The 57,671-nt window shown below is 51.9% G+C and carries 51 protein-coding genes (1 of these 51 only partly in view); 14 read left to right on the top strand and 37 right to left on the bottom strand.

The window, feature by feature from the left end; translation table 11 throughout:
* The 4 genes in view from HCX92_RS02915 to waaC are tightly spaced (at most 22 nt apart) and all read right to left on the bottom strand, a layout consistent with a single transcriptional unit that may run on beyond the window.
* Positions 1 to 158 carry the 5' end (the start) of a type III pantothenate kinase gene (locus tag HCX92_RS02915; RefSeq protein WP_169293426.1) on the bottom strand. It extends 649 nt beyond the left edge of the window, so 158 of the gene's 807 nt are visible here — the first part of the coding sequence; the start codon lies at positions 156 to 158; its stop codon lies off the left edge, out of view.
* A gap of 9 nt (positions 159 to 167) precedes the next feature.
* On the bottom strand, positions 168 to 1,031 hold the full coding sequence (locus HCX92_RS02910) for a biotin--[acetyl-CoA-carboxylase] ligase (RefSeq protein ID WP_169293425.1): 864 nt from the start codon (positions 1,029 to 1,031) through the stop codon (positions 168 to 170).
* 22 nt (positions 1,032 to 1,053) lie between these two features.
* Positions 1,054 to 2,415, bottom strand: coding sequence for a 3-deoxy-D-manno-octulosonic acid transferase (locus HCX92_RS02905; protein ID WP_169293424.1), 1,362 nt, complete (start codon positions 2,413 to 2,415; stop codon positions 1,054 to 1,056).
* Positions 2,416 to 2,417: 2 nt separating this feature from the next.
* On the bottom strand, positions 2,418 to 3,371 hold the full coding sequence (waaC, locus tag HCX92_RS02900; protein ID WP_169293423.1) for a lipopolysaccharide heptosyltransferase I: 954 nt from the start codon (positions 3,369 to 3,371) through the stop codon (positions 2,418 to 2,420).
* Between the two features lie 229 nt (positions 3,372 to 3,600).
* Here waaC and HCX92_RS02895 point away from each other — a divergent pair, with 229 nt between their 5' ends.
* Both HCX92_RS02895 and HCX92_RS02890 read left to right on the top strand, forming a co-directional pair.
* Entirely contained in the window at positions 3,601 to 4,920 is a 1,320-nt protein-coding gene (locus HCX92_RS02895) for an aspartate aminotransferase family protein (protein ID WP_169293422.1), read from the top strand.
* An 82-nt stretch (positions 4,921 to 5,002) separates the two neighbouring features.
* Complete coding sequence (locus tag HCX92_RS02890; protein WP_169293421.1) at positions 5,003 to 5,527, top strand: carboxymuconolactone decarboxylase family protein; 525 nt, start codon at positions 5,003 to 5,005, stop codon at positions 5,525 to 5,527.
* A gap of 8 nt (positions 5,528 to 5,535) precedes the next feature.
* Here HCX92_RS02890 and HCX92_RS02885 read toward each other — a convergent pair whose 3' ends face one another.
* Positions 5,536 to 6,456, bottom strand: a complete 921-nt coding sequence (locus tag HCX92_RS02885) for an endonuclease/exonuclease/phosphatase family protein (protein ID WP_169293420.1) — start codon at positions 6,454 to 6,456, stop codon at positions 5,536 to 5,538.
* A 15-nt stretch (positions 6,457 to 6,471) separates the two neighbouring features.
* Entirely contained in the window at positions 6,472 to 7,116 is a 645-nt protein-coding gene (locus tag HCX92_RS02880) for a site-2 protease family protein (protein WP_169293419.1), read from the bottom strand.
* A 290-nt stretch (positions 7,117 to 7,406) separates the two neighbouring features.
* On the opposite strand from HCX92_RS02880, the gene HCX92_RS02875 reads away from it, so the two are divergent.
* From HCX92_RS02875 to maiA, 3 genes are all read left to right on the top strand, one after another.
* On the top strand, positions 7,407 to 8,336 hold the full coding sequence (locus HCX92_RS02875; RefSeq protein WP_169293418.1) for a neutral zinc metallopeptidase: 930 nt from the start codon (positions 7,407 to 7,409) through the stop codon (positions 8,334 to 8,336).
* A gap of 191 nt (positions 8,337 to 8,527) precedes the next feature.
* Entirely contained in the window at positions 8,528 to 9,901 is a 1,374-nt protein-coding gene (locus HCX92_RS02870) for an aromatic acid/H+ symport family MFS transporter (protein WP_169293417.1), read from the top strand.
* Positions 9,902 to 10,011: 110 nt separating this feature from the next.
* Positions 10,012 to 10,671 carry a maleylacetoacetate isomerase gene (maiA, locus tag HCX92_RS02865; RefSeq protein ID WP_169293416.1) on the top strand — a complete coding sequence of 220 codons (660 nt, stop codon included), beginning with the start codon at positions 10,012 to 10,014 and terminating at the stop codon, positions 10,669 to 10,671.
* Positions 10,672 to 10,738: 67 nt separating this feature from the next.
* On the opposite strand, the gene HCX92_RS02860 is transcribed toward maiA, so the two are convergent.
* The 5 genes from HCX92_RS02860 to HCX92_RS02840 form a co-directional block, all read right to left on the bottom strand.
* Positions 10,739 to 11,647: a LysR family transcriptional regulator gene (locus tag HCX92_RS02860; RefSeq protein ID WP_211182236.1), complete on the bottom strand. Its 909-nt coding sequence runs from the start codon at positions 11,645 to 11,647 to the stop codon at positions 10,739 to 10,741.
* Positions 11,648 to 11,737: 90 nt separating this feature from the next.
* Positions 11,738 to 12,184 carry a homoprotocatechuate degradation operon regulator HpaR gene (hpaR, locus tag HCX92_RS02855; protein ID WP_211182235.1) on the bottom strand — a complete coding sequence of 149 codons (447 nt, stop codon included), beginning with the start codon at positions 12,182 to 12,184 and terminating at the stop codon, positions 11,738 to 11,740.
* Positions 12,181 to 13,356, bottom strand: coding sequence for a patatin-like phospholipase family protein (locus HCX92_RS02850; protein ID WP_211182234.1), 1,176 nt, complete (start codon positions 13,354 to 13,356; stop codon positions 12,181 to 12,183). The genes hpaR and HCX92_RS02850 overlap by 4 nt, the downstream gene beginning before the upstream one ends.
* Before the next feature lie 30 nt (positions 13,357 to 13,386).
* Positions 13,387 to 14,187: a 3-hydroxybutyrate dehydrogenase gene (locus HCX92_RS02845; RefSeq protein WP_169293415.1), complete on the bottom strand. Its 801-nt coding sequence runs from the start codon at positions 14,185 to 14,187 to the stop codon at positions 13,387 to 13,389.
* Between the two features lie 209 nt (positions 14,188 to 14,396).
* Positions 14,397 to 15,284 carry a LysR family transcriptional regulator gene (locus tag HCX92_RS02840; RefSeq protein WP_169293414.1) on the bottom strand — a complete coding sequence of 296 codons (888 nt, stop codon included), beginning with the start codon at positions 15,282 to 15,284 and terminating at the stop codon, positions 14,397 to 14,399.
* Positions 15,285 to 15,688: 404 nt separating this feature from the next.
* On the opposite strand from HCX92_RS02840, the gene HCX92_RS02835 reads away from it, so the two are divergent.
* From HCX92_RS02835 to acs, 3 genes are all read left to right on the top strand, one after another.
* Positions 15,689 to 16,009: a DUF485 domain-containing protein gene (locus tag HCX92_RS02835; RefSeq protein WP_169293413.1), complete on the top strand. Its 321-nt coding sequence runs from the start codon at positions 15,689 to 15,691 to the stop codon at positions 16,007 to 16,009.
* Positions 16,002 to 17,675 carry a cation acetate symporter gene (locus HCX92_RS02830; protein ID WP_169293412.1) on the top strand — a complete coding sequence of 558 codons (1,674 nt, stop codon included), beginning with the start codon at positions 16,002 to 16,004 and terminating at the stop codon, positions 17,673 to 17,675. Before HCX92_RS02835 ends, HCX92_RS02830 begins: the two co-directional genes overlap by 8 nt.
* A 78-nt stretch (positions 17,676 to 17,753) precedes the next feature.
* The gene (gene acs, locus HCX92_RS02825; RefSeq protein ID WP_169293411.1) at positions 17,754 to 19,715 is read left to right on the top strand and encodes an acetate--CoA ligase; all 1,962 of its coding nucleotides are present in this window, start codon (positions 17,754 to 17,756) and stop codon (positions 19,713 to 19,715) included.
* Positions 19,716 to 19,919: 204 nt separating this feature from the next.
* Here acs and aspS read toward each other — a convergent pair whose 3' ends face one another.
* From aspS to HCX92_RS02810, 3 genes are all read right to left on the bottom strand, one after another.
* A complete protein-coding gene (aspS, locus tag HCX92_RS02820) occupies positions 19,920 to 21,710 on the bottom strand; it encodes an aspartate--tRNA ligase (protein WP_169293410.1) in 1,791 nt (596 codons plus the stop codon).
* A 73-nt stretch (positions 21,711 to 21,783) separates the two neighbouring features.
* Positions 21,784 to 22,059, bottom strand: coding sequence for an FmdB family zinc ribbon protein (locus HCX92_RS02815; protein WP_169293409.1), 276 nt, complete (start codon positions 22,057 to 22,059; stop codon positions 21,784 to 21,786).
* Positions 22,060 to 22,147: 88 nt separating this feature from the next.
* Positions 22,148 to 23,464, bottom strand: coding sequence for a putative Na+/H+ antiporter (locus HCX92_RS02810; protein WP_169293408.1), 1,317 nt, complete (start codon positions 23,462 to 23,464; stop codon positions 22,148 to 22,150).
* A gap of 255 nt (positions 23,465 to 23,719) precedes the next feature.
* On the opposite strand from HCX92_RS02810, the gene ubiA reads away from it, so the two are divergent.
* Together ubiA and putA are read left to right on the top strand one after the other, a co-directional pair.
* A complete protein-coding gene (gene ubiA, locus HCX92_RS02805) occupies positions 23,720 to 24,646 on the top strand; it encodes a 4-hydroxybenzoate octaprenyltransferase (protein ID WP_169293407.1) in 927 nt (308 codons plus the stop codon).
* A gap of 114 nt (positions 24,647 to 24,760) precedes the next feature.
* Positions 24,761 to 28,585, top strand: coding sequence for a trifunctional transcriptional regulator/proline dehydrogenase/L-glutamate gamma-semialdehyde dehydrogenase (gene putA / locus HCX92_RS02800; RefSeq protein WP_169293406.1), 3,825 nt, complete (start codon positions 24,761 to 24,763; stop codon positions 28,583 to 28,585).
* Positions 28,586 to 28,642: 57 nt separating this feature from the next.
* Here the strand turns inward: putA and HCX92_RS02795 are convergent, their stop codons facing one another.
* Complete coding sequence (locus HCX92_RS02795; RefSeq protein WP_371808385.1) at positions 28,643 to 29,662, bottom strand: DctP family TRAP transporter solute-binding subunit; 1,020 nt, start codon at positions 29,660 to 29,662, stop codon at positions 28,643 to 28,645.
* Positions 29,663 to 30,089: 427 nt separating this feature from the next.
* On the opposite strand from HCX92_RS02795, the gene putP reads away from it, so the two are divergent.
* Entirely contained in the window at positions 30,090 to 31,586 is a 1,497-nt protein-coding gene (gene putP / locus HCX92_RS02790; protein WP_169293404.1) for a sodium/proline symporter PutP, read from the top strand.
* 16 nt (positions 31,587 to 31,602) lie between these two features.
* Here the strand turns inward: putP and HCX92_RS02785 are convergent, their stop codons facing one another.
* The 6 genes from HCX92_RS02785 to HCX92_RS02760 form a co-directional block, all read right to left on the bottom strand.
* The gene (locus HCX92_RS02785) at positions 31,603 to 32,190 is read right to left on the bottom strand and encodes a uracil-DNA glycosylase family protein (protein ID WP_211182233.1); all 588 of its coding nucleotides are present in this window, start codon (positions 32,188 to 32,190) and stop codon (positions 31,603 to 31,605) included.
* Positions 32,191 to 32,290: 100 nt separating this feature from the next.
* Complete coding sequence (locus tag HCX92_RS02780; protein ID WP_169293403.1) at positions 32,291 to 33,007, bottom strand: ABC transporter ATP-binding protein; 717 nt, start codon at positions 33,005 to 33,007, stop codon at positions 32,291 to 32,293.
* Positions 33,004 to 33,753 carry an ABC transporter ATP-binding protein gene (locus HCX92_RS02775; RefSeq protein ID WP_169293402.1) on the bottom strand — a complete coding sequence of 250 codons (750 nt, stop codon included), beginning with the start codon at positions 33,751 to 33,753 and terminating at the stop codon, positions 33,004 to 33,006. Before HCX92_RS02775 ends, HCX92_RS02780 begins: the two co-directional genes overlap by 4 nt.
* Complete coding sequence (locus tag HCX92_RS02770; RefSeq protein WP_169293401.1) at positions 33,750 to 34,745, bottom strand: branched-chain amino acid ABC transporter permease; 996 nt, start codon at positions 34,743 to 34,745, stop codon at positions 33,750 to 33,752. Before HCX92_RS02770 ends, HCX92_RS02775 begins: the two co-directional genes overlap by 4 nt.
* A 3-nt stretch (positions 34,746 to 34,748) precedes the next feature.
* Positions 34,749 to 35,669: a branched-chain amino acid ABC transporter permease gene (locus tag HCX92_RS02765; protein ID WP_169293400.1), complete on the bottom strand. Its 921-nt coding sequence runs from the start codon at positions 35,667 to 35,669 to the stop codon at positions 34,749 to 34,751.
* A gap of 30 nt (positions 35,670 to 35,699) precedes the next feature.
* Positions 35,700 to 36,866: an ABC transporter substrate-binding protein gene (locus tag HCX92_RS02760; RefSeq protein WP_169293399.1), complete on the bottom strand. Its 1,167-nt coding sequence runs from the start codon at positions 36,864 to 36,866 to the stop codon at positions 35,700 to 35,702.
* Between the two features lie 238 nt (positions 36,867 to 37,104).
* Here HCX92_RS02760 and HCX92_RS02755 point away from each other — a divergent pair, with 238 nt between their 5' ends.
* Positions 37,105 to 37,779, top strand: a complete 675-nt coding sequence (locus HCX92_RS02755) for an A24 family peptidase (protein ID WP_169293398.1) — start codon at positions 37,105 to 37,107, stop codon at positions 37,777 to 37,779.
* A gap of 55 nt (positions 37,780 to 37,834) precedes the next feature.
* Here HCX92_RS02755 and HCX92_RS02750 read toward each other — a convergent pair whose 3' ends face one another.
* From HCX92_RS02750 to frmR, 12 genes are all read right to left on the bottom strand, one after another.
* Positions 37,835 to 38,503 (bottom strand): HAD family hydrolase, encoded by a 669-nt coding sequence (locus HCX92_RS02750; protein ID WP_211182232.1) that lies wholly within the window; start codon positions 38,501 to 38,503, stop codon positions 37,835 to 37,837.
* A 67-nt stretch (positions 38,504 to 38,570) separates the two neighbouring features.
* Complete coding sequence (gene pehA / locus HCX92_RS02745) at positions 38,571 to 40,115, bottom strand: phosphoric/sulfuric ester hydrolase PehA (RefSeq protein WP_169293396.1); 1,545 nt, start codon at positions 40,113 to 40,115, stop codon at positions 38,571 to 38,573.
* 26 nt (positions 40,116 to 40,141) lie between these two features.
* Positions 40,142 to 41,065, bottom strand: coding sequence for an ABC transporter permease (locus HCX92_RS02740; protein ID WP_248289982.1), 924 nt, complete (start codon positions 41,063 to 41,065; stop codon positions 40,142 to 40,144).
* Position 41,066: 1 nt separating this feature from the next.
* On the bottom strand, positions 41,067 to 42,002 hold the full coding sequence (locus HCX92_RS02735; protein ID WP_169293395.1) for an ABC transporter permease: 936 nt from the start codon (positions 42,000 to 42,002) through the stop codon (positions 41,067 to 41,069).
* Between the two features lie 2 nt (positions 42,003 to 42,004).
* Positions 42,005 to 43,021: an ABC transporter ATP-binding protein gene (locus HCX92_RS02730; RefSeq protein WP_248289981.1), complete on the bottom strand. Its 1,017-nt coding sequence runs from the start codon at positions 43,019 to 43,021 to the stop codon at positions 42,005 to 42,007.
* Positions 42,996 to 44,099, bottom strand: coding sequence for an ABC transporter ATP-binding protein (locus HCX92_RS02725; protein ID WP_169293393.1), 1,104 nt, complete (start codon positions 44,097 to 44,099; stop codon positions 42,996 to 42,998). Before HCX92_RS02725 ends, HCX92_RS02730 begins: the two co-directional genes overlap by 26 nt.
* Positions 44,100 to 44,119: 20 nt before the next feature.
* A complete protein-coding gene (locus tag HCX92_RS02720) occupies positions 44,120 to 45,781 on the bottom strand; it encodes an ABC transporter substrate-binding protein (RefSeq protein ID WP_169293392.1) in 1,662 nt (553 codons plus the stop codon).
* 320 nt (positions 45,782 to 46,101) lie between these two features.
* Positions 46,102 to 46,953: a sulfate ABC transporter permease subunit CysW gene (gene cysW / locus HCX92_RS02715; RefSeq protein ID WP_169293391.1), complete on the bottom strand. Its 852-nt coding sequence runs from the start codon at positions 46,951 to 46,953 to the stop codon at positions 46,102 to 46,104.
* A gap of 8 nt (positions 46,954 to 46,961) precedes the next feature.
* Entirely contained in the window at positions 46,962 to 47,807 is an 846-nt protein-coding gene (cysT, locus tag HCX92_RS02710) for a sulfate ABC transporter permease subunit CysT (protein ID WP_169293390.1), read from the bottom strand.
* A 9-nt stretch (positions 47,808 to 47,816) separates the two neighbouring features.
* On the bottom strand, positions 47,817 to 48,827 hold the full coding sequence (cysP, locus tag HCX92_RS02705) for a thiosulfate ABC transporter substrate-binding protein CysP (protein ID WP_169293389.1): 1,011 nt from the start codon (positions 48,825 to 48,827) through the stop codon (positions 47,817 to 47,819).
* A 289-nt stretch (positions 48,828 to 49,116) separates the two neighbouring features.
* A complete protein-coding gene (locus HCX92_RS02700; RefSeq protein WP_169293388.1) occupies positions 49,117 to 50,226 on the bottom strand; it encodes an S-(hydroxymethyl)glutathione dehydrogenase/class III alcohol dehydrogenase in 1,110 nt (369 codons plus the stop codon).
* Positions 50,227 to 50,235: 9 nt separating this feature from the next.
* Positions 50,236 to 50,511 (bottom strand): formaldehyde-responsive transcriptional repressor FrmR, encoded by a 276-nt coding sequence (gene frmR, locus HCX92_RS02695; protein WP_169293387.1) that lies wholly within the window; start codon positions 50,509 to 50,511, stop codon positions 50,236 to 50,238.
* A 407-nt stretch (positions 50,512 to 50,918) separates the two neighbouring features.
* On the opposite strand from frmR, the gene HCX92_RS02690 reads away from it, so the two are divergent.
* Together HCX92_RS02690 and gadC are read left to right on the top strand one after the other, a co-directional pair.
* Positions 50,919 to 52,316, top strand: coding sequence for a glutamate decarboxylase (locus HCX92_RS02690; RefSeq protein ID WP_169293386.1), 1,398 nt, complete (start codon positions 50,919 to 50,921; stop codon positions 52,314 to 52,316).
* Between the two features lie 19 nt (positions 52,317 to 52,335).
* Entirely contained in the window at positions 52,336 to 53,877 is a 1,542-nt protein-coding gene (gene gadC, locus HCX92_RS02685) for a glutamate:gamma-aminobutyrate antiporter (RefSeq protein ID WP_169293385.1), read from the top strand.
* 204 nt (positions 53,878 to 54,081) lie between these two features.
* On the opposite strand, the gene HCX92_RS14765 is transcribed toward gadC, so the two are convergent.
* The 4 genes from HCX92_RS14765 to HCX92_RS02670 all read right to left on the bottom strand — a co-directional run bounded on the left by HCX92_RS14765 (position 54,082) and on the right by HCX92_RS02670 (position 57,589).
* A complete protein-coding gene (locus HCX92_RS14765) occupies positions 54,082 to 54,324 on the bottom strand; it encodes a hypothetical protein (RefSeq protein WP_211182231.1) in 243 nt (80 codons plus the stop codon).
* A gap of 16 nt (positions 54,325 to 54,340) precedes the next feature.
* Positions 54,341 to 55,513: an RNA-binding domain-containing protein gene (locus HCX92_RS02680; protein ID WP_211182230.1), complete on the bottom strand. Its 1,173-nt coding sequence runs from the start codon at positions 55,511 to 55,513 to the stop codon at positions 54,341 to 54,343.
* Between the two features lie 254 nt (positions 55,514 to 55,767).
* Positions 55,768 to 56,259 (bottom strand): single-stranded DNA-binding protein, encoded by a 492-nt coding sequence (gene ssb / locus HCX92_RS02675; RefSeq protein ID WP_169293384.1) that lies wholly within the window; start codon positions 56,257 to 56,259, stop codon positions 55,768 to 55,770.
* Between the two features lie 94 nt (positions 56,260 to 56,353).
* Complete coding sequence (locus HCX92_RS02670) at positions 56,354 to 57,589, bottom strand: MFS transporter (protein WP_169293383.1); 1,236 nt, start codon at positions 57,587 to 57,589, stop codon at positions 56,354 to 56,356.
* Positions 57,590 to 57,671: the final 82 nt, after the last annotated feature.

Below are 57,671 nucleotides of genomic sequence, written 5' to 3'. Positions count from 1 at the left end.
GCCCTTACAGGAACTTCGGGCAAGGTATTGCACCAGTCGTGCAGTTTGTCTATATGGTCGTGCTCCAGCACCAGAAGGTCTTCGGTTTGCCGGAATTGGTTGATAAGGTAAGTGACTTTTACCCGGGTATTGCCCGAGTCGATCAGTAGCATGAGCATGGCGCGCTCCTAGGTATGGGTACGGGCACGAATGCTGATATCACCGTTGGTGACAAGATGCAGGCCCTGCCCGTTTTCAACCACCAGGCATGCCTGGTCATTTAAACCCCTGGCAGTGCCTGTGAGTACAATTTTATCACCAGACAGCACATTAACCTCACATGTTTTAAGGGCATCCAGGCTTTCATGGCGTTGCCGGAACGGCGCGAAACCTTCCTGTTCGTAAAGGGAAAAAGCCTCGGACCAGGCACGGGCAATACGGGCAACCAGCAGGGCAATGTGCTCAGCCTGTTCATCCTGCCGGTTCAGGCTCATCAAAACCGAAGTCCAGTCGGCCACTTTGCGACCCAGGTCCTGGCTAAGCGCTTCAGCCTGGGAAAGGTTCATTCCCATACCCACCACCACCACATGATGACGGTCATTCACCCGGCCATTTCCCGGCTTGACCGATTCAACCAGCAGACCCGAGAGTTTGCCCTCATCAAACTGGATATCGTTGGGCCACTTCATGCTTAAACGGTCCTGTGCGGCAGAGCCCACCATCTTGCGCAACTGTTCACAGGCCACAATACCGGCTACCGGTGCCAGCATGGGCAGTTGCGCCGGCGGCAGGAAAACATCATACGCACAGGAAAACATCAGGGTGGCGCCCGCATTATCCACCCATTTGCGCCCGCTACGTCCCTTGCCTTTTTGCTGGTGATGGGCTCCAATCAGGGCCGGGCGCCCCCACTGGCTCTGCAGGTTGCGCGCTTCCTGCATCAGAAAAGTGTTGGTTGAATCAATTTGTTCAACCCAGGCAATAGAAGAAAAGTCAGGCAAGGCGGAAAACAGGGTTTTCTGCAGCATGCCTGCACTGGGCAATAGGGTCATTATGGATAACTCTGGTAATACACTAACGAAGATAAGGTTTCAGGGCACTCATGATACGATCGGTGGCCCCCTCATGCAATGATAACCACTGCTTGGCCGCTTTGCTCATGCCAAGCCGCTGTTCTTCATTACCCAGGATTTTAAGAGCCAGTTTAATGGCCCCTTCTTCGTTCTGGGTACGCCGGGCAGCCCCTTCCGACAAGGCGTCTTCCACCGATTGCTGGAAATTTTCCGTATGCGGGCCAACAATGACCGGTACTCCCACGGCACAGGGCTCAATATGGTTCTGACCACCATACTCGCCAAAACTGCCTGCCACAATCGCCAGATCGGACATGGCGTAATAAAAGAACATGTCCCCAACACTGTCACACAAGAGAATATCGATGGTTTTCAGATCATCATTGATGGGGTTTTGCGAGCGGCAACGGTACGTAAGGCCACTTTGCTGAATCAGTGTTTCCACTTCCCGGAACCGTTGTGGATGACGGGGAATAATCATGAACAGGGGCAAGGATGACGCTGCTTCCTGCCGGGACTGTTGCTCTTGATTTTTAACCAATGCCTTGATGACCTTGAGAAAACCCTCTTCTTCACCGTCCCGGGTACTGGCAATGGCCACCACCTGACGGTTGATAACCTGGCGTACCACTTGACCTGCATGTACCTGGCTATAAGAAATATTAAGGTCAAATTTCAGATTGCCAACCACTTGCAGGCGCTTGACGCCCAGATCATCAAGCCGGGCAGAGTCGACACGGCTTTGGGTAAGCACCAAATCCAGTCCAGCCAGGGCATTACGCATGACGCTGCCCAGCCAATGGGCCTGTTTGTAGGCCGATTCGGAAAACCGGGCACTGGCCACAATCAGCGGCATTTTCTGGCGATTGGCCTCGGCCACCATATTGGGCCAGATTTCACGTTCAATCAAAATGCCGCAACGGGGCTTCCAGTGCTCCAGAAACCCCCTGACTGCCTCGGGGAAATCATAGGGCACCCAAGCCTGGCACAACATACCCTGACCAATCGCATCGGCAAACATACGGGCACCTTGCGCCCTGCCAGTGGCTGTCATATGGGTTAACAAAACCGGAAAGCCCTGGTCCAACAAAGCCTGAATCAGGGGATGCGCAGCCCGGGTTTCACCAAGACTGACGGCATGCACCCACACCGGGCGCCTGAACGTGAAAATGGTTTCGGCATAGCCTTCATCATCACCATGGGCAATGCTGGAACCGGCAGGTGCCGAATGAGGGTAACGGCCAAAACGCTCATCACCGCGAATGTCCCATTTCCCGCCCGCCTTGCGGGCACGACGCTCTAGCAGCCATAATGCAATGGGTGCAATCAGACGCAGCGTATTAGTATAAAAGAATCGGTTCATGGTTAGCTTGCCAGTGCCTGTTTCAGTTTGGATAACACCATTTCCCGTGTGGGTGGAATGCCCCGGTCACCCAGACTGGCCGTAAAGGCAGCGCCTACCAGCGGTGTTCTGACCGGGGTGGAAGCGCTGTAAATGCCAATTGTAGGACGACCCAGCGCGGCGGACAAATGCGTCAGACCGCTATCAAGCCCAATCATCATGCGGGCAGGTGCAATGACACGGGCCACATCGGTCAGGGACATACGGGGCAAAATCCCGGCATCGGGAAAGTCACGTACCAGCGCCCGGGCGCGTTCGGTTTCTTTTTCATTGCCGGCCAGCAGCTTCAGGCTTAGCCCGGCAGCATTCAATTCACGGAATACGGCATGCCAGTCAGCCTCGGGCCACAGCTTGTCTTCACGACTGGCCGAGGGCATGATGACGACGTAATCCTGGATGGCAACGCCATCGGTAAATTTTTGCAGGCCAAAATCGGGCTCGCCGTCGTACTGGTAATTGAAAGTCGCCGCTGCCAGCATACGTTGACGGGTAACCGCAGGCTGCCAGAAAGCCACGGTATGCCTGACATCATAAAACAGGGAAGCCATGGACTCCCGGGCAGATTTCCAGTCCAGCCCATGCTTGACCCCCTTGGCCTGACGGACAATCCAGGCGGATTTCATGAGGGCCTGCATATCCAGCACAACATCGTATCGGGTACTTTTAAGTTTACGCTTGAGCTCGGCCCTTTCCTTCCGGGTAGGCGCCGACCACCAGGTTTTACGCCAGCGACGGTGAGCCACCTTGATAACCTCATGCACAGCAGGATGCCAGGCGGGAATTTCAGCAAAAGCCTCTTCAGCAACCCAGTCTATTTGCGCATCAGGAACATGTTTGGCAATATCCGAAATGGCCGGCAGCATGTGCACCAGATCGCCCAGCGAGGAAGAGCGAACAATAAGAATTTTTGTTGTCATATTATTTTTGGTCAAAGTAAACGGAACACCTTTGCCGATTATGGCCATACATGATGCCTGCATTTTACTTTAATATTTGGAGTTTTGAAATTTTCACTTAAGGTATAGAATAGTCGAACATCTATACCGCGTTACACCGAACCGGCAAATTCAGGCCATACCGCCCGTATTTGCTTATTTTTATCTTCCCTGTCACCTATATACAGGGATTTACCCGGAGCCCGGAAAAATGACCCATGTTTTCCACCGTAACCCCAAAGTGTCCCTGAAAACAGCCGTGGGCGGTAAAGGTATCCGTCTTTTTGATTCGGACGGAAAGAGTTATATCGATGCCTGTGGCGGCGCAGCGGTTTCATGCCTGGGGCACGGACATCCGGCCGTGATTGAGGCCATCAAGCAGCAGCTTGACACCATTGCCTATGCACATACTTCATTCTTTACCACGCAAGTGGCCGAGGATCTGGCCGATTTTCTGCAAAACAAGGCCCCAGGCAATCTTAACCATGTGTATTTTGTATCAGGTGGCTCAGAAGCGGTGGAAGCAGCCCTGAAGCTGGCACGCCAGTATTTTGTGGAAATTGACCAAACCGAACGCAGACATTTTATTGCCCGCCGCCAAAGCTATCACGGCAATACACTGGGCGCCCTGGCAATTGGTGGCAACGCCTGGCGACGCCAGCCTTTTTTACCCCTGCTCATAGAGGCGCATCACGTGTCTCCCTGCTATGCCTACCGTGACCAGCTTCCCAACGAGTCCGAAGAACAATATGCCTCCCGCCTGGCCCATGAGCTGGAAGACAAAATTCTTGAGCTCGGGCCGTCCACCGTGGCCGCCTTTGTGGCCGAAACCGTGGTGGGCGCGACAGCCGGTGCCGTGCCACCGGTAAAAACCTACCTTCAGAAAATCCGCGCGGTTTGCGATAAATACGGTGTTTTGCTCATTCTTGATGAGGTCATGTCGGGTATGGGCCGCACCGGCCACCTGTTTGCCTGCGAAGAAGACGGTGTGGTACCCGACATTATTACCATTGCCAAAGGCCTGGGGGCCGGTTACCAACCGATTGGCGCAACCCTGTGCTCGGATAAAATTTACGATGTGATTGTCAATGGCAGCGGTTTTTTCCAGCATGGCCATACTTATATTGGTCACGCCACCGCCTGTGCCGCTTCGCTGGCGGTTCAAAAAACCATACAGGATCAAAACCTGCTGGCCAATGTGCTGCAGCGTGGCGAACAACTGCGCAATGAACTACGCCAGGCATTTTCCGGTAACGGGCATATTGGCGACATTCGTGGACGCGGACTGTTTGTGGGAATCGAACTGGTGCAAGACCGGGAAAGCAAAAAGCCCCTGGATCCGGCGCTTAAAACCCATGCCCGAATCAAGGCACAGGCCAAGGAAAACGGCCTGCTGGTCTACCCCATGGGCGGCACCATCGACGGACGCCTGGGCGATCACATTTTGCTGGCCCCCCCCTTTATTTGCACCGAAGCAGACATTAGCGATATTGTGAGTCGGCTCAACGATACGGTATCGCAGGTTTTATAAGATGAATTAACCGCAGCTCCCGTTTTTACCACGGGAGCAACCACATATATTAAATGCACAAAACAACAGGAGAGACCATTTAATGGCACGTTTACCTTATGCCGATTTAACCACCCCACAAACCAAGCCCCTGGTCGACCAGATTGTGGCCGAACGTGGCAGCGTTATTCATTTATACCAAATGCTGTTGCACAGCCCCGCCATTGCCCAGGGCTGGTTGGATTACCTGACCGCGGTACGTCAAAAAAGCACTCTGCCCGGTGATATCCGTGAATTGATTATTATGCGGGTGGCGGTCTTGAATGGCGCTCCCTACGAAGCCGACCAACATGCTCCCATTGCCCTGAAAGAAGGCGTCACCCAAGCCCAGCTTGATGCCCTGGACGACTGGGAAAACAGCGATTTATTTGATGAGCAAACCCGCGCCGTGCTGGCCTACACCGATTCAATGACCCGGCAGATTCAGGTTCCCAAAGAAATTTTTGAGGCCGTCCGCAAGCATTATGACAATCAGAAGCTGGTGGAACTGACCGCCACCATCGGTGCCTACAATATGGTGTCACGTTTTCTGGAAGCGCTGGATATCCACCAGGACGACCAACGGTAAGCGGGTGATTACGCATCCTGGGGTTTCGCCAATGCCAGCTCCACGCAGATCGGGGCATGGTCGGATATTTTGCTCCAGGGCCTGCCTTTTAATACCTGGGCAGAACGGATTTCAAAACCGCGCTGGTACATCCTGTCCAGCCTTAGCCACGGGAAAGCCGCCGGAAAAGTGCGCGCTGGCGGCAATTCCTCGGGGTCTTGCAGGTGCTTAAGCACCTTGGGCAAGGTTTTCAGGGAAATCTCAGGTAATTTCATCCGCTGGGAACGCAGTTTTTTCTCAGTCTCCATGAGCTTTCTGAAGCTGAAGGTATCCCAAAGACGCTTGAATGAAACTTTCATGCGGGGCAGTTCATCATCAAGCCGCAGCGGTGTCTGGGCAAATACCTCATGCACACCCAACTCTTCGGCAAAAAAAGGAGCCAGTTTTTCATTCCAGTCATTGAAATCACCGGCAATAATCAAGGGTTCATCTTCGGGCACCAAACGCTTGATACGTTCGATAATAGCCGCAACCTGACGGATCCGGCTACCGTGAAACAACCCCAAATGCACCACAAAACAATGTATGCAATGCTCACCGATCTTTACCCGGGCATGCAAAACACCACGCTGCTCCAGCTTATGGTCGGAAATATCCTCATTTTCATGGTCAATAATTTCATACTTGGACAACAGTGCATTGCCATGATCGGTTTTTTTCCTGATGGCATTGCACCCATAGGCCACTTCCATATGCAAATGTCCGGCCAATAAGGCAGGCTGGGCATGCTGGTGCCGCTCTTTTTCGTTTCGCCCCTGGATTTCCTGTAAAAAAACCAGATCCGCTTTCAGGCCCGAAAGCCCTGCACTTAGATCAAGCAGTGAACTGCGACGCCCCAAGGCGGTTTTCCCTTTGTGAATGTTATAACTGACAATTCTAAGTACTGTCATGTTTTTTCGTGTTCCTTAAAGAATGAACAGGGTAACCAGCCATTGAACAACCATTTGGATAATTGGAAAAATAATAGGGCTGAGCAATCCGGTTACTATTAATCCTATGAGTATGAACATGCCGTAAGGTTCAATTTTATTGTATTCCCAGGCCAGCTTGGGTGGCAACAAACCCGACAGCACCCGTCCGCCATCCAGGGGCAGCAAGGGAAACAGGTTGAAAACCATTAGAATGACGTTGACCTGAATGCCTGCAATGGCCATGAGCCACCAGAAGCTGCCAAAACCGCCCAGTTCAAGGGCCACTCTGGCCATGATAGCCCAGAAAACAGCCATGAGCAGATTGGCACCAGGTCCGGCAGCGGCAACCCAGATCATGTCTTTTTTGGGATTGCGCAAATTATTGAAATTGACCGGAACCGGCTTGGCCCAGCCAAAAATAAACCCGGTATTCAGCAGGGCCATGGCCAACGGCACAATAATCGTTCCCACCGGATCAATATGTTTGACCGGGTTCATGCTGATTCGTCCCAGCATAAAAGCGGTCTGGTCGCCAAATTTCCGGGCGGCATAACCATGGGCAGCCTCGTGCAAGGTAATTGCAAACAGCAAAGGCAGCGCGTAAACGGTAATTGATTGAACTATTTGGCCAAAATCCACAAAAACAACTCCAGAAATTCCATAAGACCCAAAACGGGCAAGCAAAACACGCCATTACAGAAATTGCGCCCATGAATGAGAATAATTAACGCAACATCCTGCTTTGATCCCCATTTTACCAGCAAGTTGTTGGCAGACTTGTTAAGTGAAAAAAAGACTTCGTTGCAAGAACGCAAAACTTGCAATCGTTTACACCCGGAATAAGGGACTTGCCCTGATTATGTTTAAAATGAGGCAAAAACTTTTGTACAGCGGTGCAATATCGCACCCATGGTTTCAAGGAAAATACAATGCGCTTGGATGGGTCAGACGAAAGCAAAAACATAGAAGATCGTCGGGGCAGCCATACCGGGATGGGTGGTGGCATGTTTGGCCGTGGTGGCGGCATGTTCGGGGGAGGAAGAGGTGGTGGTGGTGGCGGTGGTGGCAAGAAATTTGGCCTGGGAACCATCGTGCTTATCCTGGTTGCCATGTATTTTGGGGTGGATCCCAACCTGCTGCTGCAAATGACCGGTTCCGACGCCCCCTCACAATATGAAGCAACCACGTATTCACAAGGACCAACGCCAGGCCTCAGCGATGCTGAAAGCAGGTTTGTGGCCAAGGTGCTTAAAACCACCGAAGACGCCTGGGGCAGAATATTCCAGCAACAGCAATGGGGGGCCTACCCCGAACCCAAGCTGGTGTTATACAGCGGATCCACACGCAGTGCCTGTGGCCTGGGCCAGGCGGCGATGGGCCCTTTTTATTGTCCGGCCGATGAAAAGGTTTACCTGGATTTAAGCTTTTTCAGGGAAATGGGCCAGCGCCTGGGTGCGCATGGCGACTTTGCCCAAGGCTATGTAATTGCCCACGAAATCGGCCATCATGTGCAAAACCGCCTGGGCATCCTGGATCAGGTCAACGAGGCACGCAGCCGTGGCAACCAGCGTCAGGCCAACGCACTTTCCGTCCTGTCCGAGCTGCAGGCAGATTGCCTGGCCGGCATTTGGGCCAACCAGTTGCGACGCCAGGGGGACATTATTGAACCCGGCGATATTGAAGAGGCCATCAATGCGGCAGCCGCCGTGGGCGATGACCGCCTGCAAAAACAGCAGCAGGGTTATGTCGTTCCTGACGCGTTTACCCATGGCACGTCACAGCAACGCATGACCTGGTTCAAGCGGGGCCTGGAAAGCGGTAATATCGCGCAGTGTGATACCTTTGCCAGCACCCGGTAAGCGCCAGGAAACAAGCGCTACGGCTTTGTCATAATATAAAAGTTATGACAAAGCCGTAAATATCATTTTATTTTCAAGACCACATCAGGTTACATTGGCCGCATACGTGAAAATGCATTGTTTTCATGATACTGCCGGGAAACCTCCATCACATTGCACAGACCCGGCATTGTCTTTCCGGAGTCTTTGAAATGTCCAATACGTCCCAATCATTAAGTGTGCAAAAAGCCCTTGATGATGCCCCCATTTCCCGCTACCAGTGGAAAACCATCCTGCTGTGCTTTTTGATTGTTGCCACCGATGGCCTTGATACGGCCGCCATCGGTTTTATCGCCCCGGCCATTATTGCCGATTGGGGCTTAAGCAGGCCCCAGCTAACCCCCCTGTTCATTTCGGGCCTTATTGGCCTGACCCTTGGCGCCATTATCTTTGGCCCGCTGGCTGACCGTCTGGGCCGCAAGAAAATTCTCATCTTCAGCGTTTTCTTTTTTGGCCTCATGAGTCTGCTGTCGGCCTTTTCCCCCAATATGGAAACCCTGGCCTTTCTGCGTTTTTTAACCGGCATCGGTCTGGGAGGGGCCATGCCCACCGCCATTACCCTGACGTCCGAATTCCTGCCTGCCCGTCGTCGCTCAGCCCTGGTGACCCTAATGTTTTGTGGATTCACGCTGGGTTCGGCCCTGGGAGGCGTGCTTACCGCACAATTGCTGCACTTGGTTAATTGGCACGGCATTCTGGTACTGGGTGGTGTACTGCCGCTGGCACTGGTGATTATGTTGTCCATCTTCCTGGATGAGTCTCCCCGTTATCGTGTCAGCAAAAACGAGCCCGCTCAAAACATTGCCGCTTTCATGGGAAAAATTACCGGTAAAACCTACCCCAATACCGTCTTCCATCTGGATGAAGTCAAAACCGGCAAAAGTGCGGTTACCGCCCTGTTCCAGCCCGGCCTGTTCATGGTGACTGCAGTGTTATGGCTGGCATTTTTCATGAGTTTCCTGATTATTTACCTGTTCTCCAGCTGGGTACCCACCCTGCTTGGCAGTATTGGTGTCGAACTGTCCAAAGCATCCTGGATTACCGCTGCCTTCCAGATTGGTGGCACCCTGGGCGCCATTTACCTGGGCAACCTCATGGACAAGCGCAACCCTTATAAAGTGTTAATTACCAGCTATATCCTGGGTGCCGGTTTCATTGCCCTTATTGGTTTTTCAACCAGTAATATTCCTTTATTGGTGCTGGGCATTTTTGGTGCCGGTGTGGGCATTAGTGGCGCACAGGTAGGATTCAACTCTTTATCTGCCATTTTGTATCCCACCGAATGCCGGGCAACCGGTGTTAGCTGGGCCAATGCCGCCGGACGCTGCGGTGCCATTTTTGGTGCGTTTGCGGGTGGCACCATGATTTCCTGGGGCTATGAGTTCACGACCATCTTCAAGGCACTGGCCTTCCCCGCCTTGATTACCGCTTCATGCATCCTGGTGCTGTATATGTTCTCGCTAGCCAAACAAAAGCGGGCACGCCAAGGCACCACCATGAATGCAACACCCGCCAATGCATCGTAAAACCATTTATTTGCAGCAGTCACACTCAATTATAAAACGGGAAGACGCCCCTGCTGTCGGGGGTCTTCCGCACCAGCCAAATGGCCTTAACCATCAAAAAAAGACAAACAATGACTAAACTTTACAGCTTTTTCAACAGTTCCGCCTCTTACCGTGTACGTATTGCTTTAGCGCTAAAAGGCATCCAGTACGAAACCGCAGGCATTAATATCCGTTCAGGTGAGCAGAACGATCCCGGGTTTTGCAAGCTGAACCCCATGGCCCTGGTACCTGCCCTGGCGGATATTCCTGAAGGATCCATTGGTCAGTCGCTGGCCATCATTGATTACCTGGACCGGAAATACCCCAACGTTGCCCCGCTTATCCCTGAAGATACCGCGCAGCGTGCCCTGGTTCTGGAAATCGCCTATGGCATTGCCTGCGATATTCACCCCGTTAACAATATGCGTATCCTGAAATACTTAAGCAAAGACCTTCAGATCAGTGAGGAACAAAAACAGGCCTGGTATGAACACTGGATCGCAACGGGCTTGAAAAGTATTGAAGCTTTGCTTGAAAAAGCCGGCTCTGATCATTTCTGCGTTGGCGATACGCCCACTCTGGCCGACTGCTGCCTGATTCCGCAGCTGGCCAACGCCATTCGCATGAAATGTGATGTGAGCGCCTATCCCCGTTGCCTGAAAGTGTACGGGCATTGCACAAGCATGCCCGCCTTCAAGGCCGCGGCACCTGAGAACCAGCCCGATTACATCGCACCGGCTACTGCCTGATGGGTCTTGTGCCCACGCGGGAGCGTGGGCACACAAACAGGCGTGGGAAAAAGCCCGCTTCTTCTTATTACCGCGATGCCTCTACCAGGTGCCCAAGGAAGGCCTCGAGCGTATCTGACGGCGGTTCGTTCTGACGCCAGAAAATACCCACACTGCCCTTTTGTTCGATTTTGGGCAAGTCCAGAATCACCAGCTGCCGCTCTTTGGCAAAACTGTCAGCCAGTCGCTGTGACAGAATCCCCACCATATCGCTACCCTGCAACATGCGAACCGTGGCGCTCATGGAGCCAGATTCGACATGATTGGCGGGCATCATCATCCCCAGGTCAACCAGGGCATGGTCAATACTGCTGCGGATTGGCGTGCCGGTAGGCCAGACAATCCAGTCATAATCACCAAGCTGTGCCCAATCAATATTGGACTGGCCCGCCAGGGGATGCCACGGTCTTGCCACAAAACAGATGGGTTCGGTATACAGGACCTTGTAATTCAACGGCAATTGCAGGGCGCTTCCCCCCACCCGGCCAATGACCGCATCAATATGGCCGGACACCAATTGTTCCAGCAAAGGCATCATGACGCTTTCAATGATGCGTACATGAACATTGGGGTAATCCTTGAGCAGATCCAGCACGGCTTTTGATACGACATCGGTGGCCACCGGTGAACTGCCAATCATAAGCGAACCCTGGATACCTTCCTTGAACAATTCTATGTCCCGGGTAGAACGCTCCAGGTCATTAACCAGTCGTCGTGCATGCTTAACCACCAGCAAGCCCCCCGGCGTAGGCCGGATGCCCTTGCTATGCCTTTCAAACAGGGGCATGCCGATTTCTTCTTCCAAGCCAGACAGCCATTTTGACAGGGCCGGCTGGGTAATATTCATAAGCTCGGACACCCGAGTCAGGTTTTGCTGCTCGGCCAGCGCCACCAAAGTTTTCAGGTGATGAAATTTGAGTTTAGCAATCCAGCTCATGATTAAAACCAACCGTCATATTAAAAATAAACAACCGGCATAACAACACCCGCTTTACGCCTTATTTTTGTATCAATACCCTCAGAGGCATTATTTTCTAATCACCACTTCCTGCGGGATTTTTTCCAGCAGGCTGTCAAGATCGCTATAAACCCGGTCCATCAGTTCTTTGCCAATTCTTTCCTCCAGCGCGTTATGCCGGTTTTCAATCAGTGGCTTGATTCGGGCCAGCAAGGCCAGCCCTTTTTCGGTCAGGTACACTTCCTGCCTGCGCTGGTCCTGCTGTGAACGGCTGCGACTGATCAGGCCTGACTGTTCCATGCCCGTCAGCATCCGAGTCAGGCTGGGGCCCAGCAGCATGCAAACGCTGGAAAGCTGGTTGGGCTCCAGGGGTTCTTGCTCTCCCAGGGCACGCAGCACCCGCCATTGCTGGTCTGTCAGTCCTTCGGCATGTAAAAGAGGACGAAAATGCACCATTAGCGCTTCACGCACGTTCAGCAGCAAAGAGGGCAAACTGCGGTAAGACGACGAACTCATTTTGATTTCACCCCCTTGGGAACATAAACTTCATCCCGGTGAACGTCATGTGACACAAAACCAATATCATTGTCAGGCATGGCCAGAAACTCGGGTTTGTCCAGGGTTTGGCGGATATCCATCAGGCCCGATTGCCAATGGTCTTTCATGCTGGCAAGACCGAACTGATAATCCTTGTTATGACTTTCATAAGGACGGTCACGATAAATCAGCTGGATGACATTATATTTACGCCTGTCAGCCAGCTCTTTGATCTTGGCCAGCGAAGCGTCATCAGGCATTTTTTCAGGGGACACCAGTTCAAGCAACTTGCCAATGGCATGACGCATTTCCTGAACCTGCTTCCAGTAATCAGTCAGCATACGGGTCCGGCTGGAATATTGAATTTCCTTTTGCCGATCATTCACCTGTTCCATGTTGTGTGGAACATGCCCGCGGGCACTCCAGAGATCCACCTGGAACACCAGGGTATCGCGACTGGGTTTTGCGCCCAGCACATAGGTCAGTGGCGTATTCGAAACAATGCCACCGTCCCAATAGTAATCACCATCAATTTCCACCGGCGCAAAGGCCGGTGGCAAGGCCCCCGAAGCCATGAAATGCTCGGCCCGCAACTCGTGACATTCATTATCAAAATAGACAAAGTTGCCGGTACGCACATTGACGGCACCCACCGACACATGAATGTCACATTTATTGCTGTTGATACGGTCAAAGTCGCAGAATTTTTCCAGCGTATGTTTAAGCGCCGATGTATCGTAATAACTGGCCTTTTCGGGCGTGCCATGCCCCACCATGGCCGGTGGCGGAATGCGCAGCTTGTAAAAACCGTTCTGGCCATCGAAAATGGCACTTAAGCCGTACATATTGCCAAGACCAATCTTGAACCAGTCGTGCATATTGAACAGACCCTGCTCAAAAAACGGTAACATGGACATGCCCAAATTGGGCTGACAAATGGTTTCCCAGAACTGACGCAGTTTTTCAACACGATCTTCAGGCGCATTCCCGGCAATAACGGCGGTATTCAGGGCACCAATAGAAATCCCGGAAATATGATTGGGCATAATACCCGCTTCATACAATCCCTGGAAAACCCCGGCCTGATAAGCACCCAGCGCCCCACCCCCCTGTAAAACCAGGGCGATGCGTTCATAATGAGGCAAATTCAATGACTTCTCCGAACAATAACAAAAAACGATTTAGTGCATGTACCAACCGTGGCTGACCGTAATTGACTGACCGGTAAGGGCTTTATTGGGGAACGCCGCCAAAAACAAAGCGGTTTGGGCAATATCTTCGGTCGTGGTGAACTCCCCGTCTACCGTGCCGCCCAGCATGACATTTTTAACCACTTCCTCTTCGGAAATACCCAGCTCTTTGGCCTGTTCGGGAATTTGTTTTTCTACAATCGGAGTCCGCACAAATCCGGGGCAAATCACATGCGAGCGAACATTATGCTCGGCCCCTTCCTTGGCCAGCACACGAGCCAGGCCCAGCAAGCCGTGCTTGGCGGTTACATAAGGCGCTTTCAATTTGGAGGCCAGGTGAGAATGCACCGAACCCATATAAATAACCACCCCGCCACGGCCGGCAGGATACATGTGATTAAGCACAGCCTTGGTGGTCAGGAAGGCACCATCCAGATGAATCGCCAGCATCTGTTTCCATTTGGTGTAATCGAACTTGTCGATGGACTCAATGGTTTGAATCCCCGCATTGGACACCAGAATATCAATTGAACCGAACTCGGCCACCAGGGCATCAACACCCTGGTTGACCTGATCTTCACTGGTCACGTCCATGGCAACCCCAATGGCTTTGCCACCCGCATTGATGATTTCATCTGCCACTTTATTGGCCCCGTCAATATTCAGGTCGGCAACGCCAACCGCGGCACCCGCCCTGGCATAGGTCAGGGCAATTTCACGCCCCAAACCACTGGCAGCACCGGTTACCAACGCCACTTTTCCATTTAACGAGGTTTGTACTTCTGTTGTCATACTTAACTCCATTCCTGTCTGGTTTTAATAAAATGCGCTTAATGCCATTTGATGTAATTATTTTGAATTCGTCATGAATCCGGTGTGCATTTACAAAATCAATGCACAAAAAAGCATAGCATAGGTTCAGGCTTCAAACCTGTTTGCCCGCGACACTGGCTGCTGATATTACTCATCAGAAATCGTGATGCAACCTTAAAACAATGGGGTCAAGGCGATACGCCCCAAATCTCACACACAGCCTGGCGAATAAGCTGACTGTTTTTATCCGTCTCATATTCTGCCGGATAAATATAGCTCAGACGCGAACGGATGTCATACCCTGGTACCAGGGCAATATTTTTGCCAGCCTTGATGGCCCGATAGGCTTCACGCGAAGGGATAAGCGTGATGGCCAGATTGCTGGCAACCAGCTCGATGCATAAATCAATATCATCACAAACCAGTGCGGTTTGCGGTGAAATCTTGTGTTGATGCCAGAAGCGGTTGCTGATCTTGTCACCGGCCGAGAAAGCCGGGCGCTCTATCCAGGTGGCCGTACTGAAAAATGTCTTGGGGTCTTCAATGGCTTCCGCCAACCGCTGCACGGCCACAATCAGCACATAATGCACCTCGTCCAGCTCGATGGAGTACACCGTACGATAAGGGTTGTCACCCAGAAAAAAGCCGGCATCAATCTCTTTCTTGCGCACCTTGTTCAGGACCTCGCCGCTAAGGCTGTTTTCCACATGCAAATACAGGGAACTGTCCAGTTCCAGAATATGGTTAAGCAAACGGCTTAACATTTGCCGGTCGACCGATTGAATAATGCCCAGTTTTGCCTGCTCTACATATGTGGATGAAAGACTCAGGGCAAAAACATCAAGCTCGCGCATTTGCTGCAAGATGGATTCAGCCTTGGGCAAAAAGGCCTCACCGGCTGGCGTCAGCCTCATGCCCTGAGTATTACGTTCAAACAAATTAACATCAAGATTGCGCTCGATCGCCTTGATTTGTGCGGTTACGGCAGGTTGTGACAGGTGCAGGGATTCTGCTGCCTGCGTCAAATGCCCGTAATGGGCCACTGCCACAAAACTTTTCAGTTGGGTCAGATCCATTTATCCTCCTGGGTACTTCATTTAAATATAAACTTTTTTAATAATTGTTTTTAGTAGTTTTTAATCATTGAATGACGCTGTTTGATGGCGTTAATTTTTTTACCGCATTTTTTTATTGTACGCCCGTGTCACAAAAACTTTTTCGAAGAAACGCATTTATTTTTTGATTTAAATCAAATAGTCGATGCCGCCGACTTTTTACATATTAACCTCCCCATCCAAAAAAATATATAAGCAATTGATTTTATTGTTATTTTTTAGCCATCATAATTTGAACAAATAATAATAATCAAAAAAGAAAATTAGAAAATCCTGCCCCACCTCCTTTACATTACGCAAAGTCCAATAACAACAAAGCAGTCCCTTCTTTTTAAAAAACAGTTTTACTTTACCGGAGACATAAAGTGGATAAACTGACACAAAGGGTATTGGATAACCCTGAGTTCCAAAAAATGGCACACCAGAAAAGTGTGCTGGGATGGAGTTTTTCCATCCTCATGTTCAGCATCTATGTGGTTTACATCCTGTATATCGGGCTTAGCCCCGAATCTTTCGGGGTACCCGTAGGAACCAACAGTATCACCACCTGGGGCATCTATATTGGCCTTTTCGTGATTTTGTTTGCCATTGCGATTACCGGCATTTATGTGCATAAAGCCAATGGCGTTTTCGAAGAAACCACCCAACGTGTGATTCTTGCTGTCCAGGAGCAAACCCATGAATAAGCATTTACTGGCCCTACTTGCTGGCCTGTTCAGCACCTCGGCCTGGGCCGACGCCCTGACCGGTGAGGTTGAAAAACAACCCATGAACATTCCGGCCATTATCATGTTCTTCCTGTTTGTGGCCGCCACTTTGTACATTACGTACTGGGCCGCCCGCAAAAACACCACTGCCAGCGATTTCTACACGGCCGGCGGCGGTATTTCCGGCTTTAAAAACGGCCTGGCGATTGCGGGCGACTACATGTCCGCAGCTTCCTTCCTGGGCATTTCCGCCATGGTGTACACCACCGGCTACGATGGTCTTATTTATTCCACCGGTTTTCTGGTGGGCTGGCCTATTGTGCTCTTCCTGATTGCCGAGCGTTTACGCAATCTGGGCAAGTTCACCTTTGCCGATGTAGCCGCCTATCGCCTGAAGCAGACCCCGGTCCGTCTTTTTGCAGCCTCGGGTACCTTGCTGGTAGTCATGATTTACCTGATTGCACAGGTGGTGGGTGCCGGCAAGCTGATCCAACTGCTGTTTGGCATGAACTATATCTGGGCCGTGCTGATCGTGGGTGTGTTAATGGTCATGTACGTGCTGTTTGGCGGCATGCTGGCCACCACCTGGGTACAAATCATCAAGGCGGTCCTGCTGCTGTCGGGTGCTACTTTCATGGCATTCATGGTCTTGAAAATTGCCGACTTCAGCCCTGAAATCATGTTTAGAAAAGCCACCGAAGTCCATGAAAAAGGAACATCCATCATGAGCCCGGGCGGATTGGTGAAAAACCCGATTGATGCGCTTTCCCTGGGTGTGGCCTTAATGTTTGGTACTGCCGGCCTGCCTCATATCCTGATGCGTTTTTTCACGGTGAAAGATGCCAAGCAGGCACGTAAATCCGTGTTTGTGGCCACCGGCTTTATTGGTTACTTCTACATCCTGACCTTCATTATCGGTTTTGGCGCCATCATGCTGCTTACCAAAGATCCGCAGTTTTTTGAAACCGTGGTCAAGGACGGGGTTGAAGTGACCCAAATTATCGGGGGCACCAATATGGCAGCCGTGCATTTGTCCAATGCCGTGGGTGGCAACATTTTCCTGGGCTTTATTTCTGCGGTTGCTTTTGCCACCATTCTGGCGGTGGTTGCGGGCTTAACCCTGTCCGGGGCCTCTGCGGTCAGTCATGATCTGTACGCTTCAGTGATTATGAAAGGCAAGGCCCGTCCACACGATGAAATGCGCATTTCACGCTTAACCACATTGGTACTGGGTGTGCTGGCCATTATTTTGGGTATCGCTTTCGAGAACCAGAACGTGGCCTTTATGGTGGGCCTGGCCTTTGCGCTGGCTGCTTCGGCCAACTTCCCCATCCTGTTCCTGTCCATGTTCTGGAAAAACCTGACCACACGCGGTGCCGTGGTCGGTGGCTTCAGTGGCCTGATTGCCGCCACTGTCCTGATTGTGCTGGGACCAACGGTATGGGTGAGTGTGCTGCACAATGCTACGCCCATCTTCCCATATGGCAACCCTGCCCTGTTTACCATTCCCCTGACATTTATCGTGGCATGGCTGGTTTCCATTACCGACACATCTGAACGTGCCAAACTGGATAAGGCAGGCTTCCAGGCACAATATGTACGATCCATGACCGGAATTGGTGCATCGGGTGCCGCGCAACATTAAAATAAAATGACGACCGGATAGCTGACTGTCATCTATCCGGTCATTATTAAATTTTAACTAAAATACAAGGGACAAATCATGTCAGCAATTGAATCAGTATTGAAAGAAAGCCGGGTTTTTCAACCCAGTGATGATTTTGTAAATAACGCCAATATCAGCAGCGATGCCTACAATGCGCTGTGCAACAAGGCCAATGAAGATTACGAGGGCTTTTGGGCAGATGCCGCCATGGAAAACCTGACATGGAAAAAACCTTTCACCCAGGTACTCGATGAAAGCAATGCCCCCTTCTATAAATGGTTTGCCGATGGTGAACTGAATGCCTCCTATAACTGCATAGACCGCCATCTTATCGACAAAGCCAACAAAACCGCCATTATTTATGAAAAAGATGATGGCGACAGCGAACACATTACCTACCAGCAACTGCATGACCGCGTCTGTCAGTTTGCCAATGGCCTGAAAAGCCTGGGTGTGCGCAAAGGTGATCGCGTGGTCATTTACATGCCCATGACCGCTGAAGCCGTAATCGCCATGCAGGCCTGCGCCCGTATCGGTGCAATCCACTCAGTGGTTTTTGGTGGTTTTTCTTCGGGTGCCGTGCGGGATCGCATCAAAGACGCCGAAGCCAAGATCATTATTACCGCCAATGAAAGCGTGCGTGGTGGCAAGTTCACCCCGCTGAAATCAACCGTGGACGAAGCGCTATCGCATGGCGACTGCGACAGTGTTGAAAAAGTGATTGTGCTCAAACGTACCGATAGCGACACGCCCTGGAACGAATCACATGACATCTGGTGGCACGATGTCATCCAGGGCCAGGCCAGTCAGTGCGAACCCGAATGGATGAACGCTGAAGACCCCCTGTTCATTCTTTATACCTCGGGCAGTACCGGCAAACCCAAAGGGGTTCAGCACAGTACCGGTGGTTATCTGCTGGGGGGGATTTTATCCATGCGCTGGGTGTTTGATTACAAATCCAGTGACGTGTTCTGGTGCACGGCCGATGTAGGCTGGATTACCGGACACACATTCATCTGCTACGCACCGCTGGCCGTGGGCGCCACCCAGATCGTATTTGAAGGCGTACCCACTTACCCCGATGCGTCCCGCTTCTGGCAAATGATAGAAAAACACAAGGTCACCACTTTCTATACCGCACCTACCGCCATTCGCTCCCTGATCAAGCTGGGCCCCGATCTGCCCGGCAAATTCGACCTTTCTTCACTGCGCCTGCTCGGTTCCGTCGGTGAGCCTATCAACCCTGAAGCCTGGATGTGGTATTACGAAACCGTTGGCCAAGGCCGCTGCCCCATTGTGGATACCTGGTGGCAAACCGAAACCGGGGCGCATATGATTGCCCCCATTCCCGGTGCATTCCCCATCAAGCCCGGCTCATGCACGCTGCCATTGCCCGGCATTATGGCCGATATTGTTGATGAATCGGGTGCCTCGGTAGAACAGGGTAAAGGCGGCTCGCTGGTCATTAAACGACCTTTCCCGTCACTGCTGCGCACCATTTGGCGCGATGATGCCCGTTTCGCCTCAACCTATTTCCCCGATGAGTTGGGTGGCAAGATGTATCTGGCTGGCGACTCTGCCTATCGCGATGAACAGGGTTATATCTGGATCATGGGCCGTATTGACGACGTCCTGAACGTATCGGGACACCGCTTGGGTACCATGGAAATTGAGTCCGCCCTGGTGGCCAACCCCCTGGTGGCCGAGGCCGCTGTGGTCGGCAAGCCGCACGATGTCAAGGGTGAAGCTGTGGTGGCTTTTGTGGTACTGAAAGGCAATCGCCCTGAAGGTGATGAGGCACAAAAAGTGGCAGCCGAACTGAAAAGCTGGGTGGCTCATGAAATCGGCAAAATTGCCCAACCCGATGACATCCGCTTTGGTGAAAACCTGCCCAAAACCCGTTCAGGCAAAATCATGCGCCGTCTGCTAAGGACCCTGGCCAAGGGTGAAACCGTTACGCAGGATATTTCAACCCTGGAAAATCCACATGTAATGGAACAGCTAAGCGAAAGCGTTTAGGATAATCAATACCCGTTCCCGCGGCTCCGCGTGGTAACGGGTAAGATAAAGTCCGCTAAAACAACAACCCCCCACATAAGCCGGAAACATCCGGCCTATGTGGGGGGTTTATCAGCTCCCGTACCACGACATGAACGGTATCACGAAACGGCGGGTTGGCATGCATCCCCACGCAGGAGCGCGGGAACGAGTAGCATCTCGATATTATTTCACTTCAATGTTACGCAGGCGGATATGCAGCTCACGCAATTGCTTCTCATCTACGGCAGAAGGAGCCTGGGTTAGCAGACATTGTGCACGCTGGGTTTTCGGGAAAGCAATCACGTCGCGGATAGAATCGGCACCGGCCATTAAAGTCACCAGGCGATCCAGACCGAAGGCCAGGCCACCATGCGGAGGGGCACCGTACTGCAACGCATCCAGCAGGAAGCCAAATTTTGCACGGGCTTCTTCAGCATTGATTTTCAGGGCACGGAATACCTTGCTCTGGATTTCTTCGCGGTGAATACGGACAGAGCCACCACCCACTTCCCAACCGTTCAGCACCAGGTCATAGGCTTTGGCATACGCCTTGGAGGGATCGGTCTCGAGGTAATCTTCATGACCATCTTTGGGGCTGGTAAAGGGGTGATGCGCTGCCACGTAACGGTCTTCTTCCTCATCGTATTCAAACATCGGGAAGTCAACAATCCACAAGGGTTTCCAGGTTTGTTCAAACAGACCGTGTTCTTTGGCAAAATCGCTGTGGCCCAGTTTGACACGCAGGGCACCAATCGCATCGTTAACCACTTTGGCCTTGTCGGCACCAAAGAACAGGATATCGCCATCCTGGGCACCGGTACGTTTGATAATTTCAGCCAGGGCCGCATCGTGAATGTTTTTCACGATGGGTGATTGCAGACCATCACGACCCTTGGCCACTTCATTGACCTTGATCCAGGCCAGGCCTTTGGCACCATAAATAGCCACGAATTGGGTGTAGTCGTCGATTTCCTTGCGTGACAGCGCAGCACCGTTGGGTACGCGCAGGGCAACCACCCGGCCACCGGCCAGGTTGGCTGCACCCGAGAACACTTTGAAATCAACGTCTTTCATGACATCGGTCAATTCAGTGAACTCAAGTTTCACGCGCATGTCGGGCTTGTCTGAACCAAAACGGCTCATGGCTTCGTCCCAGGACATGATCGGGAAGGTGGCATCAAGATCGACACCTTGTACAACCTTGAAGATATGACGCAGCATGCCTTCAAAAATTTCACGGATCTGCTCTTCGTTCAGGAACGAGGTTTCGCAGTCGATCTGGGTGAACTCTGGCTGACGGTCGGCGCGCAAGTCTTCGTCACGGAAGCATTTGGTAATTTGGTAATAACGGTCGAAGCCGGATACCATTAACATTTGCTTGAACAGCTGTGGAGACTGTGGCAGGGCAAAGAACTGACCATCATGAACACGGGAAGGCACCAGGTAATCACGTGCACCTTCAGGCGTGCTCTTGGTGAGCATGGGGGTTTCAATATCGATGAAACCCAGGTTGTCCAGGTATTTGCGCACTTCAATCGAAACGCGGTAACGCAACATGAGGTTGCGCTGCATTTGCGGACGACGCAGGTCAAGCACACGATGGGTAAGGCGGGTGGTTTCAGACAGATTGTCGTCATCCAGCTGAAACGGCGGAGTGACCGAGGCGTTCAGGACTTCAACTTCACGACACAGGATCTCAACCTCGCCAGACTTCAGGTCGGGATTGATCGTACCTTCGGGACGGTGACGCACCAGACCGGTAACACGGATACAGTATTCATTACGAATGCTCTCGGCAATTTCAAATGCAGCGGCATTGTCGGGATCAAAAACGATTTGGGCAAGACCCTCACGATCACGCAGGTCGATAAAAATAACGCCACCATGATCGCGACGACGATGCACCCAACCAAATAATGTAACGGTTTGATCGAGGTGATCAAGACAAACCTGACCGGTATAGCAGGTACGCATAATTGAAATGCTCCGAAAAATCTGTAAACAATCGGCATCGCATTTGCGATGCCAGTGATATTCTGGTTAAAAATCAAGCCGGGGTGCTGCTTCCTGATGAAGAAGAGGTACTGCCTGCTGACGTGGACGATGAGCCGGAACCGGCTGAGGCACCGCCAGAAGCGTTACCACCACGGAAATCGGTCACATACCACCCCGTTCCTTTTAATTGAAAACCTGCTGCGGTAACCTGTTTGGCATAGGTTTCCTGATGGCACTCGGGACAAACGGTAAGGGGTTCATCAGACATTTTTTGCAGCACATCCTGCTCATGACCACAAGCGCTGCATTTATATGCATAAATTGGCACAGCTTAACTCACAAAAAAGAAACATGGCCAGGCTAAATACACCTTGCCCAATGTAAAATCCAATAAAACCGTTTATTTTAACGCGTTTTTACAAGCCTGTACTTCCTAGAATCTGTACCGGCAATAAAAACATGATGGCCGCCATCAGTGTTGGCAACAATGCCGAGACCAGCAGCCATTTGGGTGAAATCGCACCGTGCGGGAAGCAGCCGCGCAAAATGGAAAAACCGGCCGGGTTGGGCGCATTGGCAATCACGGTCAGGCCGCCCCCGGTTACCGCACCCGCCACCAGCATATAACGCCAGATTTCACTGGTGCCTTCCACCAGGGAACCCAGATAGGTCAGTGCTGCATTATCGGTGATAGCCGTTAAGGCCGTGGCCCCCCAATACAGCACGGTGGGTGACATGCCACCCAACAGGTCTTGCAGCCACCATTGCTGCAGCCCGCCCAGAATAACCAGACCGGCCAGGAAGAAGCCCACCATTAAACCTTCGCGAATCATGAGACGGTCTTGATGATGTTTATAAGCTTCGCAGTAACCAATGAAGAGCATCAGCAGACCCAGGAAAATGGCCACATGATGGGCAAACAAAACAATACCCACCAAAAACAGCAAATGCACCAGAATCACACCAAAGGGGACGGGAGGACGTGCTATTTCAGCGCCAGGCTCTTTGGGGGCATTAATACCGCGCCCCGTACCGACCGCACGGGACTTGATGTCCTTGCGACAAATCATGGTAATGATAACCGCATTGGCAATCACGGCCACCGCTGCCTTCCAGCCAAAATGGGTAGCCATATACAGGCTATCCCAGCCAAAGGTTTGCGCCACCATTAACACCGGTGGTGCGGCATAAGCGGTTAGCACACCACCAATCGAAACGTTCACGAACAGGACACCCAGCGCCAGGTACTTGAAGCGCACATTACCGCTGCGGGTAAAAAAGCCTTCTTTTAACATAAGGGCAGCCAGGGTCATGGCAGCGGGCTCGGTAATGAAAGAACCTGCCAATGGCACCAGCGACAAAGTAATGAAAAACGTGGCCACTTCGGTTTGCACTGGTGCCACCCTGGCGATGAACCGAACCGTATCACTCACCAATTGAAGGATCGGACGGCTGGCTGCCACCACCATAATGGCAAACACAAACAGGGGCTCGGTAAAGTTCCTGGTTTCCATATAGTCAACCGCCGGATCCAGGCCCGCGGCCAGTGCCATCACCACAATCAGTACGGCAGCCCAGACGCCAAACACGCCCTCCACTTCGGACAACAAATGCCACATGCCCGCATGAGGGCCATTACGATGAGCCAATTTTGCAAAGTAAGAAACCGAAAAAGTATGAATAATGGCGATTGCAAACAAAACGGTTGCAAGTATTTCTATATAGCCGGGCATATGAAATAAACCTGAAAACAAGGTGACCAATCAAACAGAAAAAAGGCGGCCAAAAAAGCTGCAATTGGGTGCCTGCTCTGTTACCAAAGGAAATGATTGTATATGAAACAAACGTGCCCAAACCACCATATCACGGTTGCGCAACACACTTTTGCAATTTATCAGTCCACTGACTGCAAAGCCCCAGGTTTTGCCGCGAATCTTATAAACACGTTAAAATGCGGCTATTTTCTCCTGAACCAATGCGCAAAATTAATGACTGTTAACACCCAACAACCCGATTTAAGCGATATTCACCATAACGACTGGGTCGAGCGGTACCTGCCCGCCTCCTGGGGGCCCTATGCCCGCATCTGCCGACTGGATCGCCCCATCGGCACCTGGCTTACCCTGCTGCCCTGCATCGCCGCCCTTATCCAGGCAGCCAACGGCCTGCCCGATGTCTGGCGCCTGTTTATTTTTTGCCTGGGTGCCCTGCTCATGCGCAGTGCGGGCTGCACCATTAATGATATTTGCGATCGCGATTTTGACAAACACGTGGCCCGCACCCGTTACCGTCCCTTAACCAGTGGCCAGATTACCCTTAAACAGGCTTATGTTTTCCTGTTCGCCCAACTGGCCCTGGCAGCCACCCTGCTGTTTTTTATTAACAGTTACAGTCGCTGGCTGGCCGTCTTGCTGGTACCCATTGTGTTTATTTATCCGCTTTGCAAAAGGTTTACCTATTGGCCCCAGGCCGTGTTGGGTGTTGCCTTCAACTGGGGCATGCTCATGGCCTGGTCAGACACACAAAATACCGTTCCCGCCGCAGCGATTGCCATGTGGCTGGGTGCCGTGATGTGGCAAATCGGCTATGACACGATTTATGCCTATGCCGACATGCAAGACGATATCAAACTCGGACTGCGCTCAACCGCCCTGAAATTTGGTGAAAAAGGCCTGATCTGGCTAAGCGGATTTTATGCGGCAACGGCCATCCTTTGGATCTGGGCCGGTCTTGCCATGGGTATGGGCTGGGGTTATGGCATCTTCATGGCCATTATTGTGCTGCACTTTTTCTGGCAGCTGTACACCTTTGACATTAACCGCCGGGACAAAAGTTTTGCCCTGTTTCGTGCCAATATCTGGACCGGTATTTTCCTGATTGCCGGTGCCCTGCTGGGTAGCGTTACACCCCTATAAATATTTTACTTTCATTGGGTTAACCTTTTTTCATTAATGGTTAACCCTAATGTTGCGCGGCCGTAAAAATCTATAACCTATGCTGTCATGAACAACCCATGACGGCAGAACAAAATGGCCAACAATAACACCACCCTGGGAATCAAGGTCGATTCCACCCTGAAAGAACGTTTGCAGCACAATGCCAGCAAACTCAACTGTACCCCTCACTGGCTCCACAAACAGGCCCTGCTGGCCTATCTGGACCAGATCGAACGGGGACACACACCCGAAGAGCTGGCCCATCTGGTGATCCAGTCCGGTGACAGCGACATTGGCATCCCTGACAATGACGCAGCTATTCCGCCATTTTACGAGTTTGGCCAGGATATCCAGCCCCAATCCGTCTTGCGCGCGGCCATTACCTCGGCCTATCGTCGCCCCGAAACCGAATGCCTGCCCCTGTTGCTGGAGCAGGCCCATATTGCCCAGCCCGAACAAACCCGGGAACTGGCCCTGTCTCTGGTGAAAGCCCTGAAAAACAAGCGTCCTTCAGGCGGTGTTGAGGGTCTGATCCAGGAGTTTGCCCTGTCCAGCCAGGAAGGTGTGGCCCTGATGTGCCTGGCCGAAGCCCTGTTACGCATCCCGGACAAGGCTACCCGAGACGCCCTGATTCGAGACAAATTAAGCCGTGGCGACTGGAAATCCCATATGGGCGGCTCTTCTTCGGTATTTGTCAATGCCGCCACCTGGGGCCTGATGCTGACGGGCAAGCTGGTGGCTGTCAATAGCGAACAACACCTTTCCTCGGCCCTTACCCGCTTGATCGGCAAGGGGGGTGAGCCCCTGATCCGCCAGGGCGTGAATATGGCCATGCGCATGATGGGCGAACAGTTTGTTTCAGGGCAAACCATTTCCGCCGCCCTGGCCAACAGCCGCAAATTCGAGGCTCGCGGTTTCCGTTACAGCTATGACATGCTGGGCGAAGCGGCTACCACCATGGCCGATGCCCAAAGCTATTATGACGCGTATGAACAGGCTATTCACGCCATCGGCAAGGCCTCACAGGGCAGGGGTATTTACGAAGGACCCGGCATTTCCATCAAACTGTCCGCCCTGCATCCGCGTTATTCCCGTGCCCAGCGCGAACGGGTCATGAATGAACTGCTGCCACGCCTTGAATCACTGACTAAACTGGCCAAGTCCTATGACATTGGCCTGAATATTGATGCCGAGGAAGCCGACCGCCTGGAGCTTTCGCTGGACCTGCTGGAAGCCCTTTGCCACAACAGCGAATTTGACGGCTGGAACGGTATCGGCTTTGTGATCCAGGCTTACCAGAAGCGGGCACCCTATGTGATTGATTATGTGATTGACCTGGGTCGGCGCACCCATCACCGTCTGATGATCCGCCTGGTCAAAGGCGCTTACTGGGACAGCGAAATCAAACGCGCCCAGGTCGATGGCCTGGAAGGCTACCCGGTGTATACCCGCAAGTCTTATACCGATGTGGCCTATCTGGCCTGCGCCCGTAAACTGCTGGACGCCCCCGACGCCGTCTTCCCGCAATTTGCCACCCATAATGCCCAAACCCTGTCCGCCATTTATCACCTGGCCGGCCAAAACTATTACCCCGGCCAGTACGAATTCCAATGCCTGCACGGCATGGGAGAACCGCTTTATGAAGAAGTGGTTGGGCCCAAAAAGCTGAACCGTCCCTGCCGCGTCTATGCCCCCGTTGGCACCCACGAAACCCTGCTGGCCTATCTGGTACGTCGCTTGCTGGAAAACGGTGCCAACACGTCTTTTGTGAACCAGATTGCCGACGACAGCATTGACATCAATGCACTGGTGGAAAACCCGCTGGAAACCGTTGCCCGCATCACACCACTGGGTGCCCCGCATGAAAAAATCCCCCTGCCTCTGGAGATTTATCACTCCAGCAAACCCGGCCTTGACAGCAAACGCCAGAATTCAGCAGGCATTGATTTAAGCAACGAACACCGCCTTGGCTCCCTGTCTGCCGCCTTGCTGAACAGCGCCACCCAGGCCTGGCGGGCAGCCCCCACCCTTCTGCCTGAAGCAGCCTGGAACGACGAGCGCGCCATTGCCTGCCTGAATCCTGCCGATCATCGCGATGAAGTGGGCAAGGTGATCGAGGCCAGCGAGGATGAGGTCCGACAGGCTGTCGAGGCATCGGTGAATATGGCGCCCATCTGGCAGGCCACTCCCATCAAGGAACGTGCCCACTGCCTGCGCACTGCTGCCCAGCTCATGGAAAACAATATGCAGGTGCTGTTAGGCCTGATTATCCGGGAAGCGGGCAAATCCCTGCCCAACGCGATTGCCGAAGTACGCGAAGCGGTGGACTTCCTGCGTTATTACGCCGAGCAAATTGAGCATCACTTCAAGGAAGACGTCCATCTTCCGTTGGGGCCGGTGGTTTGCATCAGCCCCTGGAACTTCCCGCTGGCCATTTTCACCGGCCAGGTCAGTGCCGCCCTGGCCGCCGGCAATACGGTCCTGGCCAAACCCGCCGAGCAAACTCCCCTGATTGCCGCCCAGGCAGTGGCCATTTTACATGCTGCCGGTATTCCACGCGAAGCCGTGCAACTTGTACCCGGTCAGGGTGAAACCGTGGGCGACCAGCTGGTCTCTCATGAAGCCATCCGTGGCGTGATGTTTACCGGTTCTACCGAAGTGGCCCACATTCTGGCTGGCAAACTCTCGGGCCGACTTGATCCACACGGCCACGCGATTCCCCTGATTGCCGAAACCGGTGGCCAGAACGCCCTTATTGTTGACTCTTCAGCCCTGTCCGAACAGGTAGTCTTTGATGTGCTGAATTCGGCCTTTGATTCGGCCGGACAACGTTGTTCGGCCCTGCGGATCCTGTGCCTGCAGGAAGATGCCGCCGACCATATCCTGACTATGCTCAAGGGAGCCATGAAAGAACTCTCGGTCAGCCGGCCCGACCTGCTGTCTGCCGATGTGGGGCCCGTGATTGACCAGGAGGCCAAAGCGGTTATTGAGCGCCATATTGAAAAAATGCGTCAGGCCGGCCACCGGGTTGAGCAAATTTCCATGGACAAAAACACCGAGTTTGGCACTTTCGTGGCGCCTGCCCTGATTGAAATCGATGATATTGCCGAGCTGGAACGTGAGGTGTTTGGACCTGTCCTGCACGTGGTTCGTTACCAGCGGCAGAGTCTGGATACCCTGGTCAATGCGATCAACCAGACCGGTTATGGCCTGACCTTTGGCATTCATTCCCGGATTGATGAAACCATTACCTACCTGTCCAACCGCATTCATGCCGGCAACATTTACGTCAACCGCAATATTGTCGGTGCGGTGGTGGGCGTACAGCCCTTTGGTGGCCAGGGTCTGTCGGGCACCGGCCCCAAAGCGGGCGGCCCCCTGTATTTGTTCCGCCTGCTGTCCCAGGGCAACGACCAGCTGCCCGCTCCCTTCAATCCGGGCCAACCCGAAAGCCTGACGCTATCACTGCCTGGCCCCACCGGAGAAACAAATGTGTACCGCCTGGTACCCCGTGGTACGGTGCTGGCATTTGCACAAAGTGAGCAGGGCTTCACTACCCAGCTGCACCAGATTGGCACCACTGGCAACCAGGCCCTGTTTATTGACTCCCCCGATACCCGTCAATGGCTGGACAAAACAGAGGCAAGCCTGCGTGAACAGGTCAGCCTGATTAATGATAAGCAGCTGGACGAGGTCGCCTTTGATGCCGTTTTGTTTGAAGGAGACAGCGACGACTTGCGCAGCCTGAACCTGCGTCTGAGCCAACGCAAGGGGCCAATCATGATTGCCTATGGATTAAGCCCGGAAGAAATCATGCAAGGTAAACAATATCCCTGGCTGGGCCTGTTCCATGAACAAAGCATCAGTACCAATACCGCTGCCGCAGGCGGCAATGCCAGTCTGATGACCATTGGATAATACGCAAACAAAAAGGCCCGGCTGAAATTGGATGAGTTTCCGTTTCAGCCGGGCCTTTTACTGCTGGCGGTTTTCAATATCCTGCAGGGCCTGCTCAACCAGCTCTGTGCCAATGCGTTCTTTCCATTTGTCAAAAACGGGTCGGGTTGCCTTGACGAAGGCCTGATGCTGTTCGGATGTCAGACGGGTGATTTCCACCCCATGAGCGGCAATTTCCTTTAACAAGGAATCATCGTCCGGAGTCATTCCTTTACGGGCAAGTGCCACCTCCTGCCGGGCAGCCTCTTGCGCGCCCTGCCGGACAATTTCCCTGTCCTGTTCAGTCCAGCTGTTCCAGACATTTTTATTCACTGCAAACACCAGGGGATCATTCACATAATTCCACAATGTCAGGTATTTCTGGCCCACATCATAGAGTTTGGAGCCCAGGTAAATGGACAGGGGATTTTCCTGGCCATCGACCTCGCCACTGGCCAGCGCAGGTTGCGTCTGGGCCCAGCTCATAGGCATCGGACTGGCACCCAAGGCAGTAAATATATCCATATACAACGGTGAGCCCACCACACGCAGCTTCAAGCCTTGCATGTCTTCAGGCGATTGAATGGCTTGCCTGGCATTACTGATTTGACGAAAACCGTTTTCACCCCAGGCCAACGGCACCACGCCCGCCTTGTCAATCAGTGCGAACAGCTGCTTTCCCACCTCACCCTGCACCAGCGCATCCAGCGCCGCATCATCGGGCATCAGAAATGGCAGGGAAAAAATATTCAGCTGACGGACTTGCGATGACCAGTTAATGGTTGAACCCACAGCCATATCAATCACCCCCTGGCGAATGGCGGTGAACTCACGGGTTTGCTCACCCTGAACCAGCGAAGCCCCTTTATGGATTTTGATATTGATCCGGCCTTCGGTTCTTTCCCGGACCAGATCGGACCAGGTTTGCGCTCCCTGTTCCCATGGAGATTTCGCACTCACGACAATAGACAGTTTGTATTCCGGTTTATAATTGTTGGCTTGGACACTCGTAGCAAACAAACCGGTCGTGGCCGCAAAAAACAATGAACATACCTTTATCAGGGCACTGAGTTTCATTCTGGATTCCTTGAATTGATATTTAAATTTAAAACCCGAGAGTCTGGATATCTTGACAAACACATGACCGAATCCAAAAAAGCACCCCGACACTGCGCGACCCCTTCAAGAAGAATAAAACAAATCAGGGCATTCTATCCGAGCGGGCACCGTATGTAACTACGTATTTTCACTACACAAATAAACAACGGCACCGATAGCCCGATCAAACCGTCATCCGGAAAATTAAAGCAATACATTCAAAGGGTTAACCCGTACCAACAACACCACAAAACAATTATTTCATTTCTAGACTAAATTATTGATTTTTATCGGGTTAACTACCCCTAACAATGGTTAACCCCAATATATTTACAAAATAAAAATCGGTAATCTAGCAGGCATTTTCAAAAACAGGACAAGGAAAAACATGGGCAATTTAAACCCTATGATTATTACTTTCGCCATTTACCTTATCGTCGTTATTGCAATAGGGTTCATCGCGTATTTTTCCACACGGAATTTTGACGATTACATTCTGGGTGGCCGCAGTCTGGGCAGTTTCGTAACCGCCCTGTCAGCCGGTGCCTCGGACATGTCAGGCTGGCTGTTAATGGGTCTGCCTGGCGCCATTTACTTAAGTGGTTTAACCGAATCCTGGATTGCCATCGGACTGACTGTGGGTGCCTACCTGAACTGGCTACTCATTGCCGGGCGTTTGCGTGTTCATACCGAATACAATAACAACGCCCTGACCCTGCCCGACTATTTCCACAACCGCTTTGGTGCCGAAAGCCGCCTTATCAAACTTGTGGCCGCCGCCATCATTCTTTTCTTTTTCACCATTTACTGTGCGTCCGGTATTGTGGCGGGTGCCCGCCTGTTTGAAAGCCTGTTCCATGTCGAATACAGCACGGCCCTTTGGCTGGGTGCGGGCGCCACTATTATCTATACCTTTATTGGCGGTTTCCTGGCGGTTAGCTGGACGGATACCATCCAGGCCAGTTTAATGATTTTTGCGCTTATCCTTACCCCCATCATGATCTTGATTGGCCTGGGCGACTGGCAACAAACCATGGCATCCATCCAGGCTGCCGCCACCACTGCAGGCATGGAATACTCCAGCCTGTTTGCCGGCACCACGTTCCTGGGTATTGTCAGTACCGCAGCATGGGGCCTGGGTTATTTTGGCCAACCTCATATTCTGGCCCGCTTCATGGCAGCTGAAAGCGTTGGCGCCATGAAAAACGCCCGTCGCATTGGCATGACCTGGATGATCCTGTGTCTGGCCGGTGCCGTGGCGGTTGGCTATTTCGGTATTGCCTACTTCCAGGAACATCCGGAACTGGCTGGCCCCGTCACTCAAAACCATGAGCGTATTTTCATTGAACTGGCCACCATCCTGTTCAACCCCTGGATTGCCGGCATCATCCTGTCCGCCATTCTGGCCGCCGTAATGAGCACCTTAAGCTGCCAGTTGCTGGTTTGCTCCAGCGCCATTACCGAAGACTTCTACAAAGGCTTCCTGCGTCCGTACGCCTCACAAAAAGAACTGGTCTGGATTGGCCGTTTCATGGTTCTGCTCATTGCCTTGATTGCCATCTGGCTGGCCAGCAACCCCAACAGTCTGGTGCTGGGTCTGGTGGCGTATGCCTGGGCCGGTTTTGGTGCCGCTTTTGGTCCTGTTATCATCCTGTCGGTGTTCTGGAAACGCATGACCGGCAAAGGCGCCCTGGCTGGCATGATTGTAGGGGCCATTGTCGTGGTGCTCTGGAAAAACTCGGGCATTAACCTGTACGAAATCGTACCCGGCTTTATTGCCTGCTTTGTGACTATCATTCTGGTTTCCCTGTTTGGTGGTGAGCCACCCAAAGAAGTAGTCAAGAAGTTTGAAGAGGCCGATAAAGCTTACAGGACTGAAGTTTAAACCACTCCGTCAGTATTTATTTCAATGCCCGTTGCACCCGCTGCCTCAGTTCTGGCAACACTTCTTCTTCAAACCAGGGGTTGCGCTGCTGCCAGATGCGGTTGCGGGGTGAGGGGTGCGGCAGGGGCAAATACTGCGGCAGGTATTCTTTGTAATGCTGCACGGTTTCAGTCAGGGTTTTATACGCCCTGTCTTTCAGATAATAGCCCTGGGCGTAGCGGCCAATTAAAACCGTCAAGATAATATGGGGCATTTTTTCCAGCAGTTTTGCGTGCCATAACGGTGCGCATTCGGGGCGCGGCGGCAGGTCGCCCGATTTGCCCGCACCCGGATAACAAAACCCCATGGGCACAATGGCCACCAGGTCCGGATTGTAAAACTGTTCTTTATCAAGACCCAGCCAGTTGCTCAGGTTATCGCCACTGGGATCATTCCAGGCAATCCCGGTTTCATGCACTTTGCGACCCGGCGCCTGCCCGATTAACAGAATACGGCTTTGGGAAGAAGCCGCCAGAACCGGTTTTGCGCCAAGCGGCAAATGGGGCTCACAAACCTTGCAGGCCCGCACCTTTTCCAGCAACCGCACCATTGATGTTGAAACCATAAGTGCTCCTTATGTGTACCGGATTGCACGAAAAGCCTCGCCGTTCAGGGCGGGGATGTATAGCGCGGACGGCAGTACCGTCCTTTGAATACTTAATGATTTATACGCCCAGATAGCGTGCCCAAAGGCTGCGATCGTTGGCCAGGCTGGCAGACGAGCCCTCCCATACCACACGGCCACGCTCAAGAATAATATGCCGGTCGGCCAGGCCCAGCAGTTTTTCCAAGTATTTGTCAACTATAAGCGTAGTTTGACCTTCTTGGCGCAATTTGGCAAGACAGGCCCAGATTTCATCCCGGATAACCGGTGCCAGCCCTTCAGTGGCCTCATCCAGGATCAGCAGGCGCGGATTGGTGGACAGGGCCCGGCCAATGGCCAGCATTTGCTGCTCGCCGCCCGAAAGCTGGTTGCCCATATGCGAAGCACGCTCTTTAAGCCGGGGGAAAAGCGCATAGATACGATCAATGTCCCAGCCATCGGCCCGCCCGTTACGCCGGTCGGCAAAAGCCAGCAAATGCTCGCGCACGGTCAGGTTGGGAAAACACAACCGCCCTTCGGGCACAATGGCCATCCCCAAACGGGCAATGGCATCCGCCTTCAGGGACTGCACCGGCCGGCCATTGAAATGGATGTCACCCGACTTGCTGCGCAAATCACCCATAATGGATTTAATGGTGGTGCTTTTGCCCATGCCATTGCGTCCCAGCAACGTAACGGTTTCACCGGCATGAATCGTAAAGCCCACATCAAACAGGACCTGGCTGGCACCATAACCGGCATTCAGGTTTTGACAGCTTAGCAAAGGGGTAACGTTCATGCCTGCTCTCCGGTGCCCAGATAAACCGCCTGTACTTGCGGGTGCCCCTGGATATGCGTGGCATCGCCCGAGGTCAGGACACGACCGTATACCAGAACGGATATCCGGTCTGCCAGCTGAAAAACCGCATCCATATCGTGTTCAATAAGCAAAATGGCACATTCCTGCCGCAAGCGGCGAATCAATTCAATCATTTGCAAAGAATCTTCGGGCCCCATACCGGCCATGGGCTCATCCAGCAACAACAGTTTGGGCCGTGAAGCCAGCGCCAGCGCGACGTCCAGTTTACGTTGCACACCATGCGGCAGGGTACCGGCCAGATGGCTCAGGCAATCGCCCAAGCCGATTTTTTCCGCCAGGCCCAAGGCTCGCTGTTGCAACACCGCTTCATGATTGCGCTGACCAAAAAAACGGAAACTGGAGCCTTCATGCGCCTGGGCCGCCAGCATTAAATTGGCCCAAACGGTTTGATCGGGAAATATACTGGTTACCTGAAAGCAGCGCGACAAACCATAACGCACCCGCTGGTTCATTGACTTACCCACCAGCTCAACCCCATCCAGGGTGATCGTGCCTTCATCGGGCGCAAACAATCCGGATACCAGGTTTACCAAGGTGGATTTACCGGCCCCGTTCGGACCGATCAAGGCATGGATCTCACCCGCTTTCACGTCCAGATCAACATGATCGGTTGCCAACAGGCCACCAAAGCGCTTGACCAGGCCTTGCACGTTCAGCAGACTCATTTGATGACCCTTTTACGACTGCCACCCGCAAGCCCTGCCGGCAACAGAAAAACCGACAACAGCAAGATCAGGCCCATGGGCCAGTGCCAGTAATCGGTATACAACTTGAGTACTTCAGCCAGGGTCAGCCATACCGCCACCCCAAGAGCCGGACCCCAGCGATGTCCCATGCCACCTAAAATCACCATCACCAGCAAGCCGGCCGATTCGCCAAACGACATCATGGACGGACTGACAAAATTATTATTGACGGCCAGCATGGCACCGGCAAGTCCGGCAAAAGCACCCGCCACCACAAAGGCCAGCAAACGAATGGCATACACCGGATAGCCCATGGCACCCATGCGCACTTCATTATCGCGAATACCCTGCAAGGCAAGACCAAAGCGTGAACCCGCCACCCGACTACCCATGGCAAACACCAATGCAGCCACGCACAAAACAACCCAATACAGGGCATGGGGAATGTCATCAAGCCAGCTGCCCAGAGAAAGCGGGACATAAATGCCATAACCGTCCTCCCCACCGTAACGGTTGAACGAGACCGCCAGGTAATACAGCATTTGTGCAAACGCCAGCGTGATCATGATGAAATACATGCCACGGGTACGAATACTGATGCTGCCAATCAGCAGGGCAAATAACCCCGACACGCCCATGGCCAGCACCCAGGCCAGCCATATGGAGTCTTGCCCGCTATCGAGCAAAGCCACCAGTGTATAGGCACCAATACCCAGAAAGCCGGCATGCCCCAGCGCGACCATACCCCCATAGCCAACCAGAAAGTTCAAGCTGCTGACGGCAATACTGTAAATCATGAGCCTTTGCACAAAACCCACGTAGTATTCCAGCCCCAGCAAGGGTGCCACCAGCGGAAAAGCGGCCAGCAACAACAGTACCAGCCAGGGCGCCAATAAAGACAGCCCGCCTTCCTGCCGTGCGCGCAATGGAAGCGGTACCACAGGTAAGGTGGCGGAATGGTTGTTTTGCATGACTCAGCCTCTTGCCGGAAAAAGACCGGACGGCTTGAGCGCCAGTACGGTAGCCATCAGGATATACATGGCAATGCTGGCCAGCCCCGAAGCCAGGTCGGCTGCCAGGTCGGGGGAGAGCATGACATGCAGTAACAGTGGCAGGAAGGCCCTCCCGGCGGTATCGATAAGACCCACCAACAAAGCTGCCACAAAGGCGCCCCTGACAGAACCGATGCCGCCAATCACAATCACCACCAGCGCCGGAATCAGGATGGCATCACCCATGCCGATTTGCACTGAACTAATGGGCCCCATCAAGGCACCGGCCAGCGCGGCCAGCCCGGCCCCCAGTATGAAAACAAAAGAAAACACGCGGTCCACGCGAACCCCCATGAACTCGGCCATACGCCGATTGGAAGCCCCTGCCCGCACAATCATGCCAAGACGGGTATGATTCACCAGCAAATACAAGCCCAGCGCCACCAGCAAACCGGCCACAATAAGCATGAGCCGGTAAGACGGATAAGGCAGCACACCAAACAGCGTGACCGGCCCCGACAACCCGGCTGGCGTGGGTGCCATAATGGGCGACGGTCCCCAAATGGCCCGTACCGCGTCATCAGCCATCATGATCAGGCCAATCGTGGCCAGCACCTGGGAAAGATGGTCGCGCCGGTAAAGCTGCCGCATGACCAGCACTTCCAGCAACAAAGCCAGGATTTTTGTGGCCGCAACCGCCACCACAATGGCCAACAGGAAACTGCCGCTGGCCTCGTGCACCCGCGCGGCCAGATAGGCACCCGCCATGTACAGCGAGCCATGCGCCAGATTCAGCGTGTCCATGATGCCAAACACCAGGGTCAGGCCGGCAGCCAGCAAAAACAGCATCAGGCCGTAGCCGATCCCGTTAAGCAATTGCTCAAATACAAAAATCACATCCATCAATACTTCCGCTTGATCGCTGAATGCCGCTTACATCTTGCATTCAGCCACATAGGCATCCTGATGGTCTGGCAAAATGGTTTTCACCAGAATATTGGTTAATTCACCGTTGGCATCTTTACCAATTTTGCGAACATAGTAATTCTGGATCGGGTAATTGTTAACCCCGTATTTGAAATCACCGCGCACGGAGTTGAAATTGGCATTTTTAAGGGCCGCCACCAGTGCATCACGGTCCTGGACATTACCGTTGACATCACGTACCGCCGCATCCATGGCCATCACGACATCATAAGACTGGGCCGCATACACGGTGGGATAGCGCTTGTACTTGTCGCGGAAAGCCTGTACAAATGCCTTGTTGGCCGGATTATCCAGGTCATGCGCCCAGTGTGCCGTGTTTTGCAGGTTTTCCACTGCATCACCCACCGCGGCAATCACGTCCTGGTCAGCCGAAAAGCCCGGTGCCAGCAGCGGAATGTCTTTCAAACCCGCCCCCACAAACTGCTTGACGAAATTGATGCCCATGGCCCCCGGCAGGAACAGGTAGACCGCGTCCGGCTTTTCTGAACGGATACGGGCAATTTCGGCCGCGTAATCAATTTGGCCCACCTTGGTATAGATTTCTTCTTTTATTTCACCCTTATAAGTGCGCTTGAAACCACCCAGGTGATCTTTGCCGGCCGGATAATTGGGCGCAATGATAACCGCGTTTTTATAGCCGGCCTCGTTGGCCAGCACCCCTGCCGCTTCATCATAGGTGTCGTTTTGGTAAACACCAAAAAAATACGGGTTGCATTGCTTGCCGGCAAACTGGCTGGGGCCGGGGTTGCTGGAAAGAAAAGGTACTTTGGCGGCAAACAGGGCTGGGCCAACGGCCAGTGCCGCATTGGAAGCAACCGGACCGGTGAAGAAATCAATCTTGTCTTTCTGGATGAAACGGTTAACCAGCTGGTTGGCCTGCTGGGGGTTGCCGGCAAAGTCGGTTTGCAGGAACTCGGCCTCTACGCCACCCAGCTTGCCACCCAGCTTTTCAATCGCCAGCTCAATGCCATCACGGGTTTCCACACCAATCGCCGCAAAAGGGCCGGAAATATCCAGCGCAACGCCCACCTTGATCGGCTCGGCTGCCTGTGATGCTGACAAAACACCCAAGGACAGTGCCATGCAAAGCGTGGTTTTTTTCAGTTGAAACATATCGTCTCCTCTTTTTCTATGTTTGCAAAATTCCAAATATCCTGCCAAACCGTCTATTCACAGGCCAATTCACCAGGGCAAACAGAATGTTACCCCATTTAACACCACCCTCCATGGCCTGATTCACCGGATAGGGCAAATCTGGCCCGGGCTGTTTCCTGCATACAACGACAAATCCGTTAAAATCAATACTTCCTGCCCAATACCTTGTGGCCAAACACCCAAACGGAAATGAGAAATGTGGACCAACCTGATCGATGAACCGCTGCTTGCCATGTTAGTGGCTGTACTGCTTGCACTGGCAGCCTGTTTCTGGCTTAGCCGGGCCGCCTATATCCTGCCACGCACAATTGATCCGGACCTTCCGCTGCAAGTGCCTGCCTGGCATTTTCGGTTACGCAGCCAGTTCATGGTGCTCGGCCCGCTGATTGCCGCACTGTTCTGCTGGTTTTTTGGCAGTAGTTTTGCCGCCTTGGCCAGTATTGGCTTCATGCTGGTTTTACTAAGCCTGGCCTGGATCGATGCCGAAACAAGCCTGTTGCCCGACCACCTGACCCTTTCCCTGTTGTGGGCGGGTTTGCTAATCAACATTAATGATACTTTCGTGCCACTTGAGCATGCCGTGCTGGGTGCCGCAGGCGGCTATATGAGCCTGTGGCTGCTTTACCAGATATTTTTACGCATTACCAAAACCGAAGGCATGGGGTTTGGCGACTTCAAGCTAATCGCCGCCCTGGGTGCCTGGTTTGGCTGGATGTTCCTGCCCGTGCTGCTGATTGTAGCCACCGGGCTCTCTTTGATTGTCGTGCTGGTACAGCGCCTGCGCGGCAAGCGCAACGCAGGTAGCATGATCCGGTTTGGACCGTATCTGGCCTTTGCCGGGATAATCGGCATGCTGGAAAGGTGGATATAAACGCCATATCCGGCTGGCTGATGTTTTTTTCGGCTGACCGGATTTTCCATTTATTTCAAGATTGAATCAAATCACGGTAATCCATGAAGCGGGCATTGGCAGGATAGTCAAAAACCTTTTCGCCTCCATAACCGGCTTCATGATGGACGAAATCCATGTTGATCTGGCTGGCACACAGCGCATCTACGTAGGTATCACCTACAAAAACCGCCTCTTCAGGGGCCATGCCAATTTCCTGCAGGGCCTGCAACAATGGTGCCGGATGGGGTTTGGGATGCACGGCAGTGTCACCACCAATCACGCTGCCAAAAAATGGCAAAATTTCGCAATGCGCCAATACCCTTAATGCATCCTTCCTGATCTTGTTGGTACAAACCGCCATAACACACCCCCTTTGCTGCTGGTTTTGCAAAAACGCCAGCACACCGGGATACAATTGCGCATCGACATGGCCATTGTCACGGTAATATTTGGCATAAGCGGCAAGTAAATCGGGCATGGCCGCGGCAGGGATACCCTGGTTTTCCATGACGGTGGTAACGATATCCCCCAGCGTGGCATGCATATTGGGTACCGGCATATGCGCAGGCATGGGTTCAAAGCGGCATTCTTTCAGCGCATCATTGAGGGCACGGCGAATATCAGGCTCGGTATTGATTAAAGTGCCATCAAGATCAAAAATCAGTGCGGTACGGGTATTCAGGATTTTTCCTGCATCATTCATTGCGGTTTCCTGCAACAGGGTACCGGATAACATCCGGCACCCTGCAAATAGTTATACAAACTTCAGATTATAGTCGCGACTGCAAACCTTCCGGGCTGGCGGCATAGCCAGTCAAGGATCGATCGGCATGACGCAGGCGCCAGTTCAGCATTTTCTCTGCCATGGCAAGCCTTGCGCTGTCGTAGGCGGGATTCCCGGCCTGATTAACCAGTTGATGTGGGTCTTGCTCCAAATCAAAGAACAACGGTGGCAAACCGGCAAAATGCACATACTTGTATTGCTCATTCTGTACCACGGCCAGGGAACTTTCATCCATTTGCAGGCCCAAGACTTCTTCAGGTTTGGAGTAATAAATATTGCGGAAATCGAATTCGTAATGCACTTCAGTGCGCCAGTCCGCGGGGGCTTGCCCATCACGCACAAAAGGCAATAATGAGCTGCCATCGCAAGCCCTTGGCACCGGCAGTCCCATCCAGTCAAGGATAGTAGGCATCGTGTCGATGGTTTCGCTAAAGCGATTGACAATCTGGCCACGAGTCTGGTCGGCCTGTTGGGAAGGATCACGCACAATCATCGGAATATGAAAGCTCTGGTCGAAATAGCCCAGCTTGCCCAGCAGGTGATGATCGCCCAGCTGCTCACCATGGTCACTGGTAAACACGATCAGGGTATTATCCCACTGGCCGGTTTGTTTCAGGTAATCAAACACACGGCCCAACTGGTCATCCACCTCGCTCATCAGGCCATAGTAAGTAGCGCGCATCTGGCGTACTTCGGCATCATCCATTTCAGCACCCAGCCCCTCGCCATTTTCAAAAAAACGATTGCGCTTGATGGAGTCAAGATAGAACTTGAGCATGGGATGCTGCTCACCTTCCTTCTCGACCGTCTCGGCACGGATGGCATCAGGACAATCAGCCGGATCATACATATCATGGTAAGGCGCTGGCGCGGCAAATGGCGGATGCGGACGGTAGTAACCCAAATGCAGGAACCAGGGTTTGTCTTTAACGCCGTGCAAGTACTCAAGCGCCTTATTGGTAAACCAGGTTGTATCGGACAATTCTGCCGGAATAGAGCTGGGTTTATTCGTGGCACCAATATCACCGGCTTCCCGGCCTTGCGGCAACCAGATATCCCAAGGATTATCGGGTACCTCAAAACCTTTCGCGCTCAGCCAGGCAAAGTAAGACTCCATGTGCAAACCCCAGGAGCCTACCGGACGCCAGCCTTCCATATCACCGCCCAATACCTTGAAGCGGGGATCCTCGGGAGACACCTTACGTGGATCAGGCGTGGTTGTGGTGTAGCCAACCAGGGCCGGTTCATAGCCTGCCTTGCGTACTTCCCAGGCAATATTGGTATGACGGGAATCCAGCGGAATGGTGTTCTGTACGGCACGATGCGTCATCATGTACAAACCGGTCAGCAACGAAGCCCTGCCTGGTCCGCAAGGTACGGCTTGGGTATAGTGCCTGGCAAAGGTAACTCCCTCCTCGGCCAAAGCATCAATATTAGGGGTCTTGATGACAGGATGGCCCAGTTTGGCCAGGGTATCGCCACGCCATTGGTCGACAACAATCAATAATACGTTTTTTCTTTGCTTGCTCACAAGAAACTCTTTAAAAATGAAGGGTGTTAACGCAAGGTTGGATCCAGCCGGTCACGCAGCCAATCACCAACAATGCTAATGAAAAAAGTAGTCAGGACAATAATCAAACTCGGCGCCAGAAGAATCCACGGTGCGGACTGCAGGTATTCTCGTCCATAGCCCACCATGTTGCCCAGGCTGGTCATGGGAGGCTGTACCCCCAACCCCAAAAAGGACAAACCGGATTCAAGCAAAATAATTTCCGGGAAAGTCAACGTAACGCTGACAATAATCGTGCTGGCAATATTGGGCAGTACATGGCGGATATACACCCGCCACGGCGAAGCGCCAATATCATGTACGGCACTGGCATAACCCTGTTCATTGGCAGCAATCGTCAGGCTGCGGGTAATCCGGGCGGTTCGGTCCCATCCATAACAACCCATCAAGACAATGAATAGCGTGAGTGAATTGCCAAAGAAAGCCAAGACCGCCAGTGCGATAATCATGAAAGGCAATGAAGCCTGAAAATCAATCAGGACCAGCACCAATTGCTCTACCCAACCACGAAAGTGGGCGGCTAAAAAGCCAAGCACCATCCCAATAAAAGCGGATATCAGGGTACTGATAAAAGCAATCAACAAACTGATCTGGATCGAAATAATCAAACGGGACAACACATCCCGCCCCAGCTCATCGGTACCCAACCAGTGACTGGCCTCACCACCCAGGAATACGGGTGGTTGCAAACGCGCTTTCAGATCCAGCGCACTATATGTGTAAGGAGCCAGATAATTGGCGAACAGGGCCACCACCAGCATCAGTACAATCCAGGCAATGCCGGCCATCACCAAGGGTGGGCAGGCCTTCAACCAGCGTTTGGCACGACTGATACGCACCGGTGCAGTAGCCATATCAAGCACTGCAGGAGTAGCTAACGGCAAAGCACTGATAGACGAATTTTTTTGCATATTAGCCCCCTGTTCCGGAAAGACTGTGCCTGAGCTTTGGATCTACCAGGCAATACACCGCATCGACCAACAAATTAGCGGTTACCATACTGAACGTGATCAAGAGCAAGGCCGATTGCACAACAGCAAGATCACGATTGGAAACGGCCGATACAAGCAGGCGCCCCACTCCCGGCCAGGAAAAAACACTTTCCACAACCACCGCACCGGCAACCAGGCCACCCAGCATCAAGCCGATAATGGTAATAATGGGAATTGCCGCATTAGGTAAAGCGTGCCGGATAACCACCTGTTTCCAGTTCAATCCCTTGGCAACCGCAGCACGAATATATGGGCGTCCCAACACCTCGAGCATCGCTGAACGCGTAAACCGGGCCAGCACGGCGGCGCCACCGATCGTCAGGGTCAAGATAGGCAAAACAGCCGATTGCGCGGATTCATAGCCACCACTGGGAAGCCAGCCCAGACTGACCGCGAAGATCAATACCAGCAATAATCCCAATACAAAGCTGGGCAAAGTATGTCCCGCCACCGACAAGCTCATGACAAAACGGTCAATGAACGAGTTGCGGTTCAGTGCTGCCAGAATACCCATGGGCACACCCAGCAACAGCTGAAAAACAAACGCGGGAAAGGCAATATACAGTGTGGCGGGTACGGCCTCCAAAACCATGGTCATCGCCGACCGGCCATCACGCATTGACACACCAAACTCTCCATGGAGCAGACTGGAAAAATAACCCAGATACTGTTGCCACAATGGGGCATCCAGCCCTTGGCTTTTACGGAAAGCCTCAATCGCCTCCGGCGGTGCATCCGGTGAAAGAATAATCAGGGCCGGGTCACCCGACATCCGCAGAATGACAAACGCAAAACTGAGCACCAAAAAAACAGTTAATGAAGAACGAAAAATACGAGATGCAAAATACGACAGCATAGTTACGCTCCTGCTGCGATGCTGTGGTCCGCAACGCCAGCCACCTGATACAAGTGGCAAGCGACCTTGCGTTGCGAATCAAGCGATACCAGAGCCGGTCTTTCCTGCCTGCAACGTGCGATCGCATGCTGGCAACGCGGATGAAAAGCACAACCGGCCGGTACATCAATGGGGTTGGGTGGCTCACCCTGCAAAACAATACGTTGGCTTTGCTGTCCCTGCCGCATAACGGGAATCGCAGAGACCAGTGCCTGTGTATATGGATGTGCCGGATGACTGAAAATTTGTTTGGTGTCCCCCTGCTCGACGATCCGGCCCAAATACATGACAGCCACTTCATCACAAATATGCCGCACCACCTTCAGGTCATGACTGATGAACAGGATGGCCACCTTTCTTGCTTTTTGCAGGTCCTCAAGCAAATTGATGACCTGGGCCTGAATCGAAACATCCAGAGCCGAAATCGGCTCGTCACACACCAGCAGGCTCGGTTCCAAGACTAGCGCGCGGGCCAGCACGACCCGTTGACGTTGGCCACCGGACAATTCGTGGGGATAGCGTTCAAACATATGAGGCATGAGGCCGACCGCCTCGAGACTATTGGCGGCTTTGCGATAATTGAATTCTCTTGAACCGTTACCCTGTACCGTTAATGGCTCAATGACCTGCTCGATAATCGGCAAACGACGATCCAGCACAGCCAACGGATCCTGATAAATCATTTGCATGCGCTTTCTCAGTGCACGCCAATGCCTGGTCCGCTGATGGGGGACTTCTTCACCTTCAAAACGGATCGAGCCCTGACTAGGCGCTAGCAACCCAAGCACCATTTTGGCCGTCGTCGATTTGCCACAACCGGACTCACCAACCAGACCCAGGGTTTTGCCGGCCTGCAGGGTAAATGACACCCCATCTACAGCTTTCAGGACATTTTTTTTACCAAATAACAATGATGATGACTTGACCGGATAGTGACGGACAAGTTGATTGACTTCAAGCAACACTTGACTGCTCTCCAAGGTTGAAACAGGAAACCAGATGTTCCCTGTCCAAGCGAACCTGCACCGGCTGGGCATTTACACACAATTGGGTACTACGCTCGCAACGCGGGCTAAAACTGCACCCTAGTGGCAACTTGCCCGGTTCAGGCACAAACCCCGGAATCGACTTCAGGCGACCAGACGATTGCAAATCAGGCAAGGCATCCATCAATCCACGGGTATAAGGGTGAGCCGGGCTGGAAAAAATCCGCTCGCTGCTTGCCGATTCCACCACCCTGCCGGCATACATCACCATCACCCGGTCACTAATATCGGCAATCACCCCCAAATCATGCGAAATCAGGGCCATTGCCATGCCAGACTCGGCACGCACTTCTTTGAGCAAGTCAAGAATCTGGGCTTGCACCGTGGCATCCAGCGCAGTGGTTGGCTCATCGGCAATCAAGAGTTCGGGTTCACCAGCCAGTGCCATGGCAATCATGACACGCTGGTTCATACCGCCGGACAATTCGTGTGGATAGGCTTTCATGCGTTGTGCCGCATCGGGAATCCGTACCCGATCCAGCAATCGTTTGGCTTCTTCCAGCGCAGCCTGGCCATGCAGGCCCCGGTGCAGGCTAACCGCCTCGGCGACTTGTGAGCCGATGCGGTGTGCCGGATTCAGGGAAGAAGAAGGATCCTGAAAAATCATGGCAATGCGCTTGCCCCGCAGGCCGGTCAAAACCGTTGATGAAGCCGACAGAATTTCCTGCCGGTTCAACTTCACCGAACCGGACAGACGGGCCCGCTTGCCCAGCAAGCCCATGATGGCCAGCCAGGTTACGCTTTTGCCGCAGCCGGACTCACCCACAATACCCACGGTTTCACCCGGCAGAATATCCAGATCGATACCATGCAATACTTGCACAATACGGTCTTGCTGCTCAAACGCCACTTTCAGATTACGTATGCTAAGGGTTGCTTCCTGGTTGGCAGGCGCGGCTGCCCCCTGGACAGAGCGCAAACCGGTTGCCGGTTTAAGCTGGATTTCAGGCTGCTGCCCGGCATCAACGTCTACATCGCGCCGGTTTTCCGGAGATGAAATAGGCAATGGCATAATGATTCAGGTCCTGTGCTTTATTTGAATGTGACGTTTTCAGCGCGGAAATCCATCATGAAATTGGGAGACCATTTCCAGTCGATGTCTTTACGCTTGCCATAAAACACAGCCGTACCATACAACACGGTATAAGCGGGATCCTCGCGCTCGCTGATTTCCAGCATGCGACGGAAAGTTGCCTTGCGCTCTTCAGGATCAACCGATGTTTCCAAAAGCAGGGAAAGCTTGTTGAACTCTTCATTGGCCCACTCACCATTTTGCTGTTGCTGTCCATTCGGGCCATGTTGGTTCACCAAAGAACTGACCGGGTCACTAAATGTTGCCGAGTTGGACCAGTCACGTGCACCACGATTGGTCTTTTCAGAAACCTGTGGCCAGTTTTCCTTCATTTGCAACTCGATGTTCAAGCCAACCGCACGCCACATTTCAACCAAAACCTGGGCAGTCTGGGTTTGGTTTCCATAGTAGTTGTTCAAAATGCGGTAAGGAATAGGCTCTCCGTTATAACCGGCCTCCTTGAGCAATTTTTTAGCCAGCTCAGGGTTATATTCAGGCACTGTCCAATCTTTCAGGAACATGTCACCGTAATATTCCCACTGCAAACCAGCCGGTACGCTGGTGCGACCGTCCCACAAAGCTTGCACAATCGCCTCACGGTCAATCGCATGGGTCATCGCCTGACGCACTTTGGGATTGGCCAACACAGGATGATTCTTGTCGAAAACAACAATACGGTGATTCAGAACCGGGCCACCCACCACTTCGAACTTGCCATTGGCTTCGATAGTCTTGATTTGATCTGAAGGCACATCGGTCACAAAATCATACTGGCCGGAAAGCAGACCATTAATCCGGGAAGACACCTCGGGCACAACCACATAACGAATTTCTTTTACATTGGGCTTGCCGCCGAAATACTCATCGTGAGCTTCCAGTATCAAATATTGGTCAGGCTTAAATTCTTTAACCTTGAAAGGACCAGCACTAACCGGGTTACGTGCCCAGCTGTTCCAGTCTTCAGCAGACAGATACGCTTTTTTCGACACAATCTCGGCACCCACACGGGTCAAACGGCCCTCCAATGTCAAATCAGGTACTGCATTAACCAGATGTACCGTATAGTCATCAATCACTTTGACTTCTTCAACAGAAGGCCACAAGCGACGCGCAATGGCAACTACCTCTGGCGGAGGTTCAATTGTGGTCTTGGTATTGACGGTAGCCAGTTTTTTACCATAGTCCACTGCAATGGTTTTATTGTCATTCTCTGCACGGCGCGGTTGGGTCTTGCCAAACATGCGCTCCGGGCCAAAGCTGAACGCCACGTCTTCTGCGGTCAGTTCTTCACCATTATGAAACTTCACCCCTTTGCGCAGCTTCAACTCTACGGTATTGTTATCAATCCGTTTCCATGATTCAGCAATGCCTGGTTTTTGCGACATATCACCGGTTGCATTGACCTCGATCAGGCCTGAATAGATCATGGGCAGTACGCGTCCGCCAACGTTGCTTTGCTCACGCAAAGGATCCAGGGAACCCGAGTTCACAACTTGTTGCACGGCAACCGTGATAACCGGCCTGTCATCAACAGGCTGGGCCAGCAACTGGCCGGAAAAAAAAGGCGAAGAAAAGGCAAAGGCAGTGCTTATCAGCAGCATGCCGCGACGGGTAATTTTCATACAACTTCCATAAAAATGACACACAAATGACAGTAATTTTTTGTCATTAATTAACAATTAATTATTTTTTAAAAATAATTTTTATGGAATTTTAGGTAGGCTATATTACAGGGTAATTACTAATATTGATTTAAATATATATTGTTTATAAACTTAATTTTTAAACTTAATATGATTGAAACATTATTAATATAAGTACATATAAAAATAATATTTAAATTTAAATTACACTTCATAAAAATGAAATAAAAAAAGCACTGGTCAAATACCAGTGCTTATCATACGCAATCTTAAAAAATCAGAATTATTTATTTCCAGTTTTACCTTCGCCCGGGAACCGGCTGCCTGTGACGCTCTTCCTTGCGCCGCTCAAGCCACTCCATCAGGATTTTCAGCACTAATGTCATTAATGCCATCAAGGCCAGCACACTGGCTGCCGTAAAGGCCGCTGCCACCTTATAGTCATTATTCAGCTGATCAACCAGCAATGGCAAGGTCAGGGTCTGGTTCATGATGGTACCCGACACCACCGCCACCGCGCCATATTCACCCACCGCACGTGCGTTGCTTAACACGGCACCATACAGCAGACCCCATTTGATATTGGGCAAGGTTACTTTGGTAAAGATTTGCCAGCCGTTGGCACCCAGCGTCAGGGCGGTTACTTCTTCATCCAGCCCCTGGGCCCTGATGAGCGGAATCAAAATACGGGCCACATAAGGTGAAGTCACAAACAGGGTCACCAGAATGATGGCCGGCCAGGCGAACACCACCTGGATGTCATTGGCCGATAACCATTGCCCCAAGGCACTTTCCCGGCCAAACAGTATCAAGTAGCAGAAACCGGCCACTACCGGCGAAGTGGCATAAGGAATATTGACCAGTGCCTGCAACAGCTTTTTGCCCTTGAATTCGTAATGGGTAATGCACCATGCCAACATGATGCCAAACACGATATTGACAGGCACCGCAACCAGTGCTGCCAGCACCGTCAGGCCAATGGCATGCAACATATAATCTTCGGAAAGATTGCTCCACAAAGCGGCAAGGCCATCACCCAGTGCCATTGTGAAAATCAATACCAAAGGCAGAACCAGCAAAACGATGGCAAAGACAACGCCCAAGCCAATCAGAAACCATTGCCCAAAAGTATCCGGTTTTTGTCCACTCATTTTATCTTCTACCTGTCTTCGTATTTATCAAGGAAATTGCTTTGCCACCATTGCAAGACAAACAGCAATAACAGGGAAGCTACTAATACCACAGAGGCAATTGCCGCTGCTGCCGGATAATTGAACTCCTGCAAACGCACAAACAACATGAGTGAAGTCACTTCGGTTTCGAAAGGAATATTGCCGGCAATCATGATAACTGCCCCGAATTCGCCCAGGCTACGGATAAAAGCCTGCGATGCACCGGCTATCAGGGCTGGCCTGACTGCCGGAAACAACACCCGGGAAAATGTCTGCCATTTATTAGCCCCCAGCATGGAAGCCGCTTCTTCGTATTCGCCCTTGAGGTCTTCAAGCACCGGTTGCACCGAACGCACAATAAAAGGAATACTGGTGAAAATCATGGCCACCACAATACCCGGAAAAGCGTAGGCAATCTTGATATCCATGGCGGCAAACCACTGCCCGATCCAGCCACTGGGTGCAAAAAGGGCCGACAAGGTAAGCCCGGCAACCGCGGTGGGCAGGGCAAACGGCAAGTCCATTAAAGAATCAAGCAGGCGTTTGCCCGGGAAGTCATAGCGGGTAATAATCCAGGCAAACAAAAACCCGATCACACAGACCAGGATAGTTGAATACAAAGCACCCAGAATAGTCACCCGATAACTGCTTAGCACGCGCGGGTCGGTAATGGCGCCCCAATACTCTGCCCATGTCATCCCGCTTACGTAAACCAGCAGGGTGGACAGGGGAACCAGAATAATTAGGCTGATGTATAAAACGGAAAAACCGAAGGTCGGGCCAAAGCCCGGCAGCAACGGTGTCCGTTTAAAAAATGAGAATGTGGTTGACATCAAGAATATTTAACGACGCTTGGACAATAAACCGTCAAGTATACCGCCTGAACCAAAATGTTTTTCCTGGATTTCATTCCATGATCCCAAAACATCGGTAGGGTTAATGGTACGTACAGGCGCATACTGGGCTTCTGTTGCCTTGACCACTTCAGGGTCATGCACACGCAGATTAAACGTGGTTAACAGTTGCTGGATATCCTTGCTGTACTGGAACTGCAGGTATTCTTTTGCCAGATCTCGGGTACCACGGTTATCGACCACTTTGTCCACCACGGCTACCGGGAATTCGGCCAGTACGGAAACCGGTGGCACCACCACTTCAAAGCCCTTGTCTTTATATTCTTTGTCGTTGGCAATGTTAATTACTTCCGATTCAAAGGTCAGCAGTGCATCACCCTGCCCGTTTTGGGCAAAGGCAACCGTTGCGGCACGGCCACCTGTCGGGAAGTTAACCACATTACCCAGCAATTTGCCGACAAATTCCTTAATCTTGGCCTCATCACCATTGAATTTCTCATTGGCATATAACCAGGCGCCCAAGTAAGAGTAGCGCGCATTGCCGGATGTTTTCGGGTTGGGAAAAACCACTTTTACATCTTCACGCACCAGGTCATCCCAGGTTTTGATGTTCTTGGGATTGCCTTCGCGTACCAGGAAAGCGATCGTGCTGTAGTAAGGAGAGCTGTTGTTTGCAAACGCCTTCTGCCAGTCTTCTTTAACAAGGCCATTCTTTTCCAGAAAATTGATATCCGTCACCTGATTGAAAGTCACCACGTCCGCTTTTTTGCCCTGGACGATATCCTGGGCCTGGCGGGAAGTACCGGCAAACGATTGGTCAATCTTGACGTCCTCGCCCGTTTTGGCTTTCCAGTATTCGACAAACTTGGGGTTAATGGCGCCAAACAGCTCGCGGGCAACATCATAAGAGGCATTCAGTATGGCTTTTTCCTGGGCATGCGCCGCTGTTGCTGAAAAAGCGGATACCGTTGCCACAGCCAGAATTATTTTCTTCAACATAATCTATATCTCATTCAAATAAGTAAATTTTGCAGGCACCTTTATTCTCTTTTACCCACAGTGTTTGCTTCGTTGCCAACTGGAAGTTATTAGCGTAAGGTTGAAGCAAGAATAACAAAGAGATATATACATAGGAACGACTAAATAATAATTTCCATATTACCAAAAGATATATTAAATATTCATCCACAAACAATGAAAAGCGGCTTTGCCCGCTGGTCCCGCCAGCCAACGCAAAGCCGCTTCGGTCTCAAAACCCGCCTGTTTTTCCAGGCAGGTCAATGACACATTAATAATGAATTACCGCACGGATGGATTTACCTTCATGCATCAGGTCAAACGCTTCGTTAATGCGCTCCAGCGGCAAGGTATGGGTAATGTACGGATCAAGATCAAGCTCTCCGGCCATGACCTGCTCTACCATGCCAGGCAATTGGGTACGCCCTTTGACACCCCCGAAGGCACTGCCACGCCAGACCCGACCGGTGACCAGCTGGAATGGACGGGTCCGGATTTCCTGACCGGCGGCCGCCACACCAATAATCACGCTTTCACCCCAGCCTTTATGACAGCATTCCAGGGCTGAACGCATCACATCAACATTACCGATACATTCAAAACTGAAATCCACGCCGCCATCGGTCATTTCAACAATGACGTCCTGAATGGGGCGGTCATGGTCTTTGGGGTTGACGCAATCGGTCGCGCCCAGTGCCTTGGCCAGAATGAACTTATTGGGGTTGGTATCTATGACAATAATCCGGCCGGCCTTGGCCTGCACGGCTCCCTGGATAACCGCCAGGCCAATGGCGCCCAGACCGAACACGGCCACGGTGTCTCCCTCTTTGACCTTGGCGGTGTTGTGAACCGCTCCAATACCAGTGGTGACACCGCAACCCAACAGGCAGACCTTTTCAAGCGGTGCCTCGGGATTGACCTTGGCCAGCGACACTTCGGCCACCACCGTGTACTCACTGAACGTGCTGGTACCCATATAATGGTAAATGGGTTGCCCGTTGTAGCTGAAACGGGTGGTACCGTCGGGCATCAGGCCCTTGCCCTGGGTTTCCCGAACCGCAGAGCACAGGTTGGTTTTACCCGATGTGCAAAATTTGCACTTGCCGCATTCTGCCGTATAAAGAGGAATCACATGGTCGCCCGGTTTGACGCTGGTCACGCCCTCACCCACTTCCACCACGACACCACCACCTTCATGACCCAGGACGGCCGGAAAAACGCCCTCGGGATCCACCCCTGAAAGCGTGTAGGCATCGGTATGACACAAGGCGGTATGGGTGATTTTGACCAGTACCTCGCCTTTACGGGGTGGTTCTACATCAATCTCAACGATTTGCAGGGGTTTGCCCGGCTCAAAAGCCACTGCGGCACGGGATTTCATAACTTTCTCCTATTTTAAGTATGAGCGAACCAGACCGGTTAACTCCTTGACGCTTTGCGCACGCCGCTCGGCGGACACTTCCGCTTGCCCGAACTCTTCCCGAATATGGGCTTGCATGACTTCCGACATCAGGCCGTTTACCGCCCCCCGGATCGCGGCAATTTGTTGCAGTACGAGAGCGCAATCAGCCCCTTCTTCAAGCGCGCGCTCAAGCGCCTCACACTGACCACGAATGCGGCGTATGCGTGCCAAGACGCGTTTTTTTTCCTGGGGTGAATGGGGCATGACGCATTTTCTTGAGTAATATACTGGGGGATAGTATATCCGAAGCCATTTAAAAATAAAAGAATCGGGTCTCAAATCAAATATCGATACATTAATCGCGCTGGTAATCCGCACTTTGTGCCTGATTCATGGCCATGCATGCCGTCATCCGGACTTCTTCAGACACGGAGCGGGGCGAAAAATTAACCATTCTTATCTTTTTCTGGTCACATTCTTTTGTTATATAGGTAAATACCCCTATGGTTACAGGATAATGTTTATTTATCATTGAAAGATCGGAACACAAAAAACGGCGTTTTAAAACCGGTTTTTTGTCACCCAATCATCGTATTTTGCCTTTATCAATGGCAAGCGTCTACGCATCAATTTAAATTTTCTTTCACACATTCTCGCTTAGGATCGTAACAATGACTAAAAACCCAGATACCGGCTTTAATCAACTTGACGATGTGTACTCATCATTGGAACTTTCCACTTCTCTACCCAAAAGCAAATTCCCGTCACAGGAACGCAACCCGAAAAATGTTTTTGCAGCGGTTCGCGATGAGTTGATGCTTGACGGCAATTCACGGCAAAACCTGGCCACTTTTTGCCAGACCTGGGTTGATGACGAAATCCGCGATCTCATGGATCTGTCCATCGACAAAAACATGATCGACAAGGATGAATACCCCCAGACCGCCGAGATTGAGGCCCGTTGCGTCAGAATGATTGCCGATTTATGGAACTCACCCGATGCTGAAAACACCTTGGGATGCTCTACCACCGGTTCTTCCGAGGCAGCCATGCTGGGCGGCCTGGCCCTGAAATGGAGCTGGCGCAAAAAACGCCAGGCACAAGGCAAACCCACCGACAAACCCAACCTGATTTGCGGCCCGGTACAAATTTGCTGGCATAAATTTGCCCGATATTTTGATGTTGAGTTGCGTGAAATTCCGCTTGAAGGCGATCGCCTGATCATGAGCCCTGAAGAAGTGCTCAAGCGCGTTGATGAAAACACCATCGGTGTGGTGCCTACCCTGGGCGTGACGTTTACCTGCCAATACGAACCGGTCAAAGCGGTACACGATGCACTTGACAAACTGCAACAGGAAACCGGCCTGGATATCCCCATGCACGTAGACGGTGCCAGTGGCGGTTTTCTGGCCCCATTTTGCGCCCCCGATATCGAGTGGGACTTCCGCCTGCCCCGCGTCAAATCCATCAATACGTCGGGCCACAAATTTGGCCTGGCGCCCCTGGGGGCTGGCTGGGTGGTCTGGCGTGAAGCATCCGACCTGCCCGAAGAATTGATTTTCAATGTCAATTACCTGGGTGGTGATATGCCCACCTTTGCCTTGAACTTCTCCCGTCCCGGTGGACAGATCATTGCGCAATACTACAACTTCCTGCGCCTGGGCCGTGAAGGCTATACCAAAATCCATAATGCCTGCTATGCAACCGCCCAATACTTGGCAGAAGAAATCGGCAAAATGGGCCCATTCGAGATTATCTTCGATGGCGACAGCCAGAAAGGGATTCCCGCCCTGGCCTGGAAACTGAAAGAAGGCCAGGCTATCGGTGGCTATACGCTTTATGACTTTGCCGATCGCCTGCGCAGCCGTGGCTGGCAGGTTCCCGCTTACTCCATGCCGGCCAACCGCGAAGACCTGGTCGTCCAGCGTATTCTGGTGCGTCATGGCGTCAGCAAAGACCTGGGAAGCCTGCTGCTTGACGACATGAAACGGGCGCTCGATTACTTTGAGAAACACCCTGTTTCCCATCCGCTGACTGAAAAAGAAGGCTCTGGTTTTAACCACGGATAATCTTCCCGAGACAGAAATTATGAAACCATCTGCTACCAATACTGGTAAACAACTGTCCCTGCTGGGATTCTTTGCCATTACCGCATCCATGGTCATGGCTGTTTATGAATATCCAACCTTTGCAACCTCCGGTTTCAGCCTGGTGTGTTTCCTGCTGCTTGGCGGACTCTTGTGGTTCATTCCAGTTGGCCTTTGTGCCGCTGAAATGGCTACCGTCGAAGGATGGGAAGAAGGTGGTGTCTTTACCTGGGTCTCCAATACACTGGGCGAAAAATGGGGCTTTGCCGCCATTTCCTTCGGCTATCTGCAGATCGCCGTAGGCTTCATCCCCATGCTGTATTTCGTCCTGGGGGCACTTTCCTATATTCTGAACTGGCCTGCGCTTAATACCGATCCGGTCACCAAAACCATTGCGGCCCTGATCATCCTCTGGGCCCTGGCCTTTTCGCAGTTCGGCGGCACGAAATATACCGCACAAATTGCCAAAATCGGTTTTTTTGCCGGCATCCTGTTACCCGCACTGATCCTGGTCGCCCTGGCGATCAGTTATTTGATTAGCGGTGCGCCCCTGGCCATTGAAATCAGTGCCGCCACGTTCTTCCCTGATTTCACCCAAATCGGCACACTGGTCGTTTTTGTGGCCTTCATCCTGAGCTATATGGGTGTTGAAGCTTCCGCAACCCATGTGAACGAGATGAAAAACCCCGGCCGTGACTACCCGATGGCCATGCTGCTCCTGATGATTGCCGCCATCTGCTTAAGTTCTATTGGCGGCCTTTCGGTGGCTTCGGTGATTCCCCATGCCGAAATCAACCTGTCTGCCGGTGTGGTCCAAACCTTCAATGTCCTGATCAACCATTTCGGTCCGGGTTTTGAATGGGCCGTACGTGTTATTGCGGCATTGCTGATGCTTGGTGTGCTGGCTGAAATCGCCTCATGGATTGTCGGGCCTTCACGGGGCATGTACGTCACCGCGCAAAAAGGCATCCTGCCAGCCAAGTTCTCTAAGGTCAACAAAAACGGCGTTCCCGTTGCGCTGGTGATTTCCCAGCTCCTGATTACAACGGTTGCCATTATTGTGCTGACCAATACCGGTGGTGGCGGTGGAAACATGTCGTTCCTGATCGCCCTGGCGCTTACCGTAGTCATCTACCTGTGCAGCTATTTCCTGCTGTTCCTTGGCTATATCAATCTGGTCCGCAAGCACCCTGAAAAGAAACGCACGTTCAATATTCCTGGTGGCAATGGCGTCAAGATTGCGGTGGCCTCAACCGGGTTCATCATCTCCGTGCTGGCATTTATCATCTCGTTCTTCCCGCCAAGTTCACTGCCTGATATCAGCGCTGATGAATCCTACGTGACATTGCTGGTGATCAGCTTCCTGATCGTGGCTGCCCTGCCCTTTATCATCTATGCCATTCATGATAAACGCGGCAAGAAAACCGGCGTTTCACTGGTCCCCATCACGTCACAGAATGCACCCAAAGGGCATTTCTTTATGCACCCAAGGGCCCGTTCACCGCATCATCTGGTTCATGGCGAAGCTGATGAAAGCGCCTGAGGAATAGTATAGAAGCTAAATAGCTAACTACAAAACAGGGGGCATCTAATTTAAATTAGATGCCCCCGTTTTTAATCTTGGAGATTTCAGTCTATCATCCGGTTAAGCGCATAGATAAGTTATTACCCTGGCAAGTACAGCTATAAAAATAGCGGTTCAATCAAACTTCACAAGGAGAAAGGCAATGTCTAGAAAATGTCTACGTTATATCTTTTTAGACATTCGCCAGGATTTTCCTTCAGACTCTATCAAACCCTTTTGTTTCAAGGCTTGCAGCAGATTTTTAACTTTATTGTACTTTTGAGTTTCATCCAAAACATTGGGTAATTTGTCTAAAACCAAACCGTTAATGTCTACGCGTTTGGCTGTACCAAACTTTTCCAAATACGCCAAGATCAGTTCCTTGTAATACTGATCATCAAGGGCTCTATTGTGGATATATTGCATTCTCTCTCCGCTATGATTAGCTATTTTTTAAGTCATACTCTGGCAGTGGAAAAAACCGCTTTTTTTGAATAAGAAACATCTTCCGAATTCCGCTGCCAATAGTATCGATCATATTTAAATTAACCATAGCATCGGTCAGAAAGCGATTTCGGTAACGACTTTCAGGGGCATCTGTCTGTATAACGGACTCTACAGAACCTGGAATGAATTGCCCAACATTACTGAAACACAAGCGACCATCTTCAAACTCAACCAAAGTGATTTTTCCACCCAACTCATAATCCTGATGAGCGATCGCATTATTAAGCGCCTCTCGGATAATATAGGGATCGTACTGCTCTACTTCTTCGGGAAACAAAGTGCCTTCTTTCATATAGCGGTACTTAAGAGGCCGAATTTTATGAAAAACTTCATCAACCCCCAACAGTAGTGGACACCCAAAGTGCTGGTAGTCACGTTCTAGTCCGTCCCTGTCTTTCAGAATCCAGGTAATTGTTGCCGATGCGGGATTAAGGAAATGTGAGGACTCAGCCTTACCTAACAGCAAAATGGCTGCGCGCGTAATTTGACCATTAATCGTAAGTTTAGCTTTATTCAAAAATGTTGCGATATCCCACTGTTTGGCTTCCTGCACCAATTTGGGATTTTTCTGAAAGAAATTTTCACGGGCCTGCTCTATTGCAGCGGGCTCAAGATCAGTAATTGAAGCTGATGGAAGCGTCACCGCACTCCAGTCACTAGCACGATTCTGACGCCGTATTCGCTCAATTTCTTCCAGATTTAACGGCCCAAGTGATTCACCATCCCTGCCGTAATAATGGCCATCCCAAGCAATCGGCAAACCTTGTGGCGCTGCAGGAATTTCAAACAACAGCACCCTACCATCTGGATGCTCAATTTCATGAATATCCACGAAGGTAAGCCGGCTGGTTGTTTTATCAGCTATTTCTTTTTTTAAAGACTGCAAATCTTGAAGGTTAGTCCGAAACTGACTGCCAACGACTGTTCTATTATCTTTCACTCCAAAAACAAGCCATGCACATTTCAGTTTTTTCAAATTGGCTTCGTTGGATAAAGCAGAAAAATATTTACCGAGTTTATTAAAATCGAAAGAATTCCTAGCCTCTTTAAATTCTGCGATTTCACTTTCACTATGCAGGCTTAAAAGGTTATTTAATATTTCATTCATAAATTATCCATACTCAGATTTACCCAACGAGATCAGCGATGCATCAATTCGGTAGATAACAAAGTACATGGCAGCACCCTGGAATATCATTGTTTCCAGGAATTGGGTGACCAGATTTCGTGCTTACCTTTCCCTCGCGTATCCGTTCCAAATAGCTTAATGCCTATCAAACGAAAAACATATAAACAATAAAAAACCCCCGCACCGAAAGAGATTACAGGGGTTTATATTTACATTACTTTACTGGTACAGGCCTAAAACGGAATATCGTCATCCATATCCATGATGTTGGCGGCAGGGCCACTGGCCGGTGCCTGCGGACGCTGGCTTTGCGGTGCGCGCTGCGGCTGCTGGCGCGGTGCAGAATAAGAATCACTGAAACCGCCGTCATCCATGCTGCCTGTATCGGCACGGCCACCCAGCATTTGCATCTGGTCGGCAATGATATCAGTTGAATAACGGTCTTGTCCGGTTTCCTTGTCTTGCCACTTGCGTGTTTTGATGCGCCCTTCCACGTACACGGCACTGCCTTTTTTAAGGTATTGACCGGCAATTTCAGCCAGGCGGCCAAAGAAAGTCACACGATGCCATTCAGTTTCATCACGCCGCTCACCGGTATTTTTATCTTTCCAGCTTGATGTGGTGGCAATAGAAATATTACACATTGCAGCACCGTCAGGGCTGTAACGAACCTCCGGATCACGACCCAGATTTCCCACTAAAATGACTTTATTGACTGATGCCATAAGAATTTCCTAACAATTTGTGTGAACCAGCCTGTTATCTTACAAATGCAGGTTGGTTTACTAAAGAATAATGTGCGCATTATAACCATTGTGGCTATCGCCCAGCACCTTTCAGGCCTCTTGATACAAAGAACCAGACAGCGGCCAGCAAGGCCCCCAGCAGAAAGACTTTTGGAGGGCCGGCATAACGTGCCACCAACCCGCCAATCGCGCCACCCGCCGCCACACCCAGTGCCTGGGACATATTATAAAACCCCAAGGCCAGGCCTTTATGCTCGGGAGGTGAAAAGCGGGAAACCATAGACGGCTGCAAGGCCTCCAGGATATTGAACGCAATAAAAAAGAGCACAAAGGCAATCATGGTAGCAACAAAAGACTGGCTGGCCAGCGGCATGACCGCCATCACTATAGCCAGGGCGGCCACACAGACTTCCAGGCTCAATTTATGGATATGGCGGGTTTCTGTATAGAAAACGGCCGGGACCATTAACACAAAGGCCACCAGAATAACCGGCAGATACACTTCCCACAAATTGCCCACCGTATAGCTACCCAGCTCCATGAGCAGGGGCGGCGCCACCACAAAAATGGACATCAAAATAAAATGCAGGCAGAAAACCCCGAAATTCAGACGCAGCAAATCGGCATGTTTGAATACATCGGCCGCACGCGACTGTTGCGATACCGCCTGGCCGTGCATGGGCACCACGGGCACGATGAAAGTCGCCAGCAGCAAACAGACAAAACCCAGCAGGCTGATTACCCAGAACAGGCCCGGCAGGCCACTCCATTCAACCAGCAAGGGAGACAGCACCAGTGAAACCGCAAACGAAACGCCAATGGAAGCGCCCACCATGGCCATGGCACGGGTACGGACCTCCGGGCGGGTGGCATCGGCAACCCAGGCGGTAATGGCAGCGGAAACCGCTCCAAACCCCTGAATGGCCCGACCAATAATGACCGTGGTGACCGATTCGGCATTGGCACAAATAATGCCACCCAGCACAAACAGCAACATGCCAAAGATAATGACCGGACGCCGACCGAGTTTGTCGGACGCCATGCCAAGCGGAATTTGCATAATGGCCTGGGTAATACCATAGGCCCCTATGGCTGCCCCCACCAACGCGGCATTATTGCCATTGGTTAAGGTTTTTGCGGCATCGGCAAACACGGGGGTCAGTAAAAACAGGCCCAGCATGCGCACGGCAAACAATAAAGCCAGGGAAATGCTGGCTTTTCTTTCAACAGGGGTTAGCTTGAGTTTTTCCCGTGGTTGCCGGGCAGCATGAGGGGAATCAGGTCGACTGGTTCTGGATTTAATGGACATGTAAAGAATTCAATGAATAACCAACTAATTGGAGGATATCTTTATGAGAGTGTAACGCAGACTGGCTTCCTGCGTTATAGTT

The organism is Advenella sp. EE-W14 (assembly GCF_012923605.1).
Taxonomy (GTDB): domain Bacteria; phylum Pseudomonadota; class Gammaproteobacteria; order Burkholderiales; family Burkholderiaceae_B; genus Advenella; species Advenella alkanexedens.
This window is presented reverse-complemented; position numbering and strand designations above follow the sequence as displayed.

Coding starts and splice junctions, on each gene's coding strand:
- HCX92_RS02720 (WP_169293392.1), bottom strand. CDS start 45,781: ATGAAAATTACCCGTCGCGGCATGCTGCTGATAAGCACTGCCTTTGCC.
- ubiA (WP_169293407.1), top strand. CDS start 23,720: ATGACTGTTAACACCCAACAACCCGATTTAAGCGATATTCACCATAAC.
- HCX92_RS02700 (WP_169293388.1), bottom strand. CDS start 50,226: ATGAAATCCCGTGCCGCAGTGGCTTTTGAGCCGGGCAAACCCCTGCAA.
- maiA (WP_169293416.1), top strand. CDS start 10,012: ATGACTAAACTTTACAGCTTTTTCAACAGTTCCGCCTCTTACCGTGTA.
- cysP (WP_169293389.1), bottom strand. CDS start 48,827: ATGTTGAAGAAAATAATTCTGGCTGTGGCAACGGTATCCGCTTTTTCA.
- HCX92_RS02750 (WP_211182232.1), bottom strand. CDS start 38,503: ATGAATGATGCAGGAAAAATCCTGAATACCCGTACCGCACTGATTTTT.
- cysT (WP_169293390.1), bottom strand. CDS start 47,807: ATGTCAACCACATTCTCATTTTTTAAACGGACACCGTTGCTGCCGGGC.
- aspS (WP_169293410.1), bottom strand. CDS start 21,710: ATGCGTACCTGCTATACCGGTCAGGTTTGTCTTGATCACCTCGATCAA.
- HCX92_RS02735 (WP_169293395.1), bottom strand. CDS start 42,002: ATGCTGTCGTATTTTGCATCTCGTATTTTTCGTTCTTCATTAACTGTT.
- HCX92_RS02845 (WP_169293415.1), bottom strand. CDS start 14,187: ATGACAACAGAAGTACAAACCTCGTTAAATGGAAAAGTGGCGTTGGTA.
- waaC (WP_169293423.1), bottom strand. CDS start 3,371: ATGACAACAAAAATTCTTATTGTTCGCTCTTCCTCGCTGGGCGATCTG.
- frmR (WP_169293387.1), bottom strand. CDS start 50,511: ATGCCCCATTCACCCCAGGAAAAAAAACGCGTCTTGGCACGCATACGC.
- hpaR (WP_211182235.1), bottom strand. CDS start 12,184: ATGAGTTCGTCGTCTTACCGCAGTTTGCCCTCTTTGCTGCTGAACGTG.
- HCX92_RS02840 (WP_169293414.1), bottom strand. CDS start 15,284: ATGGATCTGACCCAACTGAAAAGTTTTGTGGCAGTGGCCCATTACGGG.
- HCX92_RS02760 (WP_169293399.1), bottom strand. CDS start 36,866: ATGTTTCAACTGAAAAAAACCACGCTTTGCATGGCACTGTCCTTGGGT.
- ssb (WP_169293384.1), bottom strand. CDS start 56,259: ATGGCATCAGTCAATAAAGTCATTTTAGTGGGAAATCTGGGTCGTGAT.
- HCX92_RS02905 (WP_169293424.1), bottom strand. CDS start 2,415: ATGAACCGATTCTTTTATACTAATACGCTGCGTCTGATTGCACCCATT.
- HCX92_RS02740 (WP_248289982.1), bottom strand. CDS start 41,065: ATGCAAAAAAATTCGTCTATCAGTGCTTTGCCGTTAGCTACTCCTGCA.
- HCX92_RS02810 (WP_169293408.1), bottom strand. CDS start 23,464: ATGCCCGGCTATATAGAAATACTTGCAACCGTTTTGTTTGCAATCGCC.
- HCX92_RS02680 (WP_211182230.1), bottom strand. CDS start 55,513: ATGAATGAAATATTAAATAACCTTTTAAGCCTGCATAGTGAAAGTGAA.
- HCX92_RS02765 (WP_169293400.1), bottom strand. CDS start 35,669: ATGGATGTGATTTTTGTATTTGAGCAATTGCTTAACGGGATCGGCTAC.
- putA (WP_169293406.1), top strand. CDS start 24,761: ATGGCCAACAATAACACCACCCTGGGAATCAAGGTCGATTCCACCCTG.
- cysW (WP_169293391.1), bottom strand. CDS start 46,953: ATGAGTGGACAAAAACCGGATACTTTTGGGCAATGGTTTCTGATTGGC.
- HCX92_RS02890 (WP_169293421.1), top strand. CDS start 5,003: ATGGCACGTTTACCTTATGCCGATTTAACCACCCCACAAACCAAGCCC.
- HCX92_RS02670 (WP_169293383.1), bottom strand. CDS start 57,589: ATGTCCATTAAATCCAGAACCAGTCGACCTGATTCCCCTCATGCTGCC.
- HCX92_RS02875 (WP_169293418.1), top strand. CDS start 7,407: ATGCGCTTGGATGGGTCAGACGAAAGCAAAAACATAGAAGATCGTCGG.
- HCX92_RS02770 (WP_169293401.1), bottom strand. CDS start 34,745: ATGCAAAACAACCATTCCGCCACCTTACCTGTGGTACCGCTTCCATTG.
- HCX92_RS02870 (WP_169293417.1), top strand. CDS start 8,528: ATGTCCAATACGTCCCAATCATTAAGTGTGCAAAAAGCCCTTGATGAT.
- acs (WP_169293411.1), top strand. CDS start 17,754: ATGTCAGCAATTGAATCAGTATTGAAAGAAAGCCGGGTTTTTCAACCC.
- HCX92_RS02910 (WP_169293425.1), bottom strand. CDS start 1,031: ATGACCCTATTGCCCAGTGCAGGCATGCTGCAGAAAACCCTGTTTTCC.
- HCX92_RS02755 (WP_169293398.1), top strand. CDS start 37,105: ATGTGGACCAACCTGATCGATGAACCGCTGCTTGCCATGTTAGTGGCT.
- HCX92_RS02830 (WP_169293412.1), top strand. CDS start 16,002: ATGAATAAGCATTTACTGGCCCTACTTGCTGGCCTGTTCAGCACCTCG.
- HCX92_RS02895 (WP_169293422.1), top strand. CDS start 3,601: ATGACCCATGTTTTCCACCGTAACCCCAAAGTGTCCCTGAAAACAGCC.
- HCX92_RS02725 (WP_169293393.1), bottom strand. CDS start 44,099: ATGCCATTGCCTATTTCATCTCCGGAAAACCGGCGCGATGTAGACGTT.
- HCX92_RS02860 (WP_211182236.1), bottom strand. CDS start 11,647: ATGAGCTGGATTGCTAAACTCAAATTTCATCACCTGAAAACTTTGGTG.
- HCX92_RS14765 (WP_211182231.1), bottom strand. CDS start 54,324: ATGCAATATATCCACAATAGAGCCCTTGATGATCAGTATTACAAGGAA.
- gadC (WP_169293385.1), top strand. CDS start 52,336: ATGAAACCATCTGCTACCAATACTGGTAAACAACTGTCCCTGCTGGGA.
- HCX92_RS02785 (WP_211182233.1), bottom strand. CDS start 32,190: ATGGTTTCAACATCAATGGTGCGGTTGCTGGAAAAGGTGCGGGCCTGC.
- HCX92_RS02885 (WP_169293420.1), bottom strand. CDS start 6,456: ATGACAGTACTTAGAATTGTCAGTTATAACATTCACAAAGGGAAAACC.
- HCX92_RS02690 (WP_169293386.1), top strand. CDS start 50,919: ATGACTAAAAACCCAGATACCGGCTTTAATCAACTTGACGATGTGTAC.
- HCX92_RS02780 (WP_169293403.1), bottom strand. CDS start 33,007: ATGAACGTTACCCCTTTGCTAAGCTGTCAAAACCTGAATGCCGGTTAT.
- HCX92_RS02775 (WP_169293402.1), bottom strand. CDS start 33,753: ATGAGTCTGCTGAACGTGCAAGGCCTGGTCAAGCGCTTTGGTGGCCTG.
- putP (WP_169293404.1), top strand. CDS start 30,090: ATGGGCAATTTAAACCCTATGATTATTACTTTCGCCATTTACCTTATC.